This window comes from Erwinia sp. Leaf53, from assembly GCF_001422605.1.
Classification (GTDB): Bacteria; Pseudomonadota; Gammaproteobacteria; order Enterobacterales; family Enterobacteriaceae; genus Erwinia.
Genome location: NZ_LMLK01000026.1, coordinates 56,561 through 114,231 on the forward strand (window position 1 = coordinate 56,561; position 57,671 = coordinate 114,231).

General features: G+C 59.7%; 41 protein-coding genes and 1 pseudogene (1 of these 42 cut by a window edge). 5 read left to right on the forward strand and 37 right to left on the reverse strand.

Features of this window, described 5'->3' with window-relative positions:
• A protein-coding gene (locus ASF13_RS21115) for a cupin domain-containing protein (RefSeq protein WP_056241772.1) crosses the window boundary here: on the forward strand, positions 1 to 329 show its 3' portion. The gene continues 67 nt to the left of window position 1, outside the view; 329 of the gene's 396 nt are visible here — the last part of the coding sequence; its start codon lies off the left edge, out of view; its stop codon occupies positions 327 to 329.
• A gap of 73 nt (positions 330 to 402) precedes the next feature.
• On the opposite strand, the gene ASF13_RS21120 is transcribed toward ASF13_RS21115, so the two are convergent.
• Positions 403 to 1,272, reverse strand: coding sequence for an ABC transporter substrate-binding protein (locus tag ASF13_RS21120; protein WP_056241344.1), 870 nt, complete (start codon positions 1,270 to 1,272; stop codon positions 403 to 405).
• A gap of 315 nt (positions 1,273 to 1,587) precedes the next feature.
• On the opposite strand from ASF13_RS21120, the gene ASF13_RS21125 reads away from it, so the two are divergent.
• A complete protein-coding gene (locus ASF13_RS21125) occupies positions 1,588 to 1,881 on the forward strand; it encodes a SelT/SelW/SelH family protein (protein WP_056241347.1) in 294 nt (97 codons plus the stop codon).
• 127 nt (positions 1,882 to 2,008) lie between these two features.
• On the opposite strand, the gene ASF13_RS21130 is transcribed toward ASF13_RS21125, so the two are convergent.
• From ASF13_RS21130 to ASF13_RS24550, 28 genes and pseudogenes are all read right to left on the reverse strand, one after another.
• The gene (locus ASF13_RS21130) at positions 2,009 to 3,301 is read right to left on the reverse strand and encodes an MFS transporter (RefSeq protein WP_056241350.1); all 1,293 of its coding nucleotides are present in this window, start codon (positions 3,299 to 3,301) and stop codon (positions 2,009 to 2,011) included.
• A 229-nt stretch (positions 3,302 to 3,530) separates the two neighbouring features.
• The gene (gene dgoD / locus ASF13_RS21135; RefSeq protein ID WP_056241354.1) at positions 3,531 to 4,679 is read right to left on the reverse strand and encodes a galactonate dehydratase; all 1,149 of its coding nucleotides are present in this window, start codon (positions 4,677 to 4,679) and stop codon (positions 3,531 to 3,533) included.
• Entirely contained in the window at positions 4,676 to 5,293 is a 618-nt protein-coding gene (locus ASF13_RS21140; protein ID WP_056241357.1) for a 2-dehydro-3-deoxy-6-phosphogalactonate aldolase, read from the reverse strand. The genes dgoD and ASF13_RS21140 overlap by 4 nt, the downstream gene beginning before the upstream one ends.
• Positions 5,277 to 6,158, reverse strand: a complete 882-nt coding sequence (locus ASF13_RS21145; RefSeq protein ID WP_056241361.1) for a 2-dehydro-3-deoxygalactonokinase — start codon at positions 6,156 to 6,158, stop codon at positions 5,277 to 5,279. Before ASF13_RS21145 ends, ASF13_RS21140 begins: the two co-directional genes overlap by 17 nt.
• A complete protein-coding gene (locus tag ASF13_RS21150; protein WP_056241364.1) occupies positions 6,155 to 6,853 on the reverse strand; it encodes a FadR/GntR family transcriptional regulator in 699 nt (232 codons plus the stop codon). Before ASF13_RS21150 ends, ASF13_RS21145 begins: the two co-directional genes overlap by 4 nt.
• A gap of 216 nt (positions 6,854 to 7,069) precedes the next feature.
• A complete protein-coding gene (locus ASF13_RS21155) occupies positions 7,070 to 9,466 on the reverse strand; it encodes a TonB-dependent receptor domain-containing protein (protein ID WP_056241367.1) in 2,397 nt (798 codons plus the stop codon).
• Positions 9,467 to 9,789: 323 nt separating this feature from the next.
• Positions 9,790 to 10,269, reverse strand: coding sequence for a GNAT family N-acetyltransferase (locus ASF13_RS21160; protein ID WP_056241372.1), 480 nt, complete (start codon positions 10,267 to 10,269; stop codon positions 9,790 to 9,792).
• A gap of 335 nt (positions 10,270 to 10,604) precedes the next feature.
• A complete protein-coding gene (locus tag ASF13_RS21165) occupies positions 10,605 to 11,945 on the reverse strand; it encodes an LLM class flavin-dependent oxidoreductase (RefSeq protein WP_056241375.1) in 1,341 nt (446 codons plus the stop codon).
• Between the two features lie 101 nt (positions 11,946 to 12,046).
• Complete coding sequence (locus ASF13_RS21170) at positions 12,047 to 16,456, reverse strand: bifunctional nitrate reductase/sulfite reductase flavoprotein subunit alpha (RefSeq protein WP_056241377.1); 4,410 nt, start codon at positions 16,454 to 16,456, stop codon at positions 12,047 to 12,049.
• A 399-nt stretch (positions 16,457 to 16,855) separates the two neighbouring features.
• A complete protein-coding gene (locus ASF13_RS21175; protein ID WP_056241380.1) occupies positions 16,856 to 17,629 on the reverse strand; it encodes an Imm52 family immunity protein in 774 nt (257 codons plus the stop codon).
• A gap of 89 nt (positions 17,630 to 17,718) precedes the next feature.
• The gene (locus ASF13_RS24115) at positions 17,719 to 18,339 is read right to left on the reverse strand and encodes a Tox-REase-5 domain-containing protein (protein WP_235515089.1); all 621 of its coding nucleotides are present in this window, start codon (positions 18,337 to 18,339) and stop codon (positions 17,719 to 17,721) included.
• 89 nt (positions 18,340 to 18,428) lie between these two features.
• Entirely contained in the window at positions 18,429 to 19,523 is a 1,095-nt protein-coding gene (locus ASF13_RS21185; protein WP_235515091.1) for a type VI immunity family protein, read from the reverse strand.
• A gap of 324 nt (positions 19,524 to 19,847) precedes the next feature.
• On the reverse strand, positions 19,848 to 20,324 hold the full coding sequence (locus ASF13_RS21190) for a DUF943 family protein (protein WP_056241386.1): 477 nt from the start codon (positions 20,322 to 20,324) through the stop codon (positions 19,848 to 19,850).
• Positions 20,321 to 22,288 (reverse strand): DUF3289 family protein, encoded by a 1,968-nt coding sequence (locus tag ASF13_RS21195; protein ID WP_056241390.1) that lies wholly within the window; start codon positions 22,286 to 22,288, stop codon positions 20,321 to 20,323. The genes ASF13_RS21190 and ASF13_RS21195 overlap by 4 nt, the downstream gene beginning before the upstream one ends.
• 14 nt (positions 22,289 to 22,302) lie before the next feature.
• Positions 22,303 to 24,683 (reverse strand): annotated as a pseudogene (locus tag ASF13_RS25215) (type VI secretion system Vgr family protein).
• Between the two features lie 4 nt (positions 24,684 to 24,687).
• A complete protein-coding gene (gene tssJ / locus ASF13_RS21205; RefSeq protein ID WP_056241394.1) occupies positions 24,688 to 25,206 on the reverse strand; it encodes a type VI secretion system lipoprotein TssJ in 519 nt (172 codons plus the stop codon).
• A gap of 158 nt (positions 25,207 to 25,364) precedes the next feature.
• Complete coding sequence (gene tssG / locus ASF13_RS21210; RefSeq protein WP_056241396.1) at positions 25,365 to 26,447, reverse strand: type VI secretion system baseplate subunit TssG; 1,083 nt, start codon at positions 26,445 to 26,447, stop codon at positions 25,365 to 25,367.
• On the reverse strand, positions 26,411 to 28,180 hold the full coding sequence (tssF, locus tag ASF13_RS21215) for a type VI secretion system baseplate subunit TssF (RefSeq protein WP_056241401.1): 1,770 nt from the start codon (positions 28,178 to 28,180) through the stop codon (positions 26,411 to 26,413). Before tssF ends, tssG begins: the two co-directional genes overlap by 37 nt.
• 99 nt (positions 28,181 to 28,279) lie before the next feature.
• Positions 28,280 to 31,675 (reverse strand): ImcF-related family protein, encoded by a 3,396-nt coding sequence (locus tag ASF13_RS21220; RefSeq protein WP_056241405.1) that lies wholly within the window; start codon positions 31,673 to 31,675, stop codon positions 28,280 to 28,282.
• Positions 31,676 to 31,696: 21 nt separating this feature from the next.
• Positions 31,697 to 32,875, reverse strand: coding sequence for a hypothetical protein (locus ASF13_RS21225; protein ID WP_056241408.1), 1,179 nt, complete (start codon positions 32,873 to 32,875; stop codon positions 31,697 to 31,699).
• A gap of 2 nt (positions 32,876 to 32,877) precedes the next feature.
• Positions 32,878 to 33,141: a PAAR domain-containing protein gene (locus tag ASF13_RS23860; protein WP_072166468.1), complete on the reverse strand. Its 264-nt coding sequence runs from the start codon at positions 33,139 to 33,141 to the stop codon at positions 32,878 to 32,880.
• 363 nt (positions 33,142 to 33,504) lie between these two features.
• Positions 33,505 to 34,098 (reverse strand): hypothetical protein, encoded by a 594-nt coding sequence (locus tag ASF13_RS24545; RefSeq protein ID WP_156365636.1) that lies wholly within the window; start codon positions 34,096 to 34,098, stop codon positions 33,505 to 33,507.
• The gene (locus ASF13_RS21230; protein ID WP_056241412.1) at positions 34,085 to 36,451 is read right to left on the reverse strand and encodes a hypothetical protein; all 2,367 of its coding nucleotides are present in this window, start codon (positions 36,449 to 36,451) and stop codon (positions 34,085 to 34,087) included. The genes ASF13_RS24545 and ASF13_RS21230 overlap by 14 nt, the downstream gene beginning before the upstream one ends.
• 53 nt (positions 36,452 to 36,504) lie before the next feature.
• Positions 36,505 to 38,859: a type VI secretion system Vgr family protein gene (locus ASF13_RS21235; protein ID WP_056241415.1), complete on the reverse strand. Its 2,355-nt coding sequence runs from the start codon at positions 38,857 to 38,859 to the stop codon at positions 36,505 to 36,507.
• A gap of 215 nt (positions 38,860 to 39,074) precedes the next feature.
• Positions 39,075 to 40,763 carry an OmpA family protein gene (locus ASF13_RS21240; protein WP_056241419.1) on the reverse strand — a complete coding sequence of 563 codons (1,689 nt, stop codon included), beginning with the start codon at positions 40,761 to 40,763 and terminating at the stop codon, positions 39,075 to 39,077.
• Positions 40,763 to 41,452, reverse strand: coding sequence for a type VI secretion system protein TssL, short form (tssL, locus tag ASF13_RS21245; protein WP_056241422.1), 690 nt, complete (start codon positions 41,450 to 41,452; stop codon positions 40,763 to 40,765). The genes ASF13_RS21240 and tssL overlap by 1 nt, the downstream gene beginning before the upstream one ends.
• Complete coding sequence (gene tssK, locus ASF13_RS21250; RefSeq protein ID WP_056241424.1) at positions 41,449 to 42,792, reverse strand: type VI secretion system baseplate subunit TssK; 1,344 nt, start codon at positions 42,790 to 42,792, stop codon at positions 41,449 to 41,451. Before tssK ends, tssL begins: the two co-directional genes overlap by 4 nt.
• Positions 42,793 to 42,794: 2 nt before the next feature.
• Positions 42,795 to 42,971 carry a hypothetical protein gene (locus ASF13_RS24550; protein WP_156365637.1) on the reverse strand — a complete coding sequence of 59 codons (177 nt, stop codon included), beginning with the start codon at positions 42,969 to 42,971 and terminating at the stop codon, positions 42,795 to 42,797.
• A 503-nt stretch (positions 42,972 to 43,474) separates the two neighbouring features.
• Between ASF13_RS24550 and ASF13_RS21255 the strand changes: the two genes are divergently transcribed.
• Positions 43,475 to 44,506 carry a Gfo/Idh/MocA family protein gene (locus ASF13_RS21255; protein WP_056241427.1) on the forward strand — a complete coding sequence of 344 codons (1,032 nt, stop codon included), beginning with the start codon at positions 43,475 to 43,477 and terminating at the stop codon, positions 44,504 to 44,506.
• Between the two features lie 372 nt (positions 44,507 to 44,878).
• Here the strand turns inward: ASF13_RS21255 and ASF13_RS21260 are convergent, their stop codons facing one another.
• Positions 44,879 to 45,883, reverse strand: a complete 1,005-nt coding sequence (locus tag ASF13_RS21260; protein WP_056241430.1) for a Gfo/Idh/MocA family oxidoreductase — start codon at positions 45,881 to 45,883, stop codon at positions 44,879 to 44,881.
• 111 nt (positions 45,884 to 45,994) lie between these two features.
• Here ASF13_RS21260 and ASF13_RS21265 point away from each other — a divergent pair, with 111 nt between their 5' ends.
• Positions 45,995 to 47,014 (forward strand): LacI family DNA-binding transcriptional regulator, encoded by a 1,020-nt coding sequence (locus tag ASF13_RS21265; RefSeq protein WP_056241433.1) that lies wholly within the window; start codon positions 45,995 to 45,997, stop codon positions 47,012 to 47,014.
• Positions 47,015 to 47,262: 248 nt separating this feature from the next.
• Here the strand turns inward: ASF13_RS21265 and fabV are convergent, their stop codons facing one another.
• Both fabV and ASF13_RS21275 read right to left on the reverse strand, forming a co-directional pair.
• Complete coding sequence (gene fabV, locus ASF13_RS21270) at positions 47,263 to 48,462, reverse strand: enoyl-ACP reductase FabV (protein WP_056241437.1); 1,200 nt, start codon at positions 48,460 to 48,462, stop codon at positions 47,263 to 47,265.
• Between the two features lie 122 nt (positions 48,463 to 48,584).
• The gene (locus ASF13_RS21275) at positions 48,585 to 49,925 is read right to left on the reverse strand and encodes a D-serine ammonia-lyase (protein ID WP_056241441.1); all 1,341 of its coding nucleotides are present in this window, start codon (positions 49,923 to 49,925) and stop codon (positions 48,585 to 48,587) included.
• Positions 49,926 to 50,323: 398 nt separating this feature from the next.
• Between ASF13_RS21275 and ASF13_RS21280 the strand changes: the two genes are divergently transcribed.
• Entirely contained in the window at positions 50,324 to 51,598 is a 1,275-nt protein-coding gene (locus ASF13_RS21280) for a Glu/Leu/Phe/Val dehydrogenase (RefSeq protein ID WP_056241444.1), read from the forward strand.
• A 494-nt stretch (positions 51,599 to 52,092) separates the two neighbouring features.
• Here the strand turns inward: ASF13_RS21280 and ASF13_RS21285 are convergent, their stop codons facing one another.
• The 5 genes from ASF13_RS21285 to guaD all read right to left on the reverse strand — a co-directional run bounded on the left by ASF13_RS21285 (position 52,093) and on the right by guaD (position 57,363).
• On the reverse strand, positions 52,093 to 52,527 hold the full coding sequence (locus tag ASF13_RS21285; RefSeq protein ID WP_056241447.1) for a hypothetical protein: 435 nt from the start codon (positions 52,525 to 52,527) through the stop codon (positions 52,093 to 52,095).
• Between the two features lie 58 nt (positions 52,528 to 52,585).
• On the reverse strand, positions 52,586 to 53,032 hold the full coding sequence (locus ASF13_RS21290; protein WP_056241449.1) for a DUF441 domain-containing protein: 447 nt from the start codon (positions 53,030 to 53,032) through the stop codon (positions 52,586 to 52,588).
• Between the two features lie 99 nt (positions 53,033 to 53,131).
• Entirely contained in the window at positions 53,132 to 53,764 is a 633-nt protein-coding gene (locus ASF13_RS21295; protein ID WP_056241451.1) for a hypothetical protein, read from the reverse strand.
• 69 nt (positions 53,765 to 53,833) lie between these two features.
• Positions 53,834 to 55,885, reverse strand: coding sequence for a peptidyl-dipeptidase Dcp (dcp, locus tag ASF13_RS21300; protein ID WP_056241454.1), 2,052 nt, complete (start codon positions 55,883 to 55,885; stop codon positions 53,834 to 53,836).
• A 155-nt stretch (positions 55,886 to 56,040) separates the two neighbouring features.
• Complete coding sequence (gene guaD / locus ASF13_RS21305; RefSeq protein ID WP_056241458.1) at positions 56,041 to 57,363, reverse strand: guanine deaminase; 1,323 nt, start codon at positions 57,361 to 57,363, stop codon at positions 56,041 to 56,043.
• Positions 57,364 to 57,671 lie beyond the last annotated feature (308 nt).

A 57,671-nucleotide genomic window follows, 5' to 3' on the forward strand; every position in this document is an offset into this window, starting at 1 on the left:
TAAAGATTAACCAGCCGTTTAAAACCACCGAACCGGCACGGGTCAGCGGGGCTACCGTGTCATTCAGCCCCGGCGCGCGCACCGCCTGGCATACGCATCCACTGGGGCAGACGCTGATCGTGATCGCCGGCCAGGGTTGGGTGCAGGAGTGGGGAAAAGCCGCGCAGCCGATCGCCGAAGGCGACAGCGTATGGATCCGCCCCGGCGTGAAACACTGGCACGGGGCCGGAGTGGAGAGCAGCATGACCCATGTGGCGATTGCTGAGGAGGTGAACGGCAGCGCCATTGACTGGCTGGAGCATGTGACGGATGAGCAGTATCAGCAATAACATTCACAACCCCGGGTGACCTGTCAGGGGATCCTCCCAATGCGGCAGCCATCGGCCAGCGTTCTCTGCTTTTTCATCGTGGTTCCTGTACCACCGCGCCGGCAATCGCCAGCGGCTGGGTGATAAATCCGGCGGCCAACAGATCGTCGGCCTGCCGTTGCTGCCCGGCGAGCAGCGCATCGTTCATCCGTTGAATACCCCACGGCCGCGCGCCAATGGTCGTCAGCCAGTGGGCTGCGCTGACCGCGCCGGGCAGGTGCTGGTGCAGCAGCTCTGCTGCCTGGCGCGGATGCAGGGCGATCCAGCGATCGTTGGCGGTCAGCGCGTCGAGCAGCGGTTCCGCCAGCGCTTCGTGCTGCTGCAGCCAGCGCCGGCGGCACCAGAACAGCGAGCGGTTGGCGATCGCATCGTCGGCCTGGGCCACGCAGCGGATTTTTTTAGCATCCCGCGCTGCGGTCAGCCAGGGGTCAATCGCCGCCCACAGATCCACCCGCCCTTCACGCAGCGCGCGCGCCGAATCGCTGCCGTTGAGATCGACCAGCGTGACGTCTTCCAGCCGTAGCCCCTGCTGCAGCAACAGGCGGGCGATAAAGCGATCGGTAAACGAGCCCTGCATACAGGCAATGCGCGCGCCGCGCAGGTCGTCGAGGCTTCTGTATGGCCCCTCCTTCATCGCCAGTAGCGCGCAGCTGGCCCCGCGATCCGGCGAGGCGGCGAGATAGGCGACGTCCAGTCCGTTGCCGGCGGCGATCACCGGCGGCGTCGAGCCGGTGCCGGCCACGTCCAGCCGTCCATCGCTCAGCAGGCTGGCGCTGTCGCCGCCGTGCAGGTAGTCCACCCAGGCCACCCCGCCCGCGTCTGCCAGCGCGCTCTCCAGCACGCCGCGATGGCGCAGAATAAACAGCGACAGGTTGTCCGGGTGGCTGCCAATACGAAGCGTCATGACGCCACCCTCTTAAACCCGTCGTAGTCAGTTTTGTAACTGCCGTCCGCCGTCCACGGCTGCGGCCCGTCGGGGACGGTAAGATACCAGTAGATTTCCATGTCGTTTCCTTTCTGAATTCTGAGTAGCCTCTCTCAGCAATAGCAAACCGCAGGCGGCGGGACAAAGAAGAAATCGGGGAATCGTCAGAGGAAGAAAGCATTTATTCGCGTCATCCCGCAGGCCGCCTGTGTTGCGCGACAGCCAGGCACTAAAACGTTAGACTACAGAGACTTGTTTAACCGCGATCGCCGCCCCCTTCCGAGGAGTTCAGCCATGAGTACCCTGCCCGTTGTGACCATTAACTACTGTTCCCAGTGCAACTGGATGCTGCGCGCCAGCTGGATGGCGCAGGAGCTGCTGCACACCTTCAGCACCGATCTCGGCGCGGTGACGCTGGTGCCCGGCACCGGCGGCATTTATCAGATCCATGTTAACGAACAACTTATCTGGGATCGCAAAACGGATAACGGCTTCCCGGACGCCGCTGAAATCAAACGTCGCCTGCGCGCGGTGTGCTGGCCGGAGCGTGATCTGGGGCATATTGATAAGCATCAGGCGGCGCAGTAAGCGCCTGTCAGCGGCGTGACGAGGGGGGCTGTTGCGCAGCGCTGACCTGCGGTTTCAGGAGAGGATTATGCACCGTGCAGCCACACGGGCTGCACGGTGTGCAGGCGGTTCGCATGCAGGAGTCGACTCAGCCGACCCGCTTCACGTCGCCCACCAGCAGGATGTAGGAGAGTGCGCCGAGCAGCGCCACGCAGGAGATATAGGTTAACGCCGGGGCAAAGCCGTAATCCTGCGCCAGATAACCGACCACCAGCGGCACGGTGATGCCCCCCAGCCCGCCAACGAAGTTAAATACGCCGCCGGTTAAGCCAATCAGCCGCACCGGAGCCAGCGACGAGACCAGCGACCAGGTGATCGAGGCAAAACCGTTGCCAAAGAACGCTACCGCCATCAGCACCATGATCCACAGCGGATCGTTGGTGTAGTTCGCGCCCATAATGCAGGTGGAGATCAGCAGGCCGCAGATAATCGGCGTTTTCCGCGCAAAACCGATCGAACGGCCGCTGCGTACCAGCCGGTCCGCCACCATCCCGGAGAGGATCACCCCGACAAACGCGGCGAGGAACGGTACGGTGGTCATAAAGCCGGCCGTGAGCGCCGCGATCTGCTTCTCCTGGGTCAGGTAGTTAGGGAACCAGGTGAGGAAGAACCACAGCGTCGAGGTCACCGCGAACTGTCCGAGATAGACGCCGCACAGCTTACGATGGAACACCAGCTTCCAGTCCGCCGCGGTCATCTTCACCCGCGTCTTTTTCTCCACCGGCGCATCGCCGTCGATCATGCCGCCGCCGTCGCGGATATAGTCAAGTTCGGCCTGGTTGATGCCGGCGCTTTTACGCGGGGCCTGATAGTATCTGATCCAGATAAACGACCAGATAATGCCGATGCCGCCGGTGATGATAAACACCCAGTGCCAGCTCAGCAGCTCCTGGATCCAGATCAGCAGCGGGGTCAGAAACGCCAGGCCGACAAACTGGCCTGAGGTGTAGAAGCCCACCGCCGAAGCGCGCTCCTGCTCGGGGAACCAGCTGGTCACCAGCCGGTTATTGGTCGGGAACGCCGGCGCTTCGAAGATGCCGGTGATCGCCCGCAGGCCAATCAGCGACATCAGCCCGGTGGCAAAGCCCTGCAGCAGCGTCGCCACCGACCAGCCGAAGATGGCGATAAAGTAGGTCAGCCGCGAGCCTACGCGGTCAAGGAACCAGCCGCCGGGGATCTGGCACAGCGTATAGAGCCAGGCAAAGGCGGAGAAGACGTAACCCATCTGCGCCTTGCTGATGCCAAACTCCTCCTGAATGTGCGCGGAGGCCACGGCAAGATTGGCGCGATCGACGTAGCAGATCACCACGGTAATAAAAATCATCAGCAGCGTTAAATAACGCCTGCGGGTTGGTCTGGCGTTAACCTGAGAAAGTTCCATAGAGGGTACCTGTTATATTTAAGGTGCCGGGTTGCGCACCGGGTAGAGGTTGTGTTGAAAACGGCATGGCCCACCCTGCCGCGCTAAATATGCGCCGTGGGTTATTATTGTGCCATGCCGGATGCGTGCAGAAGCAGTCGTGCGGCCTGACTGAGGCGCAGCCGATCCCGTCCCTGTTTTATTAACAGGCTGTTTTAATCTGTTTTCACTGTTTATTCAGTAACGGCAATTACCACTCGGCGACGGAGCCGTCCGGCAGACGCCACAGCGGATTCCGCCAGTCCGGTGCCTGTTTGCTGCGTTCAGTCACCAGTTCCTCATTAATTTCCACCCCGAGGCCGGGCTTCTGCAACGGATGGAAATGGCCGTCATCCATTTTGAAATCATCTTTATTCAGCACGTAATCCAGCAGTTCGGCCCCTTTGTTGTAGTGGATGCCCATGCTCTGCTCCTGGAATACCGCATTGCGCGAGACAAAGTCGACGTGCAGGCAGGCGGCCAGCGCAATCGGCCCCAGCGGGCAGTGCGGAGCCAGCGCCACGTCATAGGCTTCCGCCATTGCGGCGATTTTATAGCACTCGGTAATCCCACCGGCGTGCGACAGGTCCGGCTGCAGAATCGCCAGGCCACCGGCCTGCAGCACGCGTTTAAATTCAAAGCGGTCAAACATCCTTTCACCGGCGGCAATAGGAATATGCGTTTGCGCCGCCAGCTTCGGATAATATTCCGCCTGTTCGGCCAGCACCGGCTCTTCAATAAACAGCGGGCGATACGGCTCCAGCTCTTTAATTAATACTTTTGCCATTGGTGCGCTGACGCGGCCGTGGAAATCCAGGCCAAATTCAATCTGATTACCGAAGGCTTCACGGATCTGCGCTACGGTATTCACCGCAGCGTCAATTTTCTGTGAACTGTCAATAATGCCCATCTCTTCGCAGCCGTTAAGCTTAAAAGTATCGACGCCGATCGCCCGCAGCTTATTAATACCGGCGATCACCTCGGCCGGACGGTCACCGCCTACCCAGCTGTAGGCTTTCATTTTGTCGCGCACCAGACCGCCCAGCAGCTGCCACACCGGCACCCCCAGCACTTTGCCTTTAATATCCCACAGCGCCTGGTCGATACCGGCAATGGCGCTCATCAGGATCGGGCCGCCGCGGTAGAAGCCGCCGCGATACATCACCTGCCACAGATCGTTAATGCGGGCCGGGTCCTGGCCAATCAGGTACTCCGACAGCTCGTGCACCGCGGCTTCCACGCTGCGCGCGCGCCCTTCGATCACCGGCTCGCCCCAGCCGACCACGCCTTCATCGGTCTCAATCTTCAGAAACATCCAGCGCGGTGCCAGGCGGTAAGTGGTCAGTTTGGTTATTTTCATCGTAACGCTTCCTTATATGCGGCAACAAATGCGTGTGCCTGGTCAACGGTGCGCGACAGCGGCTGCCCGGCACGGTAGAGATCGCTGCCCAGCCCGGCACCGATGCACCCTGCTGCCAGCCACTGGTGCAGGTTTTCCGGGGTGACGCCGCCGACGGCGAACACCGGCACCTCCGGCGGCAGCACCGCCTTCAGGGCTTTGATATAGTCCGGGCCAAACGCCGCGGAGGGGAAAATTTTCAGCGACTGTGCGCCGGCCTGCAGCGCGGTAAAAGCTTCAGTGGCGGTGGCACAGCCTGCGGCCACCGTCATGCCGCAGGCGACCGCCCGGCGGATCACCGCCGCGTCGGTGTTTGGCGTCACCACCAGCCGGCTGCCGATGGCGGCCAGCCGATCCACCTGGTCGGGCTGCAGCACGGTACCGGCCCCGATCAGCGCGCGATCGCCAAATTCGCTGACCGCGGCGGCAATGCTCTGTTCCCACTGCGGCGAATTAAGCGGGATCTCGATGGCATCAAAGCCCGCGTCGATCAGCGCGGCGATATGCGCCTGCGCCTCCTGCGGGCGGATGCCGCGTAAAATAGCGATTAGCGGCAGCTCAGTTTGCCAGCGCATGGGCAATGCTCCTTATTCCGTGCCGGAAGGCGACGTCGCCGTCCAGCGGGTTAACGGTCAGATCGATAAAGCGCAGCGCCTGCTGATAGCGCAGCGACAAGGCGCTGCCGGCGATCAGCGTCAGCGGCTGCGCCGGGGTAACGGCCCACTGATCCGCCAGGGTCGCCACTTCGTGGCCGATCAGCAGCCCGGACAGAAACTCGCTGATGGTGTCCGGCGCGCGGCGGCCCAGCACGTGTGCGGCCCGGACTTCAAACAGCCGTGAGAGGATCGAGCGATCCTCGCTGCCGATCTGCAGGCCAGCGGCAAACGCCGCGGCGTCCTCACGCTGTGCGGGCAGCCCGGCACCGACCAGCGACTGGCTGAGCAGCAGGTGGTGCAGTTCGCCGGTCATCACCGTGCGAAACGTCTCCACCCGGTCGCCCTCCGCCCTCACCCACTTGGCGTGGGTGCCGGGCATGACATAGAGGTCGGCGGCGGCCAGCGCCACGGCACCGAGCAGCTGGGTCTCTTCACCGCGCATCACGTTAAGGTTGTCGGGCTGCTCGACGCTCAGCCCCGGTACGATCCACGCGCGGTTCTCAACCCGGGTCAGGCGGGACGCAATCTCGCCCAGCCGCAGCGGACAGGCCAGATACGGCACCGGCAGCCAGCCGGCATTGCTGCCGACCATACCGGCCATCACCACCGGAACCTCGCTGACAGGCCAGCCAGCGGTCACCTGGTCAAACACGTCGGCGGGGGTACGGCCGTTTAAGCGGGTGACGCCGGCCTCCGAGCGGCGCTGATCAACGCAGCGATCCTGCTGATAGTGCCAGGCGCGCAGGTTGGTCGAACCCCAGTCAATCGCAATATAGCTGCTCACATAACGTCCTTAAGTCGCGCCGTTGAACTGGCAATCATCGATTTGGCCGCCTGCTCGGCGGCGTCGGCATCCTGGTGGCGGATGGCGTCAAACAGCGCTTTGTGTTCGGCCAGCGTGCGCGGCATGTTGCCCTCATCCGGCATAAAGGTGCGGGTAAACACCGCCTGCTGCAGCTGGCCAATCGCCACGTTAAGCTGCTGCAACACCGGATTATGCACCGAGGCCATAACCGCTTCGTGATAGCGGATATCGGCCTGGTTAAAGGCGTCGCGGTCTTCGCGGTGCGCCACCATATCGCCGTAGGCCTGCTCAATGGCGGCGAGATCCGCCGAGGTGGCGCGCTCCGCCGACCAGCGGGCAACCTGCGGCTCAACCAGCACGCGTACCTCATTCATCGCTGCGATCAGCCGCGGATCGTAGTCGCTGGAGAGCGACCACTGCAGCACGTCGCTGTCGAGATAGTTCCACTGGTTGCGCGGGGTGACGAACGCGCCGCGGTAGCGCTTCATCTCAATCAGCCGTTTCGCCATCAGCGAGCGAAACACCTCGCGAATAATGTTGCGCGAGGTGGTGAACTGTTCACACAGGTCCGCCTCGGACGGCAGCGGCGCGCCGGGCAGGTATTTGCCGGTGACGATCTCCTCACCCAGCGTCAGGATGATGCGTTCCGTTTTACTCAGACTCTCTTGCGTCATAGTTTTCAGTCCGTTAGTGGCGATGAGTCGGCAGCGTAGCGCGGAGAACCGGCGCTGCACAGATCTCAGCGGCCTGAGGCGCGGTGCGGGAGTGATTGTAGTACCATCTGTATTAGTTGTACTACAATCCAGATCACAAAAAATACAATCCACCTCTCAGGAATAAAAAAAGATCGCCGAAGCGATCTTTTAAGGGAGGCAAAATGTCGGCCGGGGTCAGAAGTCGACGTTAACCCCCAGCTGCACGCTGCGGCCCGGCTGCACGGCCAGCGCCTGGTCAGCGACGTCACGTGGGGTGTCGCCGGTCAGGTCGCGGCTGCTCAGGTAGTCGCGGTATTTACGGTCGGTCAGGTTGTAGACGCCGCCGTTAACGCGGACGTTTTTCGCCACCTGCACCCACGCGGTCATATCCACCGTGCCGTAGCCCGGCACCCGCTGATAACCGGCGGTGGCGTCGGTAATCGGCGCGCCGTTGTTGAGGTAGCCTTCACGGTTGGTCGTTTCCGCCTTCTTGCCTTTCACAAAGGTGGCCATCACTTCCGCACCATAGCGCTGCGACGGATCGTTCCACGCCAGGCCAACGGTGGCCTTCATCGGTGCCACGCTGTCGAGATCGACGTAGCGGTCGCCGTTGTAAGAGGACTTCGCCTGCCCTTTGCTGTAGCCCAGCGAGAAGCTGCTGCTCAGGCCTTCCACCGCGTTAAACCAGGTGCCGTAGTTAACCTTAGCGCCAATCTGACCGCCCCAGATATAGGCCTTATCGCGGTTCTCGGTCTGATAGATGGTGGCGATGTTGGACGGCAGGTTGGTGAACTTATCCGGCGCGCCGGCGCGGGTATAGCGGGTGGTGGCGATAAAGTTTTTGTAGGTGTTGTAGAACAGCGCACCGTTAATCGCCACGCCTTCGGTCGCCTGGCCTTTGATACCCCACTCAACGTTGTTGCTGGTTTCGGTATCCAGATCGGTGTTGCCGATCAGCGCATACTGGCGGTTGCCCGGCACGTAGTTGGAGCCGAGGTTCCACGAGCCGTACAGCTGGGTGGCGTTCGGGAACTGCGCGCCACGGCGGTACTCAACGTAAGTCATCAGCGCTGGCGTGATGTCGTAGTTGAAGCTGATTGACGGCAGCACCTGGGTGTCGCTGTTGGCTTTACCGTACAGCTTCTCGGCGTCTGCCGGGGTCAGCACTGCGGTACCCTCAGCCATGCTCGCCAGATTTTGCGGTTTGGTTTTCTGATGCTGTACGCGCACGCCCGGCACCACGGCAAAGCCGTGACCGTCGAGATCGAAGTTAATGCTGTCCTTCACAAAGCCACCCAGAACAACGGTGCGGCTGTCGCTCTGCGGACGCGTGATGGCGGCGCTGTTGGCGGCCGGCGTCGGCGACTCGCTGAACGGGCGCTCGGTATCGGACAGACGGGCGTTGAGGCCGGCCAGCAGATCGTGACGGCCCAGCGTTTTGCTCAGCTGCCCCTCATAGCCCCAGGTCTCAACGTTGTAGTCGGAGTAGACGCGCTGCATGCGCAGCGGGCTGGAGTCGGCCACCGGCAGCAGCGTGTTGTCGTGCGCCTGGGTGTTCTGATAGTCAATTTTGTTGCTCAGGCTGTCGATCCAGGCGTTGGCCGGCGTCCACTCGTCCTTCAGGTTCAGACCCCAGCGGCGGCTGTTGCTCTGCTGGTTGGCGTCGCCCTCGATCAGCGTTCCGGCGTTATTCCAGCTGTCATAGCGGGTGTGGTTAACCTTGCTGTAGAAGTCACCGCCCAGCGTCAGCTTGTGCTCGTCGTTTGGCTGCCAGATACCGGAGGCCAGCAGCGCGTCGGAGTGCCAGTTGGCCGGGAAGGCCGCCAGCTCGTCGCTGTTATTGCGGGTCTGCTGGCCGTCACGGCGGCTGTAAGCGATCAGGCCGCGCAGGATCTCGTCGCCGGCGGCGGCGGTAACGCCGTTCTGCCAGCTGCGGCTGGCAGAGTCATAACCGCTCTGGTAGCCGAAGTAGGTCTGTTTGCCCGGTGTCAGATAGTCATCGGCCGATTTCGGTACGAAGGAGACGGTGCCGCCCAGCGCGGTGGTGGTGCGCTGGGTCTGGGTAGCCCCGGATTCAATATCAACGCGGCCGTAGAGGTAAGGATCGATGTAGTCGCGGCCGATACCGAAGGTGTTCAGGCCGGCGCGGCCGACGTAAGGGCGGCCGGTGGCGTCGGGCAGCGGTACGCCGTCGACGTCGATCGCCACGCGGTTGCCTTCCAGGCCGCGGATGTTGTAGCCGGTGTAGCCGCCGCGATCAAAGCCGCTTTTGCCGCTGCTGGAGCCGCCGCTGCTGCCCACCGCGCCGATCAGCGGCTGGTAACGCATGATGGAACCGAAGTCGTTGCCGCCGCGCTGGCGCAGTTCATCGGCAGAGACGCTCACCTCGCTGCCGGCAACGTGCTTAACGGCCGGTGCGGTAACGGTGATCTGCGCTTCGTCACTCTTCGACGTGGAGGCGGTGTTGCTACTGGTGCTGGCGGCAACGGCATTGTCTGCCTGCGCGGCATACGCAGCGCTGGCGGCGGTGGTGACGATCGCCATAACAATTGACGTGTGCAGCAATCCCTTGCGGGATGAAAAGTTGAGCATGCGAAATACCCTGATTTAATTATTGGTATTCGCCCACATTTGCTTTGGTTAACAGGTGCATAAGCCCACATTTACTGCGGGAAACTAACATTTTATATTTTGCGACATCATATACAAACGAGAATGCTTATCAATCCATTGACACAAAATATTACATTTAAGCAGTGAACTTTCGCGCTGGTCAACCGTTGCGCGGCTGGAAATTGCGAGGGAGTTGTGGCTTAAGGCGGATTGATTAAAGCGGATAGAGGATTACGTGATGCTGATGGCTGATGGCTGATGCGGATGAAGGATGGCGGCGTGAGACGCCATCCGTAGCGGGATCAGCCGGCGGCAAAATCGCGCAGCACCTGCCCTTCCATACGGTAACGCACCCACTCATCCTGCGGGGCGGCACCGATGCTCAGATAGAAGTCGATCGCCGGCTGGTTCCAGTCCAGCACGCTCCACTCCAGTCGACCGCAGCCGCGCTCTACCGCCAGCTGCGCGATGTGGCGCAGCAGGGTTTTCCCCGCCTTCTGGCCGCGAAAACGCGGGCTGACGTAGAGATCTTCCAGATAAATACCGTTCCTGCCAAGCCAGGTGGAGTAGCTGGTGAAGAACACGGCGTAACCAGCTGCTTCCCCGTCAATTTCACAGATCAGCGCTTCCGACTTGCTGTCGGCGGCAAACAGCGAGGTCTCAATATCGTGCTGGCTGGCGACCACTTCATGCAGCGCTTTTTCGTAGTCGGCCAGCTCGGCGATCATTGCCAGAATCAGCCCGGCATCGTCACGGGTGGCACGGCGGATAACGGTGTTCATAGTAACTCCCTGGGGTAACTGACTGTCAGGCGGGCAGCATAACGGCTGAGAGGGGTGGAATGAAGAGGAATCTGAGGTAATGGATCGGAGTGGGCACAACAGGCGTAGTGTGGCCAGGGGTGCGCGGGCAGCAGACAGGGCGTTAGCGCCAACGACAGCAGCCCGGCAACGTGAAACGCTGTCGGCGCTTATATCAGAGCTTGCAGTGCTAAAACGCTGTCGGATGCGGCTAGCGTGGCGTGGCTGGTTACGTAAAACGCTGTCGGATAAGTTGCCGAAGCCGTGACGCTAATGGGGCATCTCCTGAAGGGGTGCGCATTAGCGTCACAGGCGTATTACTCTGCTGAGGTCAGTGCCGCCTGACGGTTTTCCGCATAGCGGTTGGCGCGCTTCGGCAGGCCAAGGCGGCCGCGCAGCGTGCGGGTGCTGTCGTCAACCTGCCAGTAACCGCGCTCGGCGAGGATCGGCAGTACGTAGCGGGTGATGTCCTCCAGCGCTTCGTTCAGCACCGGCCCGGCGATGATAAACCCGCTGGCACCGCCCTGCTCCGTCCAGCGGATAAAGGCGTCGGCCACCTGCTCCGCCGTGCCGAAGAACTCGCCCTTCGGCACCGTGGTGCGGTAGGCCACTTCACGCAGGGTGAGGTTTTCATCGCGCGCCAGCTTCTTAATCTGATCGGTGGTGGAGCGGAAATTGTTCTCGCCGAGGCTGCCCAGCTCCGGGAACGGCGCGTCCGGGTCATACTGGCTGAAGTCGTGATGGTCAAAGAAGCGGCCGAGGTAGCTGAGCGCGTCGTCAAGCGACAGCAGCGACAGCAGATAGCGGTACTTCTCTTCGGCCTCGGCCTCGGTGCGGCCGACGATCGGGCTGATACCGGGGAAGATCCCCGGCGCGGCGCGGCCGTGCTGCTCTGCGGCCTGCTGCAGTTTATGTGCGTACAGCGTCGCTTCTTCCAGCGTACGCGCGTTGGTGAACACCGCATCGGCGGTTTTCGCCGCCAGCGCAATGCCGGTATCCGAGGCGCCGGCCTGGAACACCACCGGCTGCCCCTGGGCGGAACGCTGGATATTCAGCGGGCCGGCCACCGAGAAGTAATCGCCTTTGTGATTCAGCGCGTGCAGCTTCGCCGCGTCAAAGAACACGCCGCTCTCTTTGTTGCGCACGAAGGCGTCATCTTCCCACGAGTCCCACAGCCCCTGCACCACCTGAATATACTCCTCAGCGATCTGGTAGCGTTCGGCGTGCTGCGGGTGGGTTTTACCAAAGTTACGCCCGGAGCCTTCCAGCGGTGAGGTCACCACGTTCCAGCCCGCGCGGCCGCCGCTCAGCAGATCCAGCGAGGCCAGCTGACGCGCCACGGTGAAGGGATCGCTGTAGGAGGTGGAGATGGTGCCGGCCAGGCCAATGCGCGAGGTGATCGCCGTCAGCGAGGAGAGCAGCGCAATCGGCTCAAAGCGGTTCAGGAAGTGCGGCAGCGATTTTTCGTTAATGTGCAGGCCGTCGGCCACAAACAGAAAATCGAAACCGGCGGCTTCGGCGTCTTTCGCCAGCTGCTGGTTCCAGGCAATATTGACGCTGGCGTCCGCCGCCGCGCGGTGGTGGCGCCAGGAGTTCATATACCCACCGGCTCCCTGTAACATTAACCCCAGTTTAATCCGGCGTTTGGTCTGGCTCATTGGCTAACTCCCTGATCCTGATAGCGGTAACTGGCTCCAGATTTTCATAAAAACGCCGGGAAATTAAATATCAATATCGGCAATCTATTGCCGGTTTGCGGCTAATACACATCACGCAGGAAGCGTTTCTCCTGCGCCAGCTGCTGCAGCCAGCCGGCGGCCTGCTGTGCATTCATACCGCCGTGCTGGCAGGCGATATCACGCAGCGCCGTCTCAACGTCTTTCGCCATGCGGCTGGCGTCGCCACACAGGTAGAGCCGTGCCCCCTCCTGCAGCCAGCGCCACAGGGTTTCTCCCTCTTCGCGCAGCCGGTCCTGCACGTAGATTTTTTGCGGCTGGTCGCGGGAGAACGCCAGGCTCAGCCGGGTCAGCAGCCCGCTTTGCCGCATCTGCTCCAGCTCCCCGCGGTAGTAAAACTCGCTGTGCTGATGCTGCTCGCCGAAGAACAGCCAGTTTTTGCCGCTGTCGCCGCGCAGGCGGCGGTGATGCAGGAAACCGCGAAACGGCGCAATGCCGGTACCGGGGCCGATCATCACCAGCGGCGCGTCGCCCGCTTCCGGCAGCAGGAAGTGACGCGTCGGCTGCACAAAGACCGCCACCGCGTCGCCAGGCGCCAGATCGGCCAGCCACGCCGAGGCCACGCCCTTGCGCTGGCCGTAGCGCACCGTGGCAACGGTCAGCTGGATCTCGCCCGGATGCGCCAGCGGGCTGGAAGCGATCGAATAGAAGCGCGGCTGCAGCCGTTTCAGGCTGGCCAGCAGTGTTGTCGCCTCCCCCCGCCAGCTGAATTCGGCCAGCACGTCGGCCAGCTGCCGCCCCCACAGCCAGCTCTTCAGCGTCTCGCCCTGCGCCAGCCGCTGTTGCAGTGCGCCGTTGCCCGGCTGCCCGGCAATCAGGCTTAACGTCTCACGCGACGGACGGGCGATCTCATAGTGGCGGCTCAATGCGTCACGCAGCGGCAACTTGCCCTGCTCCGCCACGCTGACCGCCTGTTCGCCGTCCAGCCCGGTCAGCGCCAGCAGTTCATCGACCAGCCGCGGGCAGTTGCGCGGCCAGACCCCCAGCGCGTCGCCGGGCTGATAGCTCAGCGGCCCGAGACTTAAGCGGATCAGCCGCGTCTCCTTCGCTGATTCGGGCGCGCTGATGCAGGCGTTGTCCAGCAAGGTTGTCGGGTACGGCTGGCTTTTGCTGAAATGAGAAGCAGATGATAAGGCCGGATTTGATGCTGCTAGCGTGAATGCTGCGTGGACGGATGAAATACCGGATGATGCAGCTGCACCGGCTACCGCCGGGGCGGATGATACGCTACTGACGGAGGGGGTATACACTGCCGGGATGTGAAGACTCAGCAGCGGCAGCAGCTGGTTAAACCAGGCGCTGGCGGGCTGCGCATAGTCGCTGTCGCACTCGCTTAGCGGCAGCAGCGGCGTGGCGGCCAGCTGCGTTAAGCGCGCATCCAGCTGGCGGCCGTGCTGGCAGAAACGATCGAAGCTGCTGTCGCCCAGCGCCAGCACCGCGTAACGCAGCCCGATGAGCGGTTCATCTTGCGCCTGCAGCCGCTGCCAGAACTGCTGACCGTTATCCGGCGCGTCGCCGTCGCCGAAGGTGCTGGTCAGCAGCAGCAGCGTTTCGCCCGCACGCAGACAGTCCGCCGGGGCCTGATCCATCTCGTGCAGCGCCACCGCAAGACCGCCGTCGCGCAGCTGCGCGCTAAAGCTCTCCGCCAGCCCGGCGGCGTTGCCGGTCTGCGAAGCGTAAAGCAGCGTAATGCCGGCGGCCGGTGCAGCGTTGCTGGCCACGGACCGCGCGTCAGCGGCGGCCAGTGCGGCGTGGCCGGATATCCCATCGTCGTCACGGCCACCAAACAACCCTGCCAGCACGCCGTCCAGCCACAGGCGGTTATCAGCCGTCAGCGGCGCGTGCTTCGGCATCAGCGGCACCCCGGCCTGAGGGCGATTGTGCAGGCCGCTGATAAACCCGGCCAGCCAGCGCTGCTCATGCGGGGCAAATACCGGTGCGGGCATCTCCTGAACCGCCAGCAAGCGGGTAAAAGCCTCGATCGCAGTCATGTCAGGTCCTCCGGTGTGGTGCGCGATGGTGTTAACGCTGTTAGCTGCGTGAGCCGTATTCAGAGCATTAGCGGTGCTGGCTGCGTGGGCCGTATTTACAGCATTAGCGGTACGGGTGGCACTGGCGACACCCGCAGCGTTAGCGGTTCTAATCGCGCTGGCAGCACCAGCAGCGTTAATGGTACTGGTGGCATTAGCGGCATCCGCAGCGTTAGTAGTATTCACGGAACCTGTAAAGGTGGCGATGCTGGCGGCACCCTTAGTGACAGTGTCACTGTTAATGCCCGTCTCCACCCGCTGCAGGCTGACCGCACAGCATTTCAGCTCGGGTTGCAACGAGATCGGGTCGACGGCGTCGCTGGTCACGGCGTTAATCGCCAGCTGCTCGCCGTAGAGATCGTTCCAGTGGAATGGGGCAAAGCAGCAGCCGGGCTGCACGCGATCGCTGACGCTGACCGGCAGCACCGCCGCGCCGCGTCGCGACCGGATGCTCAGCGGATCGCCATTTTTCAGCGCCAGCCGTGCGGCATCCTGCGGGTTCACCTCAATAAAGGGTCCCGGATTGAGTTTGTTCAGCGTCGCCACCTTGCCGGTTTTGGTCAGGGTGTGCCACTGATGCTGCACGCGGCCGGTATTCAGCAGAAACGGATAGTCGTCGTCGGGCATCTCGGCCGGGTCCTGATGCGGGCGGGTAAAGAAACAGGCGCGGCCGTCAGGGGTGGCGAAATTCAGGCGCGGCGTGCTGCCGTCCTCTGCCATGCGCAGGGTCTGGCTGATGCCCTGATTCAGGTAGCGCAGCGGATGACGATCCTGCGGGTCGTCCGGCGGGCACGGCCACTGCAGCGGCTGCTGCCGCAGCCGCGCATAGCTGGCACCGCGCAGATCGTAGCCGGTGGCCGGGTTGTGGAACCGGCGGATCTCGTCAAACACCTGCTCCGCGCTCTGGTAGCTGAAGGCGTCGGCAAAGCCCATTTCACAGGCGACGCGGGCAATAATCTGCCAGTCGGGCAACGCCTCGCCGGGCGGTGCCACCGCCTGCTGCATCAGCGTCAGGCTGCGTTCAGAGTTGATCATCACCCCTTCCGCTTCGGCGTGCAGCGCGGCGGGCAACAGGATATCGGCATAGCGGTTGGTTTCGGTATCGAGAAAGGCGTCCTGGGCGATAACCAGCTCGGCCGCCTGCAGCGCCTCAATGACCCGGTCACGGTCGGGCACGCTGGCCACCGGGTTGCTGCAGATAATCCAGCAGGCTTTGATCGCCCCGGCCCGCAGCTGCTCGAACAGCGCGAGGGTGCCACCGCCGCCTTCGCTGCGAAGCGTGCCTGGCGGCAGCCGCCACTGCTGCTCAACAAAGGCGCGATCCTCCGCGTTGAGCGCCGAGCGCTGCCCCGGCAGGCCCGGCCCCATATAGCCCATTTCGCGCCCGCCCATCGCGTTGGGCTGGCCGGTCAGCGAGAACGGCCCGCTGCCGGGGCGGCAGATTTTACCGGTTGCAAGGTGCAGGTTGCACAGTGCGTTGGTGCTCCAGGTGCCGTGGGTGCTCTGGTTGAGGCCCATGGTCCAGCAGCTCATCCATTCGGCCGCCTCGCCTATCCAGCGCGCGGCCAGCTCGATATCGGCCTGCGCCAGACCGGTGATCTGCGCCACCCGCCCGGGCGTATAGTCGCTGAGAAAGTCGGGCATCGCCTGCCAGCCGCGGGTGAACTGTGCGATAAAGGCTTCGTCGACGGCGGCGTTCTTAACCAGCAGATGCAGCAGCCCGTTAAGCAGCGCCAGATCGCTGCCGGGACGAATCGCCAGGTGCAGGTCGGCCTTCTCTGCGGTGGCGGTGCGTCGTGGGTCGACCACGATCAGCTTCGCCCCCTGGCGTACCCGCTCCATCATGCGCATAAACAGGATCGGATGGCAGTCGGCCATATTGGCCCCGGTAACCAGAAACAGATCGGCGAGGCCAAAATCGTCGTAAGAGCCGGGCGGCCCGTCCGACCCCAGCGACAGTTTGTAACCGCTGCCGGCGCTGGCCATACAGAGCCGGGAGTTGGATTCGATATGCTGGCTGCCGATAAAGCCCTTCACCAGTTTGTTAGCGAGGTACTGCGCCTCCAGCGACATCTGGCCGGAGACGTACAGCGCGATGGCGTCCGGCCCGTCCCTGTCGAGGATCGCGCGCAGGCGGCCGGCGGTGGCGCTAATCGCCGCGTCCATCGCGGTGGGCAACGGCTCACGTTGCCGATCCTCGCGCAGCCACGCCCGCTGCATACGCCCGGCGTCGCTGACCGGCAGATGGCTGCTGCTGCCTTTGCTGCACAGCTTACCGGCGTTAGCCGGGTGCTGCTTATCGCCGCTGACGCGGGTGATGCACCCCGCCTCCACCTGCATCACAATGCCGCACCCCACGCCGCAGTACGGGCACGCGCTGCGCACCGTCCGGTTATTGCTCATCCCGCCCCCTGAAAACAAAAAAGCGCCGTTTACCCTCCGCCAGGAGAGCAAAACAGCGCCGTTGCAGTGCGGCCACTCACCGTTGAGCGACCTTTATTGTCAGGGGTGCAAGAAGCGTACCAGGGGGGAAACACCTGGTAGACGCGTTAAGACAGTGATAACCGGGGTAACCTGCACTTATTCAGGGCAGTTGTGCCTTATAAAGCTGCAAGTGGGCGTTACGGAATGGAGAAGACTGACTTTGATTTTATCCCTTGTGCCCCGTCTGCTGCTGCAGGAACCGTCACGGGTGGCAACAGACGTGACATAAGCGAGTGAGTCATCATCGTCCAATTGATAAGGTTGAGAACACCAGCTAATGGTTCGGTTTATGAAGCTCAGTACCGAATCATCACGGCACTAAAGCTCAGTCATCAACGGCAGCAACCCGAGATCGAGTAAGCGTATTTCAATATCGTTGGACTTATCAATGTGCTCTTTTTTTGAACCATCGAATACGTCTTCAGTAGAGACGATGATGGTGCCTTTTTGTGTCCCCCCTTCGTTTAAAACAGGTACTACTCTGGCTGCTTCCGGGATCAACTCAGCTAAAATAACTGCAGGAATATACAACATCCAACCACAGGGTATCCTGTCCGGAAAGACCTTCTTATATTTATCTGAATAACCATTTTTATTTTTTATGACATCTAAAAAGCCATACCCCCCTGACTCAACGTGAAGATGAGTACAGCTATCATCAAATCTTAAAATAAACTGCAAGAATCTCAAAAGGCTATCGACGTGAAAGTTAATACATGAAAAATCACAATCAAAATTAATCATCAGACTTAATGGGTTTTCTCTTCGTTTGGCGCTGGAGTAAGAGGCATAACATTCAATTGCCGCACTGTCATCATCTGGCCCTCCGTCCCATATCCCCCCCCAATACGGATAATCCTTTTGGTATTCTTTCCCCCATCGTAGCAAGGTCTTTTCAGAAAAGGCAGTATCGCTAAAAACCTGATTTTTCAACGCCTGCTTTCGTGAGGAACCTTGTTCATACCACTGCTTTTTTGTCTTCAACATGCAGTCAAGGTTATGGGATATTTCTCGAAAGAGATGAAGAAGCTCTTCAGGTGTTATAGCCGATTTCCATCCCATCTTTTTTTCTATCATAAAATTCATTTTCATGGTTGATATCTCACATTAATGTCCTTCATTTCACGAAAAATAGTTGAGAAAAACTTATAGCTGAGAGGTTGCATAAAAAACCACTGTATTTATACAGGGATATTCATAGTTGCTACCATCTGATGTCGTCTGGCTTGATTAATAGCGCTTCGATATCCTTTCCACCATTGTTTCCTTGTTCCATCTTCCCTGAAAAACTGATCGTACCGCGCCTTCGCCTCCCAGAACTGGCACAGCATTCGTTTCCAGCCGTCGAACGACACGCCGCAGTATGTAAATTCCTGGATCTGCTGTGTCTCCGGGTTATAGAAGGTGCCGCAGATGCGCGTCTGGTAGCTGATGGTCACCTCGCTCCAGCGCGCGCAGCGGCGCACCATCGGGGCCACTTTTCCCTCCGGCGGGCAGCCCTGGCAGGTTTTATCATCCACTTCTGTCCGGCCGTCTGCCCGGGTTTCGCTACCGTCAGTGACCACCGACTCCGAATAATCCATATCGTCTTCCCAAAAGTCACCGTGGGTTTCCGCGCTGACCACCATCGGCTTTTCGAGTATCGGGTCGTAGAGCTTTCCCTGCACGGTAAAGCCATCGTTATCAGCAGGCGTGCCCCGGGTGCCGCTACGGGAACCGTCACGGGTGGCGTCACGTGCGCCGGGGCCGGACGAACCGTCATTGTCCCAGCCATCGTGTCCGTCCAGTGCGGGATAGCGCATCCTGCCCACCTCGCTTTATCATCACGTTTTAGCAGTGACCAGCAGGCGCGGTGGTTTTTACCGTATTTGTCCTCATACTCCGGCATCTTTTACCCTTCACGCGTCTGGATATATCCGGTGGCACCATCCACAATTGCCGCCCATTGCCCGGCGTGAGGTGCAATATCATCGGTCCAGCAGGTAATGCGCACTGGATCTTTGGCTGCCGGAACGGTGGCCAGAGACGGGAGATCGACGTCAAAGCGTGATAACCATTTAGCGGTGGAGTTTTTGTCAAAACGAATTTCACCGGCAATTGAGCCATAACCCAGGCTGCCGATTTTTGGTGCTCTTATGAGTTTCAAGACTTTGTTTACTTTGACGTAAAGCTCCGGGTAGGGATTATCATTAACCCAACCCAGCTCCGGGTATTCACCGGCCTGGATAATGACGCTGCCCTTATAAGGATTGATTTTAATCGCCGGATCATTAAGTGCGCCACACAGATAGCTCATCCCTCCTAAATTTTCCATCCATTCATTGTTGAAAAGTGTATACCAGTTGACTGAGCGCATACCTGCCCTCAGGCATTTGCTTATATAAGAGCAGGGAATATCAACCCCCAAAAAACTACTCCCTATTTCATATTCAAGATGCTGGTATCGCTCTCTTTCCTGACACTGCTGCATACCCAACCACATCAAACCATGAATAGGTTGTAATATTTCACAAAATAGTGAAGTGATTTTTTCCATACGAGCCACACCCCTAATTTCAGATACCGGTAGGTAAAAGCAGAAATAACTTACTGGCCTGTGTATTGATTCATACCACCCAACTGGCGAACCTGCACTTACATAATAGTTACTGGCATAGCGGAATCCCTTATCAGAATACCAATGAAAGTAAAAATCATCACCAAAACTATTAATGATAGTTCTTTTAAATTCTTTAGGAGAGATACTGCTATAATCCAGATCTTTATTTGGTTCGTCAATGTAGCCCCATTTCAACTTCTCGCCATATTCATTGTGGTAAAGCTGATACGCCTCGGCTATCCGTGCCCGGTTTTCTTGGGTATAACCTTTATCGAGGTAGAACCACGCCACCAGCCCGACCTGGAGTGCATTATGGTGCTCTGGATCATCTTCTGTACCATAGGTAAATTCATATTCGGCCTGCTTAAATATTTCAAAAAAATCCATTATTTTTCTCCTAATCCGGCCAATAGACAAAATCCTGACTCTGCTTCAGGTCAGATGATGAAGTGGCAGACGGTTGCTGCTTATCAGCTGATGCTGCGGTTGCCCTGCTGCTGCCAGCAGCTGGGAGCAGAAAGGTGGCGACGGTTCTGGCATATCGCACGGCGGTGCTGCCAGTCATGCCCCTCAGGCTTTCCCCGGCAGCCGCTGTCGCTGCTCCCGCTCCAGCCGTTGCCGGAATAACCAGTATTGGCCCTGCCAGTAAAGCCCCGAGGAATCCAGCGGCGCGCTCCTGTTTCCGCGCTTCCTTACTTATGGCTTTAACTCCTACCTGTAGGAAATGTAAATATCTCTACCTTGATATTTGTCAATTACCAGGTTTTCATTAAATGATTTCTCAAAAGATATCGTCATAAAAACATCGGAATTATTAATGCACCTACCATTTACAACACCTCTCATGCAAATTTGATTATCACCCATCCAATATTTCAGTTCCTGAGAGCTGTAAGGCCTGACAAATTTATTTTTGGCAAAAAATATTTCATCGCATTTATTCTCCAAAAGCACACTTTTCTCTTTCAGAGATTTTCTTTCTTTCCTCCATAATTTCAAAACCCCTTTTTTTGTAAATGGCTGATTATCTACTGTAATTACAGCGATCATACATTTCTTGTCCCTAAAACTGTCGTAGTAAACACCTTGATAAATCTTTGAGACTCTTGCTGGCAAGACATACGGCACAGCAATACAAATCAAAAATAACGAAAAAAAAATCAATATGCAAATTTTTGGTTTCTTCATATAAATCCCTCTATGTCCCAGCTGAATGTCGCCTCATTAATAAATGGTTTAAAATTTAACTTATTGTATCTTTGTAATATAAACCATGAGCAAAACCATGATATGAATTCAAATCCCTTTCCGTTTAAATCAGGAATATCGAGACCAAAGTGATCCTGGATATGAAAAACAAGTCTGCCTTTATATTTCTTCTTGTCAATATTCAGATAATCAAGAAATATCCTGGTTGCAAAAGTATCGTGAACAGTTATACCAAGGCCATTCTGCCAGTCCCAGTCGTCGAATTTTGGCAATTTAGTACCGATATCTTTCCTGATAAAACTATTCTCAATCCCGTTAATATCACCTGAGGATAAAGTAGATGCTCCATTTTGACTTAGTGCATTGGAAATGTACGATTTTATTTTAGCAACGCATTCGCGGGTCATTTTATGCTCAAGGAAAGCCTCATTCAATAACTGGTGCCGGCCAATACCCCCTGTGTTTTTTTTGAACTGACCAATCATTGCTGCTATTAGTGGCGCATACTTTCCTTTTGCTGTCATTCTTGCCATATGCTCCATGACGGCAAAATGTTCTTCTGCTGTTTTATCAAAATCAAACCGAGTTAGTAGTTTTATCTTCCCCTGCTGTAAGATCTGCTCCTTACTCATATCCCCGTGCTGCATATCATCGGCGGTAAAATCGTTCATATTATTTTTGGTTTCAAACAATAAGCGCCGCTCGGCCTTCTGGATCTGAGTAATGAAAGCACGCGGCTCAAAGTGCCAGATTTCGCCGCTCAGTTCAGCCTGAACAGAGCCAGACAGTTTATCGAAGAAGCACAGCGCGCCAATGTAATTCGTCAATACTTTGTACTCTTCCGCGGTCAGCGGATCCGGGGCGGCCTTACTTTTATGTTTCACCCAGCTGAAGCGGGTATCGATCGTGGCTGAGTTCCATTCGAATGGAAATTTACAGATCGACTTCATTAATTTAGCCCCCTGCGCGCCATCAGCCTCAGCCAGCCATTTCTCCATCCTCTTTGAATTACACTGGCTGTCGGGCGTCGGGTCATCATCAACGATAGACCAGCCGTCCCAGTCCGGTAGGTCGGCATCGGTATAGGTTTTAACAGCCGCTGAAGAGACGTCAATCCAGCCCTCCTGTCCGCTGACGGATACGAGTATCCATTCACTCCAGGTTTTTACCCCTTTAATGGCTGCAGAAGGTTCAACAATATGCCGCACGGTTGCTGTCGAGCCAGACTGCATGTAGCTGCCATCCGCCTGGCGGTGAAAAGCGATCGTTCTGCTGCCATCGTCGGTAATATAGAGCGGCAGGCTGATGCAGTAGGCAGGGCTATTCGGCTTGAGCCACGCATCCCCTGCATGTAGCGAGACTCCGGCCGGAGCAAAATAGTAACTTTTCCCATAAACCGGCCCGGACCTGCCCGGTTTCGCCGTATCCGTCCCACCGTGAATGCGCCCGCTCAGCACCTCCAGCATCTTTGGCTCACAGCATATCTGAAAGTGAAAGGCCCCCTTTCCGTCAACGTACCCGGCGGTTCCCAGAATCTGCTCCCGTTTCACCTTTTGACCGACGTTCGACAGTATTTCACCGCGCACCTGCTTCATATGCATGGTAAGCGAATAGAAGGTAAAGAGAACCGGCCTGTCACCCACAAGGATTTCATGCCGGATCAACACGCAACCGTCGTCGGTGCGCCCCTGGTAGGCCAGCGGAAGATCGTCCGGTTTTTCCGAGGGACGGCGCGCATATACGATAACGCCGTCTGCAATCGCCCGCACGGGGTTGGCGACCCCGGATAAATCGAGATGTGGAAGGTGAATTCCGCCGTGCCATGCCTTCAGGTGGTTAACGGGATAGTTGCGTTCCGGATCCACGGGCATGCAGCGCATTACCCAGTCTGCGTACTTTTCCCCGGCCTGGCGTGGCCAGATAACCGGTGGTGATATATGCATGAGTCGCTCCCTGATTATGAGAAATTGAATTTTTTAATAACCGATCTATCGCTGACTTCACCGCCGACAGACGGAAAATTGATATCCACGGCATCTTTCGCCCCCTTCGCCGTACGCCGCACCCGCCGCAGGTATACGCCGGTGGTGCCGTACTCGATTTTTCCTTCCTCAATGCGCAGGTAGCTGCCGCCGCCAATCAGGGTGATGCGCTTTTTCCCGGCGAACAGGATCTCTTCGGTTGAGGTCAGCGTGAACTTCTTTTCTGCAAAAAAGCGCAGGTTGCCGTTCTGCGCCTGCATCGCCACCGGGCCTTCGCCGGACTTCAGGCTCAGCGGGCCGGTGCGGGCAAACAGCCCCAGCTTCTCCCCGGCCAGCGTCGTCATACTGCCCATCACCCCCGCGCTGATGTCGCCCCCGGCGTTGATAATGACGTTCTGCGCGGCGGCCAGCTGCAGGTCCTCGCCGCTGGTAAACGCCATCCCGTCGGGAGCCGAGAAGTGCAGCACCTCGTTGAGCGGCTTCAGCCGCTGGTTAAACATCGCTATCTGTGCGTCAGTGTCGGCCTTCAGCGCGTCGGCCTGCTGCGCCGCCAGGTTCAGCTGCGCCAGCTGGTGCTCCAGCTGTGCAATCTCCCTCAGGGCCGCATCCATATCCAGCACCTGATTCCCGCCCTTCGTCGCCGCATCCATTTTCAGCACCTGACCCTCGTCTCTCAGCGCCGCGTTTATCTCTGGCACCTGGTTCCCGGCATCCGGCTGCGCGTCGGCGCTGATAAACAGCCCCTTCGCCGCGCGCAGCGTGCCGTGCTCGTCGGTGCGCAGCTCCACCCCGGCACCGCGCGGCTGTTCCTGCGCGTCAACGATGTGCCCGGTATTCAGCTGGGTTTTGCCGTATTCGGTGGCCAGTTTGATATGCTCCTGCCCGCGCCGGTCCTCCATCCGCAGCTTGTTGCTGGCCGGGGTGCGCAGCACGTTGCGCGTGTGGTTGTCGCGGGCAACATGGTCCGGGCGTTCAGCGTCGTGCATCGCGTGGGAAATATACGGCAGGTCGATGTCGCCGTTGCCGTACGCGACGGCCACCTCCGTGCCGTCCAGCAGCGGCGTGTGCCAGCCGTACTCCTCCCCGGCGCAGGGTCTGGCCATGCGCAGCCACAGATAAGCAAACCCCCGTTCGCTGCCAGAGCGGTCAAAATCCATTCGCACCCGGTAGCGGCCGTATTCGTCGAGGTGGGCGTAAATATCCCCCTTTTCGCGGCTCTCGATGCGCGCGGGCAGCGTGCCGTGGATTTCCGGGCGGGCGGGGCACGGCGGGCGGAAGCAGTAACGTTCGGTATAAGGCTGCCCCCACAGCGAGACGTGCAGCCGCGAGTCGCGGGTTGCCCAGAAGGTTACAAGGGTGAGCACCACCCCCTCCCGCAGCGCCTTAATCACCTCACCCTGCGGCTCCAGCACCTGGCCCGGAGAGAGGTGTGAGGCGTTGCTGAACAGGTGAACGCGGGCGGATTTGTTCAGCTCGCGCTCGTGGTGGAGGCGGCACAGAACGCGCCGGATTCGGTTGCGGGTTGCGGGTCGGCATCGTCTCCCGCCTCCCGGAACGGCGCGGCGTAGCGGTAGTGTTCGCCGGTGGTGACGGCGTCGCTGCGCACGCTGACCGTGGCGTCCATCGGCGTGCCGGCCGTGCGGTAGTTGTCGTCGCACGTCATCACACCTCCCGTCACCACCTCATGCCAGGTGCGCACGTCCCACACCGACTCCGCCGCGCCGTCATACAGCCCGGACGGCTCGCGGTACGGCAGCCGCACGTCAAACGCGTACTGCGCCTGGCCGTCGCCGAAAATCATCACCTCCAGCTCCGTGACGTCGTTCATCTCAAAGCGGAACCAGATGCCGACCTCAGAGAGCAGCCGCTGGATAAACTCAAGGTCAGTCTCGCGCCACTGGGTAATCAGCTCGCGGTCGGGATAGGTCCGCGACAGGCGGAATTCAAAGTCCGGCCCCGCCAGCCCGTGGTGCCGCAGCACCTGCTCCACCACCTCCGGCACCGACAGGTTCTGAAAGACGGCACACTGCCGGGTGCGCGACAGCAGCGCCAGCCGGGGCTCGAGCGTCACGCGCCAGTGCCACTGGTCGCGGCTGACGGAAATCCGCTCCAGCGCGGTCAGCACGCCGTGCACCGCGCGGCCGGCGCGCATCCGCAGGCTGGCGAACTTCATCAGCACCTGTTGCGGGGCGATATCCCCCGGCGGCGTGGTAAACTCAACGGTCCAGCGGAAGGGCTCGCTCAGCGCCTCCCGGCCTTTGATGTTCAGCACGTCCGGGCGCAGTTGGCTGCCGGTAATCTCAAGCGTAAAGCGGGTGCTGAGGTCGAACAGGGCGTTCCAGTTATCCTGTTCCATCAGGTTACTCCTTCAAAGGGACAAGACTGAGCCAGCCGTTGCCCAGCTCAACGGTGCGTGCGTTATCGGGATCGAGGTCGTCACGCCTCAGTACCAGACGCCAGCGGTTATTCTGCCGATCGGGGCGATTAAACAGCCCCACCACCGCCACAAACTTCGCCTGCTCTTCCAGCGGCATATCCAGTGTGACGCTGCCGTCCGGCATCACCAGCAGTGAACGTGAGGCTAACAGGTCGTCCTTCAGCGCCGCATCCGCGTTGTTTAGCAGGGTGGCATAGTTCGCCGTCTCCACCGATTTCGGATCTTTCAACTGATAAATGCGCACCATGGTCGCCAGTGGCATCTGCTCGCCGTCGCTGTTGACCGCAGCGCGCGGCACAAAGTCCAGATGCAGTATTTTGATCTGTTTGTAGAAGATCGCTTTGGTCAGGCTGACCGTGCCGTCCGTAACGGACTGGGTCAGACCGCAGCCTGCCAGCAGGCTACAGGCGATCAGCGTCAGCGCCCGGTTTACTTTAGCCATAAAGATATTCCTTTAATGCCCTGCAAATCAGATCGCAGAATTGCAGATACGCTGGCGGCGTTCACGCGCCCTGCTTACCGCCTTCGCGATGTTTCCGGCAACCTGCGCGCGTGCTGTCATTCCGCAACCCGAATTAATTTGGGACTGATGATGAGTGATTATTCAAAACGATAGTGGCCGTCTTCTGCCGGGGATAATGACGCGCACTGCAGACCCTGATAGCAGCCCAGGCTGACGGTCAGGGTTTCGCGGTTATCGCTGAGCCTGCCGTTTTTCAGCCCCAGCAGGCCGGTGCGGCCGAGCTGGATACGGCGTGCCTGGCCGAGACGTGGTTCCGGCAGCAGGCTGACCGGTACGGTAAGACGTAATCGTGCGTCGCTGCGATAGCCGAGATAAACGCGCATCAGGGCCAGCAGGTCGGTATGGTGGTGCCCGCCCGGCAGCCAGCCTGCGGCCTCCTGCGGATCTTCCGTCTCCAGCCGGAGCAGGACGCGGCTGCCGGCCTCCTGCGCGGTTCTACCCAGCGTGGCGCGCTGCGACAGCGGCACGCGGCGACCGGGAGCCAGACCGGCACGCCGTTCAATCGGGATTTTTACCGGGTCATGCGGCGTGACGATGGCGCGGGTGTTCGCGGCCAACAGGCTGACCAGCGCGCGGATCCCTTCAGCACCGCGGGTGGGCAGGCGCATGGTGCCCAGTAACGCCAGAAAGCGGGATGACGGGGTGTGAACGTGCTCTGCCGTACCGGGGATCCCCAGCCCCACCAGCCCCAGTAAACACTGTGAGGTTGCATCGCGTCCGCCCGCCTCGAAGGTGGCCGGGTAAGCGTACTTGCGCCAGATGCGGTAGTACTGGGTGGTGATGCGGTGGCTGAAAATATCAAGAAACGCGGTGGTCGCCTCATAGCCTTCCCGGCCCTGGGCGATATCGTCCAGATAAGGACCCGGAAGCGGCGAGTCCACGCCATACATCCCGAGAAAGGTCGTACGTACGGTGGGGGCCAGATCCGGGCGTTCGTCGTCGGTTTCCACCTGCTTCAGTTCGCTGACCGGGAACCCCATGCCCGGCCACGGGCGAAAGCGCACCTGGTCAGTTCCCGGATGGCTGGTTGCCCCCAGCAGTGGTGCCCCCGGTTCTGCCTGCTCCAGCAGCTGGCAGAACCGGTAAAAGTTCACCCGCCAGATATTGCGGCTTAATGCCAGCGTCAGCCCGGTACGTGCTGGCTGTGATTCTCGCTCCATCGCAGTCGTTTCCCTGTTGGTTGTAGTATCAGCGTCAGCTGGTTGAAAAGGTGAATATCGGCGTACAGCGCAAAGAAGCGGTGCAGCATTTCACCGAACAGATTCACGTCGCCCTCACCGGCAAAGTTATCGGCGTTAAGGGTGACTTCAATATCCACGCCGCGCAGCATAAAACCGCGCTCGAAGCGGCGGATAAGCCGGTGCTTCACCGCGACGATCGCCTCCAGACGGCGACGGTTCATTTCATCGTCGCTCCAGTCATACAGCGCCAGCGTGCCGCGCAGTACCTCGGGGTTGTCCATCATGCTGAGGAAGTTAGACCCAAGGTGGCTCATCACCCGCCAGTGGAAGCGATCGCTGGCCGGGGGATAAAGCGGCAGGGTCGGCGCAGAGAGGTTCAGCACCTTAACCGGGATTTTTCCGGCCTTTACCACCCGGTCCAGCAGGCTGCTTTCCAGCGCCTTGCGCGGCAGCTGGCCGTTGGTGCCGGTGATACGCATCGAGAGCGATTCCGGTTTTTCAGCCAGTTTTTCGATCTCAAACGCCCCGCCGCCGAGGATCAGCCAGGTGTCGTAAAGACCGGATCCGCCGCGCCTGACGCGGGTATGGTAATAGCGCTCCGGCGCGTCGTGGCGCATCATGCCGCCCCGGTGGCGGAAGCTGGTAAACGGCACATACCGATGGTTGCCATGCTTCACCGTGCCGCGAATGTCGTCAACGCTGTAAATTTCGGTGTGGCCGTCCTGTACTCGCAGCGGCCGCAGCAGGTATTCATTGTCCAGCGGGTTCAGCGTCAGCGGGTCGGCCTCCAGCGTGAACAGGTTAATCACCGGCGCACAGTGCAGGCGGAAGTTGTCCGTTTCAAACGGCAGGTCAGCCGACCAGGCCTCGCCGAGCACGAAGTCGATTTCAAACCAGCTGCTGGTCGCATTCAGGCCAATGTTGTCCAGCCCGTGCAGCGCCAGAAACATAAACTTCGGCCGGAAGCTGAAGTACTCCAGCAACAGCTGGTAACCGCTGAAGGTCGACTCGCCTTTCGGCCACAGACGATCCTGTTCCTCAAAGCCCATTGGCTTACACCAGCCGTCGAATGCGCGGCGTTCGCCGTGCGTACCGCCGTGGCGGGCCCAGGTGGCATGGACCCCGCGGGTCAGCGCCAGGTGCAGAGCGGAGGCGACCGGGGCATCGGCATTGAGATAAAGGGCGACCTCGTTGAGCCCCGCTTTAGCCCAGTCGACCTTGAGCGGGCACTCAAAACGCAGGCGGATGGCGGAACGGCCGTCCGTTTCGGTGTGCAGGCTGGCGCCCGCCAGATTCAGCGGCTGGAGCGAAATGGCGCGGGTGGAGCGGTACTGACAGGCGGTTTTGTGCGGCCCCAGCGGGCGGGAGAGTATCGGAAACCCCTCTTCCAGCGTCCCGGCCTCGCGCAGGCTGGCCCAGTCGGGAGAAAACTCGACGATCGCCAGCGAGGGGATGGTGCGCATGTAGTGCGGCCACAGCAGACTAACCAGCCCTTCGGTCAGCTCCGGCAGATCGTCGTCGAGCTTTTGACGCATCCGCCCCATCAGGAAGGCAAAGCCTTCAAACAGGCGCTCGACGTAGGGATCGCGCGCCCCGGCTTTATCCAGATTCAGCATGGCTGCACGATCGGGGTGCGCACGGGCAAATTCTTTACCGGCCTCGCGCAGGTAGCGCATTTCGGCCTCGTAATAGCGCAGGGTTAAATCATCCATGTTTGCAGGTCCAGTGAGTTATTAAAGATGTCATCAGCCACAGTTCCCCGAGTCTGAGCCGGTTGCATGCTGGCCCGGCGCAGGAACATCGGGCGCTGCTTATCCGTGATCTGACAACCTGTTTTCTAACGTATCAGGGGCAACGGCCCGTTCGAGAAAAACCTGTTCCGGCAGCCTGAAATTCCGCAGCTGCAGTAACGCCAGCGGGCCTTCGCCCAGCTCGCTACGCAGAATGATCCGCAGTGAATCCCCCCCTGGCGTAGACCACATCAGCTGCGTGCGGCCGCTGTCGATCGGAGCAATCCGCGCCGTCTCCAGCAGGCGAATCAGTCCCCAGTTGCCCTGGTGGCTGGCATATAACTGCATGCCGCTTTTGACGCTGCGCCAGCTTAGCTGTGCCGCGGGATAGTAGGTATTCCCCGGCCAGGCGAAGCGTTGCCAGCTTTCCATCTGGTTGAAATAGTCCAGATTTTGCTCGTCAATCGTCAGCTGAACCCGGGCGATATTGCGTGACGGGCGAGCCATCAGTTCAAAATGCAGACCGGCGTCCCCCTGGGCGAAAACGGTGTCGGCGATATCTGCCAGCTGGTTGATCACCTTCAGAAACTGCGGATTGACCGTCATGCCCTGGCTGGCGGCCGTATTCGCCACCCAGTGGTTCCCTTCCTGATGCAGGATGCCGCCGAGATTGGCTTTCAGAAAGGTGGTGATGCGTCCGGCGTCGCCGCGCAGGAAGCGGGCCAGCAGTGGCAATGAGGCATCGCTACCGGTCGCTTTGAACGGATAGCGCCCGGCAAAGGCGTTATTCCACGGTTCGACGATTGCGCCCTGCCAGCGGGCGTTCAGGCTACCCGCTGCGGGGGCCAGCATCTGACGCCAGGCGAGATCCAGCGGTTGAACAAACAGCGCCTGACCAAAGCCACTCCACTCCTGCCCGAGGCTGGCCGCCATCAGGCTGCCGTAATCGCGGGTATCTGTCAGGTCGATGGCTTTGCCCTGAAACACCGTCTGCGCCAGCATCTGCGACATCGCCTGCGGATCGGGCGCGCTGGTGACCTGTTGCAGCTTGAGGCGGACCAGGGTGACGCGGGCCAGCCAGGACTGAAAGCTCAGGTTACCGTTGCTGCCGGCGCCCTCTTTTCCGGTCATCACGCCGATCAGCGGGCCAAAAACGTCATCAAGCGGGCCGCGCGGCCCCTGCGCCTGGGCGATAAACTGCTTCTCGTTTCTCTGATGACCGATCAGTTTTTTCGCCGAGTCAACGATTGAATCGGCAAGCCGCCCGCTTTTCTCGCCGGTTTTCCCCTGCCACGCGAGGGTGTTCATCAGCGCGACCAGCGGTGACTGGCGCACGTCAGCCACCAGGCTGAGCTGGGCAACGGCTTGCGAGAGGGAGGTCGCTTCATGCCATTGGATGCTGTTCACCATGTTCAGCCAGGCGTTGCCGAAGTCGCTGAAGTAACGCCCGGTCAGGCGCGCCCTGAGCGCTTCCGGCGACATCCCGCTTTCCGGCGGGTGTTTCTTGTCCGACAGCACCCAGTCAATCTCATCGCGGCGGGTTTTCACCACCTCATTAATCGCGTCCTGCACCTGTTCCTGCCACGCCTGACGGGTGAACATGCCCGGCACCACTTCCTGGGTGCTGAACAGCGGGGAAGCATCGGCGTCGCCGGTCATATCGCTCAGCGTTAAGTCCGGCCAGTTGCTGGCAATGCGTTTCAGCATCTCCTGATACAGTCCGGACTCGGCGTTGCGCTGCCCAATCTGTTTCAGCAGGATCTGGCGCACGGTGCTGACCAGCCCCGCCTCCGGCTGGCTTCGCCATTCCGCGTGTGCCGGCAGGTTCTGAGCATAAAAACCCAGCAGTTTCGGGGCCAGTTCCTGCCAGGTGCCGTCCGGCACGCCCTGCCGTTTCGGCCAGACAGTCAGCGCGGTTTTCGCCAGCCATGCCGCATCCGCTTTATCCGGGCGGGACAGCATCAGGTAGACCTTGAGCAGCTGGTAAGCGTGCCGGGTGCCCTGCGATCTGGCCGGGCTGCCGGGCGGCAGCTGCACAAAGGCATCGAGCTGCTGCACAAGCCAGGCGGTAATGGCATCACGCATCAGCAGGGTGTTATTACGCGCGTACAGCGGCCAGAGCGCGGTCAGCGTATCGCCGTCCTGATTCAGCCCGAAACGGGTGTACCAGGGCGCGCCGCGGGACTCCCGATGCTGCAGGCGGGCGATGGCCTGTTGCAGCATCAGCTGGTTGCGCAGGCGTTCCGGCAGCGGCAGTTCGGTACTGGCTGCAAGACGGGCCGTTTCCTGCGCCTGATAAATCTGCGTGCGGTTAACGGCGAGGGACAGCAGCGTCCCGGCGCACCACAGCATCATCAGGAAGAGCAGCAGCAGGCGCAGCGTCTTTAGCCGGTCAAAGGTCAGCTTTCTCGTTGTAACCTGATGGCTGTCTTCCTCCAGCGCCAGCCAGCCTGGGCTGGTCAACCGGACGTGGGCCGCCGTACTCGCCCCTGCCAGTTGCGGAGCGATGATGATGCCGGACAGGCGGTACGGTGCCGGGCCCTGCATCAGGCCGGTTAATAACAGGCTGAGGCGGGCTTTCAGATCCCCGCGCAGGCGTGATGACAGACGTAACAGCCAGTCATGACGGGCCTCGTTCAGCAACTGAACCATGCCCGCGGTGCGCAGGCGCGGCACCAGCGTATCCAGCGATGCCACCGCCTCTTCAGCCGTCGCTCCAGCCCCAAACAGCGAACCCACGGCGGCCAGTTCGCGCCCGTCCTGATCCCCCGCGGCGGGATCGATCAGCCACAGCCAGACCGGAGCCTGCCAGCCCAGCAGTTTGTCAGCCTTCTGACGACAACGGAGGCAGGCATCGCGTTCCGCTTCTGACGGCAGGCTAACCCTGTTAACCACCTGCACGATGCCATCGATCGGACGGTGCGGGCGCAGCTGACGCACGGCCTGCAGGAACGTCTCATCCGGTGATGCTCCTGCATCGCCGCCGTGGATCAGGACAATGCCGTTACTCTCCTGCCAGAGATCGCGGCTGAGACCAGGAACGGCTTTTTCGATATCGTCATCGAGGCCGTGAACCATCAGGATGCGGACTTTGCGCTTCCAGCGGCGATCGTAACGCAGGGTTAGGTGTTCGGTGACTGGCGCAGCGTTGAACGACATGTTGTTGTTTTCATCACGGCTGGCCAGGGTTTCGATTGGGTGAACATCGATCCGCTCCCGTTTTACCCGCCAGTGAAAGTACAGCCCTGACTGACCGGCAAAATCGAAGGCTCTCTCTACCAGCCAGCCAACCAGAAACAGCACGGCGACCATCACGGCACAAAACGTCAGGATACGCTGCTCCTGCCAGGGCCCTAATGCGGTTGCGGAAGCGACCTGTTGTGGAAAGGCGTACAGCAGAAACGTGACTGTCGCGGTCATAAAAAACAGAACGGCGACGGTGGCTCCGATAAGTGTTTTGACTTTAACCCTGGACATTCCCTGTGATTCCTTAGGTGTTTAGTGTTGGGTGATAACCATCACCCATATGTCATCGCGGTCAGCGCCCGGCTGAACGGCGATAACCTGCGGCCCCTGTTGCTCAGTCACGCCGTTAGCGAGCACCACCGCCAGCCATGGTGACGCCCGGCCGGCATAGCCCAGCACGGCGTCGATAGCACGGTTATCTGTGGTCAGGCTGAAGGTAACGCCCTGCTCCTCACAGGCTCTGTTCCAGCCACCGGCCTGACTCAACGCCTTGCCGCTGTACCAGCTTCCGCACAGAGCTCCGGGTTCAGCGTTGGCCCACAGTAGCGCTCGCGTTAACGCGCATCCGAGCGTCTCAGGCGCCCCTTTTTCCGGACGATGCAGGCGCAGAGCTGCCGGAAAAACAGCGGCCGGACGATTACTGAGCACCACCAGCGTGATGGCATCACAATCCCCCTGCTCGGGCCTGGCGGGCAGCGACAGCGTCACCGCCAGTAAAATCCCGGGACGCCCCCACGCCTGATCCAGCCAGCCATCGAGAGCGTCCATTCCGCTGCCGTTAAGCGGGCGGATATGTCGGCCGGTCACCTCTGCAAGGCCTTCTGCCAGCTTCGCTTTCACCTGGGCATAAAGATCGTCGTCACAGTCAAGCATCAGCCAGCAGGGGATATCCCCTGGCAGAGTTTTAACGATTTCCCACGCCCGATCCGCGAGCCAGCTGATGGCGGTCATGAGCCGATCGGAGAAATTTTCCTGCAGCTCCGGCAATGCCGCATATCTGACCGGGGAGCTGCCTCCCCGTGGCAGAGCCAGGTCGAACATCGGGGTAGTCCTGGACCAGGATTCGAGCAAAGCAGCAGGCGTGCTGGCTGCCGGGGTCTGAATATGGCAGCCAAGGATCCAGGCACATCGCTGGCCACGACGGATTTCGTTGTCAATCAGCTTCTCACGCTCCACATTTCTTGCTTCGGCAGCGACCTGCCCGGCTTTATAGGCAAAGCGCCGCAGGGAGAAAATCAGGCCCCAGAGACAAAACGGCAGGCCCAGCGCGGTAAACCAGAACACGAATCCGCTGCGTTCCGACGCCCAGCTATGCAGTACTAAAGCTATTCCGCCCATTATCATCAGCGCCAGCAACAGCAGCCAGCGGCGGGTATCGGGGCGGGGAACCGGCGGGGCCGGATCCGGGATGGCATCCAGGCAGACAGGCATCGTCAGCCAACCTTTGCCGCAGCAAATGAACTGATCAGGGTGCAACCACAGCCGCACCGATGGCCGTGGAAGGCTACCGGAATCCCATGATCGAGGTAGTCAGGATTTCCCTCGATAATGGTGGTGGGACCATGCCCCTTAAGCGGGCAGGAAACCGTGTCGCCCTTGCGGGCCACTTCAACCCCGCCAAATTTCATGGTTGCGGAACCGCTCATGACTGACCCGCCGTGGGTTGTTCTGTCGCCTTTACGGATAATAGGTTGCATGTGATGTTGCCTCTTTTTGAAGTTGCTGGATTTGATAGTAGATACGCAGATATGCACCCTCAGCTACGGGCGCATGTTTGTGACAATTAACGATTACTCTTCACGATCTCCGCCAGGGAGGGAGATAGGTTACTGCCAAATTTAAAATCATCACTTCCGAAAAGCCCCGCACAGGCACTAATCGAAAAACTAATAACGGGGATTACAGCATGCTTTTTTAAATATTTAACACTCCTTAGATTTACTTGATGCAGGAGGAAGACCCGGACGCTCCATTTTTTGTAAATCAACAAATAGAAACTAAATTAGAAAAAAACCGAAACACAACAATCCTTTTTAAAAAAACCTACAAAAAATCAACTTCTATGGTAAAAATTTATCAGCATTCATATCACTACCTACATCAATCACACAACGACCTGAATCAAGATTTGTAAATATTTCATTCTTGAATTCATATGCAGAATTAGCACATCGGATGATGCCTGCCTTTTTTTTAGGGCGGTTCTGTCCCGACACCCTTATCATTGAACTGTTTGGATAGAATTCTGCAAAAAACAAATCAGGCAATGGTGTACCATTATCAATGGTCAAAAAATACTTGGTGTTGTCATTAAACATTGGCAATTCTGAGACAACCCTTCCAGACAGTTTATCCAATACCCATCCGCACACCCACCCTTTATTGCCACATTCTTGTGGCAGTTCGCCATTTTTGCTGATAGCTACCCTATAGTGTCCAGAGAAGTTAACGGGTTTAATTAGTTCGCTCTGAACGTAATTTTTCCATTTTTTAGAATAATGTTTCTCGGTATCAGAGAGTCTTATTCTATCTGAAAATCCGCCCAAAAACTCCCTTACATGGAAATCTGAAAACTTATATTTAACATCTCTCTCCGCAACTGTGGCGAAAGAAATGACCAACAAAAAAAAGGGCACTTTCTTAATTTTTTTCATCTTTAGACTCCTTTAGTACTCGAACCATTTCTTCAGGACTGATATGCGATTTGTTCACACCATCACCTGAATAGAAGGAAACACCTTCACTGAGCGCCCTACGTTGTACTCCTATTCTCTTTTTGTTTTTATCAAGTTTGTAGGTGCCATCTTCATTTTTTTCGAACTCTTTATTAGATCGACTTATCAGCCTTCCCTTTCTAACGCCCGCTGATGCAAACTCTTTCGCCCAGTCATAGATGGCATCCTCGATATCACCATCCCCTTCGAGATAGTTTATGAGTGCTGGGCGTTTTATTTTAATGAGGTAGCCCTCAAAAATTCTATCTTGCATATCTTCGTCGTAAAAAGAGTCAACATCCAAATCAAGCTCCCTTATGGCAGCTCGCAAAGTTTCAGGAATAATCTGAAACCTACCTGTTGCGAATAATCCGCTTGCTGAATTATCATCCTGAGAATCCCTTACTTGCCTGATCGTCATTAAAGTTAATCCTGTTTTGTAGTGTGGTGCATAGGTGATATGTACGTTGTAAGCCGTGTAATCATTTTTAGATTCAACACCCCCAAGGAAATAACCAAATTTACTGTGCGCCCATCCCCGCTTTCTCTCTTTGAGCAATGCACCAAGAAACATCACCGGATGCATATGCCACAGCGAAGGTCCAAGCCTCTCCGTCGTAACTTCCTGCATCCACGCCATTTTATCCAGAAACTCCTCGCTGTATCTGTGCCAGCTCAGATCGTCTTTTTTCAGCGGCGCAAGAAACGTCTGCCAGATGGCATCACCTTTTTTGTGGTACCAGTCGCTCGGATGCTTAACGATAGTTTTCAGCACCACGTCCCGGTATGAGGGATTGTGCAGGGCGCTAAGGTATTCCAGCGGCGAATAATCTTTTTCGCCGCTGTCGATCTTATACAGCAGTCGCTGGTAGTTATACGGAACCAGCGCATGGCTGACGCGGGTATCATCCTTTGCAGCATTCAATAACGCCTGAAACAGGTTGCGGACCAGGCCCTGTGGCTGTTTTTTCCCGTTCAGGTAGTCAAAACTCTCCGGCTCTGATATTTCCGTCCTGAACCCCAGTTTTGCCAGGTCATACTGAGATAACAGCTCCGGCCCGCCTTCTCCCTTCGGAAGATAGCCATTTTCCGCAGCAAGCCGCCAGTACTCCTGCCCGGATCCGCTGTCGGCCTCTGCCGATACGCCGTCCAGTCTCAGAATGCCCGTCCGGGCCGTCGACCTGCCGTCCTTAGCGAAGGTGCCGGTTTTGATGTCTTTACCGTACAACGTCATATCCGGTGAATATTTCAGCCAGAGAGGGTCTTTTCCGCCTGCTTTATCCGGATTAGTCAGGAATGCCGGCAGATTATCATCCATGCTGATGCACTCAATATGGACCTGATAACGCGCCTCATATCCATAGTCTTTCGCCGCCTGAAAATATCCCAGATGGCCGACCGAATCCCCGGCGCTGATGGCAAAAGGATCCGGGCAGACAACCTGGTCAAACTTCATCACTTCTCTGGCAGGGGGTAACAGCGCCCGCCACCAGCAAGGCTGAGTGGCACCTGCGTTAAGCGGGGAGATATTGTTCTTATCCACCAGTATCCAGTACCGCTGACCGGGCGTCAGCGAGGACTTAGCGCCCCGTTTTTGTGCCTCCTCGCCGAGTCCTCTGAAGGTGACCAGTCCGTATCCACGATGGTTCCAGGCCGTTGCATGCAGGTTAGTGTCGGTCTGATCCCACTCAACAATCGCCCCTTTGGGAAGCGTTCCCCTGCGCCAGGTGTTCCTGGCGGTGGCGTTATCCGAACCGGCCACCATCACCCATTCCGGATCCCAGGCTGCCAGCCTGTCCTGTACCACCCAGAGTGTTTCTTGCTGCGGGCTTTCATAGGCAGAATAAGGCGCAAGATGCATATACAGCGTGTAGAAATGCAGCCCGCTTTTTTCTGATTCTCCCGGCTGAATGTAATGCCGAACCAGCACAAAAGAGCCGGAACAGTGTAGCGGCCCGCCACTCCACTTAATCTGCATATAGTCTTTACAGATACGGTAGGCCACGACGTCACCATCGACCATGCAGCGTACGGCGCGTTCACCTTTATAAGCGAGCGGGAAGTCCGTTTTTTCAGACGCGGCCTTACCGCTCAGGGCACACCAGGGCGTTGTTGCATGGGTAATATGTATACCGCCGTGCCACATGCCGTTACGACCAATCATATACAGCCCGGTAGATTCCCCGGCCAGATGGGCAAGGATCTCTTCCTGCCGGGTAAACTCCTGACCGCTCCTTTTCGCTATGGGGTAACATATTTTCTTGTTACCTCTATTGTTTACGGGTATGTCCATTGTCGTTGCTCCATGCGGGGTGCGATAAATACCCGATGCCATCAGGCTTAGGTTTAGTCATTGAATGCTTTACTGATGATCCTTCTCTTTTCACTACTATCACTCAGGTCAAATTCAGGGGTCTTAACGGGCATATCCGCCCCCTTTCCCGTCACCAGGTATTCCGACGCCTTAACGATAAACTCCCCCCGTGAGCCGTGCTCAATACCGTTCTCACTCAGCCTCAGGTACGAGCCACCGCCGTTCAGCGTCAGGGTCTCCGGCGTGCTGATGATGATTTCGCCGTCGTTGCTGGTAATCGTGACCTGCTGCTTTGCGAACAGCGCCATGGCGTTGTGCTGCGCCTGTATCTCAACGTCGCCCTGGTTCGCGACCAGCTTCGCGCCGGCCTTGTGGACGAACAGCCCCAGCGCCTTTTCCACCGTCACGGAGAGGTTGTTCATCGCGCCGACGTCCAGGTGCTTCCCGGCGTTGACCATCGTGTTGCGCGCGCTGGCCAGCTGCAGGTGTTCGCCCGAGGTCAGCGCCACGCCACGTGGCGCGCTGCCCAGCAGCACCGCCGAGCGCAGCTCTTCGATGCGCTCGTTCACCAGGCTCAGCTGGGTGCGGATGTCCGACGCCAGCGCCCCGGCCGCCTTCGCCGCGCCGTTCAGCGCCTCCATCTGCGCGTTGGCCTGCTTTATCCGCCCAACCGCCGGCGCCATCTCCAGCACCTCGCCCTGCGCCTTCGGCTGCGGCTCCGCCGTCAGGAACAGCCCCTTAGCCGCGCGCACCGCGCCGTACTCATCGGTGCGCAGCTCAAAACCGGCGCCGCGCCGCGCGTTCTCCCCGTCGACCAGGTGCCCCATGCCGAGCTGGGTTTTGCCGTACTCGGTGGTGAGATGGATATGCTCTTTCTGGCGTAAATCCTCCATGCGCAGCTCGTTGTTCGCCGGCGTACGCCAGATATTGCGCGTGTGGTTGTCGCGGGTGACCGGGTCCGGGTGCGCCGAATCGTGCAGGGCATAAGCAATGTACGGCCGGTCCGGGTCGCCGCCGTCGAACGCCACGGCCACCTCGGTGCCGTCCGTCAGCGGGGCGTGCCAGCCGTACGTGTCCCCCGCGTAAGGTTTCGCCAGCCGCAGCCACAGGTACGCATAGCCCTGCTCCGTGCCGTTGCGGTCAACGTCCAGCCTGACGCGGTAGCGCCCCTGGTCGTCCAGCCAGGCATAAATATCGCCCTTCCCGCTGCTTTCCACCCGCGCGGGCAGCGCGCCGGCAATCAGCGGGCGGTTAATCCGCGCCGGGCGGTAGCAGACCCGTTCGCCGTAGGGGATGCCGTCAAAGCGCTGCGCAAAGCTGCTGTTGCGAGAACCGCTGCTGCGCACCCGGGTGATAACGATGCCGTCCCGGGCGACGGCGGGCAGGCCGCGGTCGGTTTCCAGCACCTGGCCGGGGGCAAGCCGCGGGCTGGTGGAGCGCCCGCTGACGCGGTGCTGGCCGTTGAGGATGCGCTCATGGCGCAGGCGGGCGTAAAAGGCCCCGCTTTCCGGGTCGTCGGGGTCGCCCGCGGACGCGAACGGCTCCGCGTAGTGGTAAACCTCACCGGTGTTGATGCCGTCCGCGCTGCGGAGGCTCTCGCGGCTGTCCTGCGGGGCCAGCGCTTCGCGGTAGTTATAGTCGCGGGTCGCCACGCCGCCGCTCACCACCCGGGAGGCGGTGCGGATGTCCCAGACGCTCTCCTGTCCGGCGTCGCTCATCCCCGAACCCGCCGGATTGCGCAGCGGCAGGGTGACGCCGAACTGATAGTGCGCCTGCGCGTCCTGGAAAATCACCACCTCCTGTTCAAGGCGTTCGTCCATCTCAAAACGCCAGAAGATGCCCACCTCCGCCAGCAGGCGCTGCACGAACGTCAGGTCCGTCTCCCGCCACTGGGTAATCAGCTCGCGCGTTGGGTAGTCGCGCGACAGGCGAAATTCAACGTCCGCCCCCGCCAGCCCGTGCCTGCGCAACACCTCGTCCACCACATCGGTGACCGACCGGTTAAGGTAAATTTCGCTGCTCCTGGTGTGCGCCAGCAGCGCGATGCGCGGCACCAGGCGCAGGGCGTAGCGGGACTCGTCGGGCGAGGTGGAGAGGCGGCAGAACGACTGCACCACGCCGTAGACCGTGCGCAGCGGGGTGGCCGGTGCGCCGGTAAACGCCGGCACCTGAAAGGTGAATGACGCCGGTTTGTTCAGCAGCGTGGCGCAGTCGATATCCGGCGCGCTACAGGTAACGACGACGCGGTAAAGCCAGACCTCGCTCAGGGCCTCTTCCGCGCGGAAGTTCAGCACGTCAAGAAAGTGCGGGCAGCCGTGTACGTCCATGCGGTAGCGGGACTGGTTCAGCAGGATGCCGACGGCGGTCAGGGCGGTTTGGGGTTCCATATCGTGTTCTCTTCTCCGTTGCGAATCAGGTTCAGGCACGCTACCGCCCATCGCTGTAAACCCGAGCGCATCAGGTCAAAAGACAGGCAGATTGTTATGTTTGCTGAACCGCCGGCCGCCGGCGGCTCAGCAAACAAAACGGCAGGCGGCGAACCGCCTGTTGAGGGCTGTATTACGCGTCACCTGCACGGTGCACGGACGGAAATTGCCACCAGTTACTTCTCCTTGTGTGGTGCGATCCCGCGTTCGGATACTGATGCGGGTGGCGTTGCTGGGGCCTGACAGGCATCCGCCTGCGGCACCAGGCTGATTTCGACCCGGCGGTTGAGCGCGCGCCCGTCCGGGGTATCGTTGGTTGCGATCGGGCGCGTGGCCCCGTAGCCCTGTACGGCAAAGCAGCCTGGCGGGACGTCACTGGTTGATAACATCCAGTCGCGAAGCGCTTCGGCACGCCTGAGCGACAGCTGCTGGTTGGCCTGCGCGTTGCCGTTGCTGTCGGTGTGCCCGGCTACCACAATCAGCCAGCCGGGGCGGGCCTTAATATCCGCCAGTGCGTTAACCAGCATCTTCAGTGACCCGGGCTTAAGCAGCGATTTACCCGTGTCAAACAGCGACAGGCTGTCGAGGCGCACGACCCTCGGGGGCACGTCCGTAACCGGCGTTGAAGGCGCGTTGGATGGAGGAGGAAGCCAGCTGTCAATCGCCTGCTGCAGCGCCAGCCACAGGCGCTGCCCGGGATAAAGCCCCAGCGCATAGCTCAGGGGTTCCCCCTGGCGCTGCCAGCGTTCCAGCAGCAGCGCGTCCTGCTTAAGGGAGGCCAGCGCCCGTGCTTTCGGCACGTAGTGATCCATCGGAATGGCGTGCCAGCGTGCCAGGCTAATGCCGATCCGCTGGATAAGGTCGCGGTTGTTGCTGAGCGAGAAGCCGATAGCGGCCAGCGCACAGAACAGCAGGATCCACACCGTCCTGCGCGCGCCTTCCCCGCCCTGCGCCGGCGACGTGAAGGGGGTGAGTATCGGCAGCAGCGCATCGGCAAACCGTTGGCCGTGTTCAGAATGAACAACGGCAGGGGGTAAACGGAGGCCGGTACGGGCGAACAGGCGCCGGGACCACAGTGAGTCGCCTTCTCCCCCCGCGGCCCCCACACGCAACACCACCGCAAAGGGGTAAAGCGGCGGGCAAAGACGGTCCGCGGTGGTCAGTTCATCGACGATCACCTCACGGATAAAGCCAAATGCCTGGCTCAGTACCGGCAGCCTGCTGAGGTTATCAGCCGCCTGCTGCCACTCCTCAAAGGCAAGCATCGGCTCATCTGCCGGGCAAGCCATTGCCTGGCGGCCACGTACGAGCATCCACGGCGTGTCAGGGCCGGAAAACTGGCCGTTCAGCACCACCGGCAGGTCAAATCCAGTCAGGGCATGCAGCTTACTGATGTGCTGACGCAGGGTTTTGACCGAGGCGCGCAGCACGCCTTCATCCTGATGACCGTCCGGCAGGCAGGCATACATCACACAGAGTTGCCCGACACGCTGCGGCTGCTGTGACCGGACGGCGCGGACAACATCCGTCAGCGTGCTGACGTCGCCCACGCTAATCCAGCAGCCCTGCGCGGTGTGGCGTACTGGCTGGTCAGGAAATAACGCATCGAGACCATCACCACAGACCAGGACAATCGGCCCCTGCGTATCTGATAGCGACAGCGCGTTGACCGGCAGGTCTTCCTCTGAGGCGGCCGGTCGACGGCAGCACAACCACAGCATCCGGCCTGCCATCCCCATAATCACCAGCGTGCACAGCACGCTGACCCACAACGCGGCCGGAACGAAATACCACAGTAGCCACAGCAGCGCGGTACTGCCTGCCAGAACCTGTAACACGCCAGAGATGACGGCTGATTTACGCATTAACGTCGCAGCTCCGTTAACTGAGAAGAGAGCAACGTCTGCAGCCAGTGATGACCACCCAGCCATACCAGCCCGGTAAGTAGCACAGCAAATCCAATCCAGAACCCGACGGAGCGCAGCAGACTGTAACGACGTCTCCCTGGGCGGTGTACCAGCAGAGACAGGCCCGCATTCGGCGCAGGAACCCGTTCGCTGAGGGCGCTGAACGTGTCATCACGCTGTGTCTGGCTAACGGTTTTTACGCTGAAAAGTCCCTGAAAACCCAGAGCAAGGATGCGGTGATAACACACCAGTACCGCATCACTGGGGGCGGGCTGACGCAACACGTCGGCGATGCGATCCCAGACAGCTTCTCCGGCATGGAGGGAGCCAAAATACGTCGCCTGCAGAGGGGCCGTGCGCCAGGCGCGCTGCCCCTCGTCCGGGACGGCATCCTCCCCCGCCTCGACATTTTTCGGCTTACGGCTCATGACGGTTTCGTCCAGCAGTGCGCACTGGGCATAGGTGATATGTCCGATGCTGGCCTCGTCGTAACCGGCGTTTTGTAACGCCTTGCGGGCGTTATCAACCTGGCGGCAGCAGTTCTGGTAGAGCGCGTTTCCGTCTGGTATCACCGCTCCCTGGCGCAATAGCGCCACCGTCAGCCAGGTGTCTTCCATTAGTTGATCGATATCGATATCTGTTCTCATGAACGCATCACCGCAAATAATTCAAGCTCGAGTGCGCCGAGCAGCGAAGGCACGTAGAACATGCATACGCCCTGTTCCTGCATGCTGCTGGCCGCCGCACTTGCCATATCCAGCGCGAAATAGTGGTTCTCAAGACGCACCGGTAACGCGGCGGGAACCCGACTGACGGCAATCAGCGGGATCCCCTTCAGCGACACGCTGTAGATGGTGTTAACATCGTCCGGTGAACCGGCTTTACACATATCAGGGAAGCGTTCGGCAATCTGCCATGCCGGAATATCTGACCGCACGGAGAGGTACAGATCCGCTTCCTCACGCAGGCGGAGGTCATGCAGCGAGGCTTTCCAGGTTTGTGGATCAGGCCGCGACATCGGTAGCGCAATCACCCGTGATGGCAGGCTGGCCTCCAGCAGGCCGGCGATCAGTTCGAACAGCGGCGGGAAAGTTCTAGCCGGCTCGGCATGGTCATAACCGGGTATGGCGTCCAGGTCGTGATCGAGCGAGAAGGTCAGCATGCTGCCGGCCAGACGTGCCAGCTCGGCCCACACCTGCTCAGGGTGGCGCGCCGGGAAACGCTCGTATTCGGTCAGTATCCTGGCGTGGGAGTTCAGGGCGTTGAGCAGCCAGAACAGCGACACGTCCGCCACGGCGAAGTCGGCCAGACGCTCATTACTTTCGCGGCGCATCGACATCAGCCGCTGACGGCGGGAGCGCAGCTGGCGGTTCAGTAACATAAGACGCTCGCGCAATGAGGAACTGGCAGAGAACAGCGCCAGCGGGGCGATAAATTCCGGGTCCTGCCGCCAGCCGGTCTGGCCGTCACGGATCAGGCGGGCAACCGGGCAGGTCTGCCATTCATCATTGTTTTCATGGCCGAAGCGCAACGCCAGCTCATGGCGGGCTACCGCCATCGACTCCTCTTCCGGGCCGAAAGCATCGGCCACGGTGACCCACTCTTCGCGGTAGCGCAAAGGCCGTTCAGCCGCAGATGCTGCTCTCTTTACGTTAGTGATTCCCGGCTGCATCAGCGGCAGGGCCAGCAGGACGGTTAGCGCATCCTGCCCGGCCATTGCCCCCGGTTCGCGGGGTTCAGGGGGCAGATCGCTGCTGAGCGTATCGACCAGCGTGCCGTCGGGTAGCCATAGCCGCAGATGCCGTACCTGGATCAGGCCGGATGACAGCAGGCCCTCATCCAGCTCGACGTTTTCCGTCCCCCACGGGAACGGCGATGTCAGCGATGACACCCCTGCACTGCGGAAAGACTCCCATTCGCACTGTTGCTGAAACTGTTGTGGAGACAACAGCGTTCCCTCACTCCATAACGGGCGATAAATTTTCATGGTCATACGTTCATTTCGCGGAAAAGTCGGCTGAGGTTCGTTTCGCGATTGTTGCCAGCCAGGGTAAGAGCAGTGAAGAGGTTTAACGATGGGGGCAACCCCACCGGCAGGTTGTGCGGATGGGTTATGTCATGGTTGGCACAGGCTTTACGGCCCATTATTTGATAAGTATTACTCATAGTTACTCCTGTAAAAATGGGCATGGAAAGCGGGCGTTAAACACACTTTCCTTATGTGTACAGGGGTAACTATATCTCAGCCTTTTTTACGTAATCAAAGGGGCTGATTGTAAAATGTGATCTGATTTATATAGGAATTTTCCAATTATTACTGTTAACAGCTTGAATGAACTGGTTATTATTAAGACAAAATTTATTTTTTAGGATCGATGAAGATTGTTCATAAAAAAGAGAATAAAGTGATATTACCGCATGATATGATCAAAAATAATTAATGGTTCTATTAACGCAATCTCTTTAATACGCACAGGTCTGGCCGTAATGCTTTCACCAGCGGCGACCGCCGCCGCCTCATTGGCAGAAGCGCTTCGGACGTTTCGACATTGATGGCTTTCCATCATCAAAGCCGTTTCCGCCCCCCGCTGCGCTGTCTATAGTGAAATATCGCCGCCGCGCAACGGCGCGTACCCGTTGATTACCCTACGAAATAATCAGGAGCTGTCATGTTTCCTTCTCACCTGCCTAAAGCCCGCATCCAGGATCCGCACGCCGTACCCGCTCTGCGCTGGGGGATTATTGGCCCCGGCTGGATCGCCGAGCGTTTTGCCAAATCACTGAAAGAGAGTACCGCACAGCAACTGGTGGCCGTGGCTTCGCGTTCTTATGAACGCGCCAGCGCCTTTGCCGGCAAAACGGGCATCGCCCAGGCCTTCGGCAGCAGTGACGACCTGCTGGCACAACAGGATATCGATGCGGTTTACATCGCCACGCCCCACAACCACCACTACCCGGATGCGCTCAAAGCCTTACAGGCCGGTAAACACGTGCTGATCGAAAAACCGCTGGCGCTGAACGGGCAGCAGGCGCGCGCGCTGGCCGAACTCAGCCGCGCCAAAGGCCTGCTCTGTATGGAGGCGATGTGGTGCGACTTCCTGCCGAAATATGACGTCATCAGCCAGCTGCTGGAAGACGGCGCGCTGGGCGACCTGCACACCCTGCTGGCCGACCACGGCGAGTATTTCACCCCCGATCACCGCATCTTCAATGCCGACCTCGCCGGCGGCCCGATGATGGATCTCGGCAGCTACCTCATAGGCCTCAGCGTTAAAGTCGCAGGCGCACCCACCACTATCCACGCCGCCGGCCAGTCGGTAGCCGGCGGCCTCAACGGCCAGACCTCAATGCTGCTGACGCACAATAACGGCATGCACTCGGTGCTCAACACCACCCTGTTCAGCAACACCCCGGGCGCCGCCGTTATCGCCGGACGCGACGCCACCCTGCAAACCGACGGCTGCTTCTACGCCCCTGGCCCGTTCACCCTCACCGCCAGCCAGGGCGGCAAAACCCTCACCTGGGACGAACCGCGCAACCGCTACGACCAGCTGTTCCACGAAGCCGTCCACTTCGCCTGGTGCGTCGGTCAGGGCAAAACCGACTCGCCGATCCGCCCGCTGTCACTCTCGATCGCCACCCTCGACGCCATCGACGAAGTGCGCCGCCAGATTGGTCAGGTGTTTAACGAAGAGAAGTGATGCACGCCCCAATAAAGCGGTATCTGCGAAGAATTAAGAAGAAAAAAGCCGGACGTTTATCGCCCGGCCCTTTGTTAAACCCGCTCCCAGGCTCAAAAATGTCCAGCCAAAACCACAGCCCATTTTTCGGGAGGGCAGTGGGATGAGCCCGGAGCGGGGTAACCCGCGCAGGGTCGCCCGCTGACAGGCCCGGGGTATCTCGATCACAAAGACAACGTGCCCTAAAACCACCAGCCAAAACCACAGCCCATTTTTCGGGAGGGCAGCGGGATGAGCCCGGAGCGGGGTAACCCGCGCAGGGTCGCCCGCTGACAGGCCCGGGGTATCTCGATCACAAAGACAACGAGCCCCAAACCACCCAGACGACTTGCCCTAAATCCGCTCAACAGAACAAAAACGCCCCGTCTCCAGCGACTTCACCGCCGCCTCCGCAATCGCCTGCGCCTGCAACCCGTCATGCAACCCCGGCACCTGCACCGACTCGCCGTTCAGCGACCGCACAAACGCATCCAGATGCAGATAATAGGTCTCCTTCACCCGGTTAAACCAGTCCGCATACAGCGCCGGACGGGTAATCCCCCCGGTGGTATACAGCGTCGCCCCCTGCGGACTCTGCGCCGACGAATCCGCCATCCCCTTATCGCCCAACACCGTAATCCGCTCATCATAGCCGTAAGCCGTGCGGCGGGTATTATCCAGCTGCGCCAGCGCCCCGCTGGTCAGCTTCATCATCAGCACCGACGTATCCACATCACCAAACTCAGCGATCTCCGGCATCGCCAGCGCCGACCCCAGCGCGCCGATCGTCTCCACCTCCTCTTCCGTCAGCCAGCGCAGCAGATCGAAAAAGTGAATCGCCTGATCGCGCATCTGCCCGCCGGAACTCTGCAGATAGCTCAGCGGCGGCAGCTCGGAGGCGCGGCACACCATCTGAATCAGCTCCGCACGGCCCAGCGTCCCCTGTTTTAAATGCTGCTTAAGCTGATTGTGGCTCGGATCAAAACGGCGGTTAAAACCAACGGTCACCGGCACGTCATAACGTGCGACTTCATCCACCACGCGACGCGCCTTGCTCAGCGACAGATCGATCGGCTTTTCGCAGTACACCGCCTTGCCCGCCGCCGCCGAGGCCGCCAGAAACTCGGCGTGCGACGGCGTGGAAGTGGCGATCAGTACGCTGTCGATAGCATCATGGTTGATCGCCTCCGCCACGCTACCGGCACGCACGCCATAAAGACTGGCCACCTCTGCCGCCCGCGCCGCATCCCAATCGGCAACCATCACCAGCTCAATATCGGGATGGGACGCCAGATTTTTTGCATGAACCTGACCAATAAAACCGGTACCCAGCAGGGCAAACTTACGCTTCTGTGCCATTGAATGACGCCTTTAAACAGGTGAAAGTTAACGAATCGTTGCCAGGATAACCCCAGTGCCTATACTGGCTGAATCGGGATTTTGATGGGAAGCCATCATGCGGAGAAAACAGTGAAGAAAATCACGCTGGAAGCGCTGGCGAAACAGATTGGCGTGGGCATCGCCACGGTGGATCGGGTGATCAACGAACGCGGCGGCGTCTCACCCGCCACCACCCGCCGGGTGCTGGCGGCGGCGCGTGAGGCCGGTCTGAACCGCCTGCTGCCCGACGCTCATCGCCACCCGTGGCAGGTCGAACTACTGCTGAGCAGCAACGAAGCGTTCTTCTTCGGCCAGCTGAGTGAACACTTCAGCCAGCTGGCCGACCAGATTGGCTACCGCAGCCTGACCCTGCACCGCACGCTGGTGGCGGAAGGCGATCCGCAGCGGCTGGCCGCGCAAATTCTGCGTGCCAGTGAGCAGCGCGACGGCCTGATGATCTTTGCCCATGAACACCCGGCGGTGCTTGCCGCGCTGGCCCGGTGCCGGGAACGCGGCGTGCCGGTGATTACGCTGGCGACCGATCTGCCGGGCGCCTGCCGGCTGTGCCACGTCGGCATTGACCAGCTACAGGCCGGGCGCACCGCGGGGTTGCTGATGGGCAAAATGCTCAGCGGGCCGGGTGAAGTGGTGATTATCAGCGGGCGGATGGACTATCTGGCGCACCGTCAGCGAGTGGAGGGATTCAGCGCGGTGATTACCAGCCAGTTTCCGCAGCTGCGGCTGCACCAGGTGCTGACGGCGATGGACGATCGCCGTGAGATCGGTCGCCAGCTGGAGGCACAGCTCTACCAGAGTCCGACAATCCGTGGCATTTACAACACCGGGCTGGGCAACACGGATATTGGCGAGGCGCTGGCGCGTCACCGGCTGGCAGACGTGGTGTTTATCACCCATGAACTTTATCCAACCACCCGCCGCCTGCTGGCGCAGAACGTGGTAGCGCTGACGCTGGATCAGAACACCCGCGAGCACGCCCAGCGCGCGTTAACGCTGATGCTGAACAGGCTGGAACAGGATGCACAGCCGGATGAGTATCAGGATGGGAAGGTGGAGTTTTTACTCTATACCCGGGAGAACTGTCAGCAGTGACGGCTGAACTGACCAGCCTGCCACCAACGCAGCATGCTTTAACGATCGTATGATACAGGCAGGTCAGTGGCTGTAGTGCGTGGCCAGGACGGAACAGCCCCGGCAGCGCCACGTACCGCGCGGCGTGGATGTCGTCCGCCTGCGAATCTGCTTCAGGTGACTCCCTTTGTTGCTGCAATGCGCGATAAGACAAAAAAAAAGGCGACCGCTATGGGTCGCCCTGATCGTACTCTGAAGCGCCGGGCAGATTACATCTGCACCAGGTTTTTGATCTTCACGTCGGCATTAACGTCTGCGTCATAATCGACGCCCGCCAGGCCAAAGCCGAACAGCTGCAGGAACTCGGCCTTGTAGCCGGCGAAGTCGGTCAGCTCGTTCAGGTTCTCGTCGGTGACGGTTGGCCACAGCTGAGACACTTCACCCTGCACGTCCGGCTGCAGCTCTTTGTAGTCGGCGCGCAGGCGGCCAACGTCATCCAGAATCGGCGAGGCGTTGTAGAGGCTGTCTTTAAACAGGCCGTAAACCTGCTCGATGCAGCCTTCGTGGGTGCCCTTCTCTTTCATCACTTTAAACAGCAGCGACAGGTACAGCGGCATCACCGGGATAGCAGAGCTGGCCTGGGTTACGACGGCTTTCAGCACCGAGACGCGGGCGTCGCCGTTGCCGTGGGCGGCCAGGGTGTCACGGATGGTCAGCACGCGCTTGTCCAGATCCTTCTTCGCTTCACCGATCGAGCCGTTCCAGTAGATGTCGTGGGTGATCTGCTCGCCGAGGTAGGTGAAGGCGGTGGTTTTCGCGCCTTCCGCCAGCACGCCGGCTTCCAGCAGCGCGTCGATCCACATCTGCCAGTCTTCGCCGCCCATCACCGCCACGGTACCGGCGATCTCTTCGGCGTTAGCCGGCTCCAGCGCCACTTCGGTGATGGTTTCTTTGTCGGTGTTCAGGCCGCGGGTTACCAGCGGTTTACCGATCGGCTTCAGGGTGGAGTTAAACACTTCACCGGTAACCGGATGGGTACGGCGCGGCGCGGCCAGGCTGTAAACCACCAGGTCAACCTGACCCAGATCCTGCTTAATCAGTTCAATGGTTTTCTGCTTAACCGCGTCTGAGTAGGCGTCGCCGTTAATGCTTTTAGCGTACAGGCCCTTCTCAGTGGCAAACTCTTCAAACGCAGCAGAGTTGTACCAGCCGGCGGTGGCAGGTTTGGTCTCTTCACCGGCGCGCTCGAAGAACACGCCCAGCGTGTCGGCGTCGCAGCCAAAGGCCGCAGAGATGCGGGCGGCAAGGCCGTAACCGGTTGAGGCGCCAATCACCAGCACTTTTTTCGGGCCGGAAGCCACCGGGCCCTGCGCAGTGACGTAATCGATCTGTTGTTTGACGTTAGCTTTACAACCTGCCGGATGGGCAGTAACACAGATGAAGCCACGGATACGTGGTTTAATAATCATGTCGACCTCAATAGAGACTTTTTTTATTAAATACAGGCGTCAGGATACCGCTTTCACCGCGCCAGGGCAAAGCGCACATGCGCAAACAGCGGCCCTTAGCCTGCTTTCTGTACAAATAGTGCTTAATCTGCCAGCAGTTTTTCAGCGGCAGCCTGATATTTCGCCATCTCTTCCGCTGGCACCATGCCACCGCCGGTCGCCCACACCAGGTGGGTGGCTTGCGACAACTGCGCTGCGCTGATGCCCTGCGCGGCCAGTTCCTGCGGCTGCGCGCTGATGCGCCACGGCCCGGCCATCCCGGCCAGCGCCGAAGGCTCCAGGCTCAGCCCCTCGTGACGCTGTAACAACCCCAGCAGGCGATACATCTCCTCGTCGCTAAGCGTATAGAAGGCGCTGAGCAGGCGCTGCATCGCGCGGCCGACAAAGCCGGAGGCACGGCCGACCGCCAGGCCGTCGGCGGCGGTCAGGTTGTCAATACCGAGATCCTGCACGGAGATTTCATCATGCAGGCCGGTATGCACCCCCAGCAGCATGCAGGGCGAATGGGTCGGTTCGGCAAACACGCAGTGTACGTGGTCGCCAAACGCCAGCTTAAGGCCAAAGGCCACGCCGCCCGGTCCGCCACCGACGCCGCAGGGCAGATAGACAAACAGCGGGTGGTCGGCGTCCACCACGATATTGTGTTCGGCAAACTGCCGCTTCAGCCGTTCGCCGGCCACCGCGTAGCCGAGAAACAGGTTGTGCGAGTTCTCATCATCAATAAAGAAGCAGCGCGGGTCGTCCCCGGCCTGACGCCGCCCTTCCGCCACTGCCACGCCGTAGTCCTGCTGATACTCCACCACCCTGACGCCACGATCGCGCAGCGTCTGCTTCTTCCACGCGCGGGCATCCGCCGACATATGCACCGTCACCTCAAAGCCGAGCTGCGCGCTGATGATGCCGATCGACAGGCCGAGGTTGCCGGTGGAGCCGACCGCGATGCGGTACTGGCTGAAGAAGGCGCGGAAGTCATCACTGGCCAGTTTTGCGTAGTCGTCGCCCTCCTGCAGCAGCCCGGCGGCGATCGCCAGCCGCTCCGCGTGCGCCAGCACCTCATAGATGCCGCCGCGCGCCTTGATCGAACCGGAGACCGGCAGATGGCTGTCTTTCTTCAGCCACAGCCGCCCCGCCAGCCGCTGCTGGTAGTGCGCCTCCAGCACCGGCTGCAACTGCGTCAGCGGGCAGATCGCTGACTCAATAATCCCCTGGCTGGCGCGCGTCTCCGGGAAGACCTTCATCAGGTACGGCGCAAAGCGGTGCAGCCGCGCGGCTGCATCGGCTACCTGGGCAGCGGTCAGGCCTACGTGCGGGTAGCCGGCCGCCAGCGTGGCATAGTCCGGGTTGAACCAGCTAACAGGTTGTAGCGCACAGAGCGCATCAAGCAGAGGAAAATTCTGCTTAAGACTTTTGACGTCAAGGGTCATAGACTCTTCTCCTGGCAAAATGGTCATTTTGCGAATTTTTGGGGGTTGCAACCGCGTTACGTGCCGCAACTGGCAAAATTTGATCGCATTCAAAATTCTGAAAAATAAAGGAAAAACCACATCTATGCAGTCTAACTGCATAATTAACGCCTGCCAACGGCTACCACATCGGGCTGGCGAGGTTAGCGCGGTATCTATGCACACGGCAGTCACTTTTCTGCACCAATCAGGTGCAATTCACAATAATTTAATAACTTTGAAACTTTTATTTGATGCTAAATTAGCGCTGTCCCAGTGAATTTCGCTGGGCCATCCACGGTTACCAGAAGTTATAACTAAGCATCATCCCGCCGGTCCGGACGGTCGCGGGGCAGGTGCTAACATATTAAAGGTTGGTTATGGAAAAGCTCTCCTACGTATCTGAAGGCAGTAAAACGGCCTGGTCCACCTATCTGCAGCAGATCGACCGCGTTGCCCCCTACCTCGGCGATCTCTCCCGCTGGATCGACACCCTGCGTCATCCGAAGCGCGCGCTGATCGTTGATATCCCGCTGCAGATGGACGACGGCACCATCCGCCACTTCGAAGGCTTCCGCGTGCAGCACAACCTGTCGCGCGGACCGGGCAAAGGCGGCGTGCGCTATCACCCTAACGTCGATCTCAACGAAGTCATGGCGCTTTCGGCCTGGATGACCATCAAGTGTGCGGCGGTCAACCTGCCTTATGGCGGTGCCAAGGGCGGGATCCGCGTCGATCCGCTTAAGCTGTCAGAGGGTGAACTGGAGCGTCTGACCCGCCGCTATACCAGCGAGATTGGCCTGATTATCGGCCCGCAGAAGGATATTCCGGCACCGGACGTCGGCACCAATGGGAAAGTAATGGCGTGGATGATGGACACCTACTCCATGAACAACGGCACCACCGTTACCGGCGTGGTGACCGGTAAGCCGGTACACCTTGGCGGCTCGCTGGGGCGTGAAAAAGCCACCGGGCGCGGCGTGTTTATCACCGGCCGTGAAGTGGCACAGCGCAGCGGTATCGAGCTGGAAGGCGCACGCGTGGCGGTACAGGGCTTTGGTAACGTGGGTAGCGAAGCGGCCCGCCTGTTTGCCGCCGCCGGCGGCCGCGTGGTCGCGGTGCAGGACCACAGCGCCACGCTGTTTAACCCGGCCGGCATCGATCTGGCGGCGCTGAGCGAGTGGAATGCGGCGAACAAGAAAATCGCCGGCTTTAGCGGCGCGGAAGTGATTAGCGACGAGGCGTTCTGGGACGTGGAGATGGACATTCTGATCCCGGCGGCGCTGGAAGGGCAAATCAACCGCCAGCGCGCTGAGAAGCTGAAATGCCGCATCGTGCTCGAAGGTGCCAACGGCCCGACCTACCCTGAAGCCGACGACGTGCTGGCCTCACGCGGCATTACCGTAGTGCCGGACGTAATCTGTAACGCCGGCGGCGTAACCGTTTCGTACTTCGAGTGGGTGCAGGATATGGCCAGCTTCTTCTGGAGCGAGGACGAAATTAACGAGCGCATGGATAAGATCATGACCGAGGCGATGGTTCACGTGTGGGATAAAGCGCGGGAAAAAGAGTGCAGCCTGCGCACTTCCGCCTATATCGTGGCCTGTGAACGCATCCTGATGGCACGTAAAGATCGCGGTATCTATCCGGGCTGATGCCCGACGCGGCGGGCGCAGATGCGCCCGCCCTGCTGCACCATTCAGGCAAAACCTGATGAGAGTGACCTGCCAGACGCTTCCCGCTACAGAGTGCTGCTCTGACAAATCCGCGTTACTGATGCATGCCGGAATGTACGATCGAAAGAGAGTTTTTCTATCAAAAACTATCAGACTGCGCTTTTTACCACTGGAAACCATGACCTTTCTCTAAGAATTAATGTTCCATTTAATTAATAAATGGAATTTAAATTCTTTTGGCTCTATTATCAGCAGCACAGCAGGCAAAAATGACGGTTAATCATCAGCGGCTGAGAATTCTGTGATGGTTTTCTATCAGGAAAATGATGGCGGTGTTGAAGCTGTTCAGCAGCACACTTTTGCACCCGGATGGCAAACCCGTCGCGCAGAGCATAATAACCGCGGCGGAGTGAAAAATTGAAGTAGGGTTGGCAGGATGACTGGCAGGCTCCCACGGGAACCTGCCGTTTTTTTTAGCCGTTGTCGGCCGGCAGTACGACAAATTCCGCCTCTGCGGCCGCGTACTGCTGCTGAAACGCCTCGTTTTTTTCCACCAGCGTCAGCGCCGCTTCGATTAACTCGTTCTGCACCAGCGTGGTGGCACCATCGCGGGTGGTCCAGTGAATATACATCACGCACAGCGCCGCTACCTGCAGCGCCTCGCCTTCCGCATTGTCACCGTCAAACTGATACTCTTCGCGACACCAGCGATAAACCGCACCGACGAACGGCATCGCGCCGCTCTCATCCAGCGCCGGCAGCGACCGGAACAGCTCAACCATCTCCGGCGTGGCCTGATACTCCTGACGGCCGATAGCGTCCAGCTGGCGGCCGTGCGCGCGCGCCTTGTTGACCTGTTTAGCCTTTAGTTTGGCACGTTTGTTTCGTTTATCCTGTTTGCTGCTCACGAATAGATTCTCAGTTAATTAAATGCGGCGGGCAGCATAGCACAGCGCCCGCCGCAGGTTACATCTTCCCGATCAGCAGTGAGACCAGTCCGGCGGCGATCAGCGGGCCGACCGGCACGCCGCGAAACAGCGAAACGCCGATAATAGTGCCGATCAGCAGGCCGCCGACCACCGTTGGCTGGTTGCTCATCAGCGTGACGCCTTTGCCGCCCACCCAGGAGACAAAAATACCCACCGCGATCGCCAGCAGCGATTTCCAGTGCAGGAACGAGTGCAGCAGCGTGCTGCTGGGCAGGGTGCCGCTGGCCAGCGGCGCCATCACGCCGATGGTCAGAATGATGATGCCGACCGTTACCCCCTGCTTCTCAATCCACGGGAAGGTCTGATTTAACGGCGTTAAGCGGATGGCGACCAGCACCAGCAGCGCGATGGTAACGGTCATGTTGTGGCTGAAATAGCTCAGGGCGGCGAGGAACAGCAGAATAACCAGCGAAAGATCGAACATCAGAATTCCTGAACAGTAACGGGAGTAACAATATGTCGACACAGGATAAACAATTTTGCCGGCCGGCGGGGAGTTTTTTTGCCGCTGGCTACGCCCGCATCAGGCCAGCGCTTCGATCGCGGCCTGCAGCGTTACCTGCGGGCCGGTGAGCACCGCCAGCGTGGTGTTGATGCGTTTTTCCGCCCCGCTCATCGAAGCCTGTGCCAGCACAATGCAGCCGAGCGGGCACTCGGCACGGCCGGTGATATAGTCGGCGATCTGCTGATGATAGCCGTCGGTGTCCCCCTGGTTAAACCACGCCCAGGCGCGCGGCACCAGCTCCACAGCCAGCCGGTCGCCGGGAATAAAGGCGCTGAACAGCCGGGTGGTCGATTCCATCGTCGAACTGGCGGTGCACAGCACCAGGATGTTGCCGTGATAGCGCGACGCCACCTTTGCCAGGGTGGCATCAATGCGCAGCACCGGTTTGCCGAAGTCGACCTGCCAGGCCGCCGCGCCCAGCGTGGTACAGGTGACGATCACCGCATCGGCCTGCTGGCACAGCGCGGCGATGGTTGCGCGGGTGGCGTCGGCAATCTCCGGCGTCAGCCCCTGCTCCGTCTGGGTCTGCGCAAACAGCTCGCTCTCCACCCGGTGCAGCAACTGCACGTCCGGATAGTCCAGCGCTGACAGCGCCTGTTCAAATACCGCAGCGTTGCTCTCTGCCGCGTGCAGGCAGGCAATAATGGTCATAACAACATCCTCTTATCGTTAGCATTCGGGGCCATATGACGGCACGGAAACCTGCTGAGCACCGTTCCGTTACTCTTTCAGTCCCCGGTTGAACAGCATCGGTTCGCTCAGGGGTTCGTGGCCGCGCCAGTCGTGCCATAGCTGCTTCAGATCGCTGCTGTTGCCGCGCGACAGGATCAGCTCGCGGAAGCGCTGGCCGTTGGCGCGGGTCAGGCCACCGTGTTCGCTGAACCAGGCGAAACCGTCGTCGGCCAGCATCTGCGTCCACAGATAGGCGTAATAGCCTGCCGCATAACCGCCGCCCCAGATATGCTGGAAGTAGCTGGATCGGTAGCGCGGCGGTACGGCATTCAGCGCAATCTGCTCAGCGGCCAGCGCCTGCTGCTCAAATTCGGCCACCGGCGGCGGCGCGGCGTCGGCGTCGAGGCCGTGCCAGTGCTGGTCGAGCAGCGCCGCGGCCAGCAGCTCGCTCATCTCGTAGCCCTTGTTGAAGCGGGCGGCGCGTAACATCTTCTCTCGCAGCGCGGCCGGCATCGCGTCGCCGCTCTGATAGTGGCGGGCATAGTTGTCAAACACCGGTGCATCGCTGGCCCAGTGCTCGTAGATCTGTGACGGGAACTCGACAAAATCGCGCGGCGTGTTGGTACCGGAGAGGCTGACATAGCGCTGTTCGGCAAACAGGCCGTGCAGCGCGTGGCCAAACTCATGGAACAGGGTGATCACTTCATCCCACGACAGCAGCGCGGGCTGGCCGTCGGCGGGCCGGGTAAAGTTGCCAACGTTATAGATCACCGGCCGGCTGCCGAGCAGCGTCGACTGCTCAACAAAGTTGCCCATCCAGGCACCACCGCCCTTGTTGTCACGCTTAAACCAGTCGGTATAGAACAGCGCCAGCGGCGTGCCGTCCGCTTCCTGCACCTCGTACACCCGCACGTCCGGGTGGTAAACCGGCAGGTCGGCCCGCGGGCTGAAGCGCAGGCCAAACAGCTGGCTGGCGGCATAAAATGCGCCGTTTTCCAGCACGCCGTTGAGTTCAAAATAAGGCGCGGTCTGCGCGTCGTTTAACGCGTAGTCGCGCTGGCGCACCTGTTCGGCATAAAACGGCCAGTCCGCCGCCGTGAGGATAAAGCCGCCCTGCTGGCCGTCGATCAGCTGCTGGATCGCCTGCGCCTCTTTATTCGCGCGCGCGGTGGCCGCCGGCACCAGCTGACGCATAAACGCCAGCGCCGCCTGCGGGGTTTTCGCCATCTGGTCCTGCAGCTGCCAGGCCGCATAGCTGGCGTAACCCAGCAGCTTCGCCTGCTGCGCGCGCACCTGCGCCAGCCGCAGCAGGGTTTCACGGGTGTCGTTCTCGTCGCCCTTCTCGCTGCGCGCCCAGGCCGCGCTGAACAGCGCGTTGCGGGTCTGCCGGTTGCTTAAACGCTGCAGGATCGGCTGCTGGGTGGTGTTCTGCAATACCAGCAGCCACTGATTTTTCAACCCGCGCGCCTCTGCGGCGGCGGCGGCGGCGCTCAGCTGTTCGTCGTTCAGACCGGCCAGCGCGGCGGCATCGCTCACCGCCAGCCCACCGCTTTTGGTGGCGGCCAGCAGGCGGCGGGTAAAGCGGCTGCTCAGGGTCGCCGCCTCCTGGTTCAGCGCCCGCAGCCGGGCCTTATCTGCCGCATTCAGACGCGCACCGGCCAGCTCGAAACTCTGCCAGGTGACCCCGACCAGACGCAGAGATTCAGCGTCCAGCCCCAGCTGCTGCCGCTGCTGATACACCGCATCCAGCCGGGCGAACAGCGTAGCGTTAAGGCGGATATCGTCGTCGAGCGCCGCCATCAGCGGTGAGATCTCTTCGTCCAGCGCCTGCAACGCGTCGCTGGTATGGGCCGCGGTTATCGCCGTAAATACGTTATACACCCGTCGCAGGGCCTGGCCGCTCTGCTCCAGCTCCTGGTAAGTGTTGGCAAAGGTCGGCGCTGCCGTTTCATGCGCGATACGCACCACCTCTTCTCGCTTCTGCGCGATGGCGGCGAGCAGCGCCGGGCGGTAATGCTCTTCACGAATGCGGTCAAACGGCGGGGCGTCGAAGCTTAAGCCGCTGGCCTGATAAAAGGGGTTGTCCTGAAGCTCGGTCATGATGCGATTCTCCTGTTACGCTTGCTGACACTGTAGCACCTCCTGTGACGCCCGTGACAGACAGATTACCCAACCCGGCCACGCGCTGCGGGCATTGCTCCCTGCGCTGGCTGCGCCTCCACGTTATGCTGGCAGGAAAATCCAGAGTCAGCCCGTCATACACCCGCCTCACGCTGCCAGACGCAGCGGCCGTTGACCCAGGTGGCGGCGATATTGCGATCGTCACCCAGCGTCATCAGCACAAACAGCTGCTCGCGGATATCGCGACTGTTGCCGTGGCGCAGCTGCTGCAGCGGCGTAACGGCCGGATCGATAATCACCAGGTCCGCCTCTTTACCCGCCTCAAAGTTGCCGATGCGGTCATCGAGATCCAGCGCCTGCGCACCGCCGAGCGTGGCGCGGTAGAAGGCTTCAAGGGCAGAGAGCCGGTAGCGCTGCAGCTGGCCGACCTTGTAGGCTTCGCCCATGGTCTGCAGCAGGCTGAAGCTGGTGCCCGCCCCGACGTCGGTGCCCAGCCCCATTTTCACCTGCTTTTGCCAGCAGCGCTGCAGGTCGAACAGGCCGCTGCCGAGAAACAGGTTTGAGGTCGGGCAGAAGGCAATGGCGGAGCCGGTGTGCTGCAGGCAGTCCCACTCCTGCTCCTCAAGGTGCAGGCAGTGGGCAAACAGGCTGCGGCGACCGGTCAGGCGGTAGTGATGGTAAACGTCAAGGTAGCTTTCATGCTGCGGGAACAGTTCGCGCACCCAGGCCACCTCCTGCGGATTTTCGCTGAGATGGGTTTGCAGCCACAGGTCGGGAAACTCCTCGCGCAGCTGCTGCACTTTTTCCAGCAGTTCCGGCGACGAAGTGGGCGCAAATCGCGGGGTCAGCGCGTAGCTCAGGCGGCCGTGGTTGTGCCAGCGTTCAATCAGCTCGCGGGTCTGCCGGTAGCTCTGCTCCGGCGTTTCGGTCAGCGCCGGCGGCGCGTGGCGATCCATCATCACCTTACCGGCGATCAGCCGCATCTGTAGCGCATCCGCGGCGCTGAACAGCGCCTCCACCGATTCCGGGTGCACGGTGCCAAACACCAGCGCGGTGGTGGTGCCGTTGCTCAGCAGCTGCTGCAGAAAAAAGGCCGACATCTGCGCCGCGTGCTGCGGGCAGTGGTACTGGCTCTCCACCGGGAAGGTGTACTGATTCAGCCACTCGAGCAGCTGTTCGCCGTAAGCACCGATCATCTCGGTTTGCGGATAGTGAATATGGGTATCGATAAAGCCCGGCACGATTAACCGGCCGCGGTAGTCAATGGCGTCGCTCTCCGCCCGCAGCAGCTGTCGCCCCTGCTGCCAGTCACAGAGGCCGACGATGATGCCGTCCTGCAGCAGCAGCAGGCCATCCTCAATATAGCGGGCCGCATCCGACAGCTGCTCTGCCGCGGTCACCGGGTGACGGATATCAAAAAAACTGCCGCGCAGCGCCTGAGTGTATGAGGTTGCCATAACGAATCCTTATTGATTGAGTGGTGCCAGACCAGCAACGGTCGTGCTTTTAAAATGCAATAATTGCGCCACATTCCACCTGAGTGGCTGATGCCTGCGTGCTGGCGAGCCTTAGCGTTCAAATAACGTCCTCCCTTCGCCACCGGCCCACCCTGGCCTGCCCTCAGGCGTGAGAGCACGGGCTTTAAACGGCTGCCGCCGGGTGGCAAAGGATTGCGTAATTTCTTATTAATCATCCAGATTCGCTACTTATCAGCGTGGCGGTGGAGTGCTATGGTGTCGGGTGAGTATCCTCAATGAACCTGGGT

Coding starts and splice junctions, on each gene's coding strand:
- ASF13_RS21120 (WP_056241344.1), bottom strand. CDS start 1,272: ATGACGCTTCGTATTGGCAGCCACCCGGACAACCTGTCGCTGTTTATT.
- ASF13_RS21125 (WP_056241347.1), top strand. CDS start 1,588: ATGAGTACCCTGCCCGTTGTGACCATTAACTACTGTTCCCAGTGCAAC.
- ASF13_RS21130 (WP_056241350.1), bottom strand. CDS start 3,301: ATGGAACTTTCTCAGGTTAACGCCAGACCAACCCGCAGGCGTTATTTA.
- dgoD (WP_056241354.1), bottom strand. CDS start 4,679: ATGAAAATAACCAAACTGACCACTTACCGCCTGGCACCGCGCTGGATG.
- ASF13_RS21140 (WP_056241357.1), bottom strand. CDS start 5,293: ATGCGCTGGCAAACTGAGCTGCCGCTAATCGCTATTTTACGCGGCATC.
- ASF13_RS21150 (WP_056241364.1), bottom strand. CDS start 6,853: ATGACGCAAGAGAGTCTGAGTAAAACGGAACGCATCATCCTGACGCTG.
- ASF13_RS21155 (WP_056241367.1), bottom strand. CDS start 9,466: ATGCTCAACTTTTCATCCCGCAAGGGATTGCTGCACACGTCAATTGTT.
- ASF13_RS21160 (WP_056241372.1), bottom strand. CDS start 10,269: ATGAACACCGTTATCCGCCGTGCCACCCGTGACGATGCCGGGCTGATT.
- ASF13_RS21165 (WP_056241375.1), bottom strand. CDS start 11,945: ATGAGCCAGACCAAACGCCGGATTAAACTGGGGTTAATGTTACAGGGA.
- ASF13_RS21170 (WP_056241377.1), bottom strand. CDS start 16,456: ATGAGCAATAACCGGACGGTGCGCAGCGCGTGCCCGTACTGCGGCGTG.
- ASF13_RS21175 (WP_056241380.1), bottom strand. CDS start 17,629: ATGAAAATGAATTTTATGATAGAAAAAAAGATGGGATGGAAATCGGCT.
- ASF13_RS24115 (WP_235515089.1), bottom strand. CDS start 18,339: ATGCGCTATCCCGCACTGGACGGACACGATGGCTGGGACAATGACGGT.
- ASF13_RS21185 (WP_235515091.1), bottom strand. CDS start 19,523: ATGGATTTTTTTGAAATATTTAAGCAGGCCGAATATGAATTTACCTAT.
- ASF13_RS21190 (WP_056241386.1), bottom strand. CDS start 20,324: ATGAAGAAACCAAAAATTTGCATATTGATTTTTTTTTCGTTATTTTTG.
- ASF13_RS21195 (WP_056241390.1), bottom strand. CDS start 22,288: ATGCATATATCACCACCGGTTATCTGGCCACGCCAGGCCGGGGAAAAG.
- tssJ (WP_056241394.1), bottom strand. CDS start 25,206: ATGGCTAAAGTAAACCGGGCGCTGACGCTGATCGCCTGTAGCCTGCTG.
- tssG (WP_056241396.1), bottom strand. CDS start 26,447: ATGGAGCGAGAATCACAGCCAGCACGTACCGGGCTGACGCTGGCATTA.
- tssF (WP_056241401.1), bottom strand. CDS start 28,180: ATGGATGATTTAACCCTGCGCTATTACGAGGCCGAAATGCGCTACCTG.
- ASF13_RS21220 (WP_056241405.1), bottom strand. CDS start 31,675: ATGTCCAGGGTTAAAGTCAAAACACTTATCGGAGCCACCGTCGCCGTT.
- ASF13_RS21225 (WP_056241408.1), bottom strand. CDS start 32,875: ATGCCTGTCTGCCTGGATGCCATCCCGGATCCGGCCCCGCCGGTTCCC.
- ASF13_RS23860 (WP_072166468.1), bottom strand. CDS start 33,141: ATGCAACCTATTATCCGTAAAGGCGACAGAACAACCCACGGCGGGTCA.
- ASF13_RS24545 (WP_156365636.1), bottom strand. CDS start 34,098: ATGAAAAAAATTAAGAAAGTGCCCTTTTTTTTGTTGGTCATTTCTTTC.
- ASF13_RS21230 (WP_056241412.1), bottom strand. CDS start 36,451: ATGGACATACCCGTAAACAATAGAGGTAACAAGAAAATATGTTACCCC.
- ASF13_RS21235 (WP_056241415.1), bottom strand. CDS start 38,859: ATGGAACCCCAAACCGCCCTGACCGCCGTCGGCATCCTGCTGAACCAG.
- ASF13_RS21240 (WP_056241419.1), bottom strand. CDS start 40,763: ATGCGTAAATCAGCCGTCATCTCTGGCGTGTTACAGGTTCTGGCAGGC.
- tssL (WP_056241422.1), bottom strand. CDS start 41,452: ATGAGAACAGATATCGATATCGATCAACTAATGGAAGACACCTGGCTG.
- tssK (WP_056241424.1), bottom strand. CDS start 42,792: ATGAAAATTTATCGCCCGTTATGGAGTGAGGGAACGCTGTTGTCTCCA.
- ASF13_RS24550 (WP_156365637.1), bottom strand. CDS start 42,971: ATGAGTAATACTTATCAAATAATGGGCCGTAAAGCCTGTGCCAACCAT.
- ASF13_RS21255 (WP_056241427.1), top strand. CDS start 43,475: ATGTTTCCTTCTCACCTGCCTAAAGCCCGCATCCAGGATCCGCACGCC.
- ASF13_RS21260 (WP_056241430.1), bottom strand. CDS start 45,883: ATGGCACAGAAGCGTAAGTTTGCCCTGCTGGGTACCGGTTTTATTGGT.
- fabV (WP_056241437.1), bottom strand. CDS start 48,462: ATGATTATTAAACCACGTATCCGTGGCTTCATCTGTGTTACTGCCCAT.
- ASF13_RS21275 (WP_056241441.1), bottom strand. CDS start 49,925: ATGACCCTTGACGTCAAAAGTCTTAAGCAGAATTTTCCTCTGCTTGAT.
- ASF13_RS21280 (WP_056241444.1), top strand. CDS start 50,324: ATGGAAAAGCTCTCCTACGTATCTGAAGGCAGTAAAACGGCCTGGTCC.
- ASF13_RS21290 (WP_056241449.1), bottom strand. CDS start 53,032: ATGTTCGATCTTTCGCTGGTTATTCTGCTGTTCCTCGCCGCCCTGAGC.
- ASF13_RS21295 (WP_056241451.1), bottom strand. CDS start 53,764: ATGACCATTATTGCCTGCCTGCACGCGGCAGAGAGCAACGCTGCGGTA.
- dcp (WP_056241454.1), bottom strand. CDS start 55,885: ATGACCGAGCTTCAGGACAACCCCTTTTATCAGGCCAGCGGCTTAAGC.
- guaD (WP_056241458.1), bottom strand. CDS start 57,363: ATGGCAACCTCATACACTCAGGCGCTGCGCGGCAGTTTTTTTGATATC.